Origin of the sequence: Bacillus sp. FJAT-28004 (genome assembly GCF_001280845.1) — a bacterium.
Taxonomy (GTDB): Bacteria; Bacillota; Bacilli; order Paenibacillales; family Paenibacillaceae; genus Pristimantibacillus.
Map to the genome: position 1 here is coordinate 800,750 of NZ_LGHP01000002.1, position 57,671 is coordinate 858,420.

Consider the following 57,671-nt stretch of genomic DNA (forward strand, 5'->3'; position numbering starts at 1 on the left):
CTACAAAATGCTCCCAGTTTCCCGCAAGTCTGCGAAACTCTTTCCTTGTGAACAACAGCTCAATCATATTTCGCTGTTCGGCTGGAATCTGGTCAAAGTCCATGAACACATGCGAGGCGGCTTCGTTCCAACCAACGATTTGGCAGCGCCGATCCGATATAATCGTCGGGCAGAAGCGGAGCTCCTTGAGGATTCTTCTTAAAGAGGGCGTAATTTCTGTCTGCTCCTCATTAATAGGCAGCGCACCTTGTCCAGAGCCAAGGGCGAGGGCATATAAATATTCCCGTTCGTCGTCATTCAATTGTAGAGCTGCTGCCACACAATCCAGAACAGAGGCTGATACTTGAATATCTCTGCCTTGCTCGAGCCACGTATACCAGGTAGTACTGACGCCAGCAAGCTGAGCGACCTCCTCACGTCTTAAACCGGGTGTTCTTCGGCGTGTTCCGACAGGGAAACCAGCGTCCTCTGGCATGATTTTGGCTCGCTTCGATTTTAGAAAGGATGATAGCGCCTGTAGTCTAGTCTCTCGATTAATCAAGGTTCCCATCTCCGAACATCATTATAGTAGTACTCATTATACTATAATAAGCTACAACTTGTAATAGGATAAAAACTATGACAAACTACTTCCATAAAGGATGAAACGAAGGGGGATTTAAGATGGAACGTGTCGTTATTACTGGGATGGGTGTCATCTCGCCGCTAGGGAACAGTGTGGAACGTTTTTGGGATGGATTGGTTCACGGACAATCTGGTATTTCAACCATTGATACATTTGATACAAGCAGACATAAATCGAAAATTGCAGGTATCGTAAGGGATTTTGACGGAGAAGCTTTATTTGGAAGAAAAGAAGTCCGTCGAATGGATCGATTTAGCCAGTTTGCGCTAGCGGCTGCCGAACAAGCGCTGGAGGATGCATCACTCAGGGTGGATGATACGGATCGGGAGCGCGTTGGTGTTTATGTTGGCTCTGGTATTGGCGGCATACAAACATTGCTTGATCAAGCCGAAGTTCTGCAAAAGCGTGGTCCTGATCGTGTTAGTCCAACGCTTGTTCCGATGATGATTGCCAATATGGCAGCGGCGATGATCAGCATTCGGTTCGGTACGCAGGGACCGTCGATGTCACCGGTAACCGCCTGCTCCATCGGAAATACGGCCATTGGTGAAGCTTGGCGGCTCATTCGGTCTGGCAGCGCAGATGTTGTTATTGCAGGAGGAACGGAAGCGGCAGTAACGGATATTTCGCTTGCCAGCTTCGGCAACGCGACTTCGGTATCCACGCGTAACGAAGCGCCAGCTTCGGCAAGTAGACCATTTGATGCAGGGCGCGACGGTTTCGTAATGGCTGAAGGCGCAGGCATTCTTATACTCGAATCGTTGACACATGCTTTGAGCAGAGGCGCTCGCATTCATGCGGAAGTCATCGGTTATGGCGCAAGCTCTGATGCATATCATATGGTCGCCACTCACCCAGAGGGTATCGGTGCTTATCAGGCAATGAAACATGCATTGCGGGAAGCTGGTGTGGAACCTAATCAGATTGATCTAATCAGCGCACACGCCACCAGTACGGAAATCGGAGACCGATCAGAAACGGCAGCCATCAAGAAGCTGTTTGGTGAGCAAGCGTATCGAATTCCGGTGACGGCGAACAAATCGATGACGGGACATATGCTTGGCGCAGCGGGCGGCGTAGAGGCGATTGCTCTAGTGAAGAGCATGCAGGAGGGGATTATACCTCCAACGATCAATCAAGAGGAACCAGACCCCATTTGTGATCTCGATTATGTGCCGAACAAAGCGCGGGCAGCGGAAATTAATGTAGCTATGTCCAATTCCTTCGGCTTTGGTGGTCATAATGCGGTCATTATTTTGAAGAAATTTCAGTCTTGAATTAAGGAGTGAAAAGCTGGGCTGACGGATAACTACCGTTGACCCGGCTTTTTTATTTTGTGAAAGATCCAAGGCCGCACCATCACCCCGAACACATATCACTCTCAATACCTATCCCACACAACCTCAACTCATACACTAAGCTCTCTGGCTCATTGCAGAAACTACAATAGAAACCTGACATGACCCGTGAAAAATGAGGCTGCACTGCAGAATTGCAATAGAAACGCGCTAAAGAATGACTAACTAGTTGAAAATGGTGATTTCTGCTGCAGGAACTGCAACCAAGCAATATGCGCCACTTTCTAATAAGGATTCTGTTGCACAAAGTGCAATGTAGATGTTGTGGCTAGCGGCAGGAAGAAAAGACCATTGTTTCGAACGATTCAACTGATGCTAGAAAGGGTAAAGGTTATGTAACCTATTTATGAAAAGAGCAGTTAAAAAGAGAAGAAGGTGTAAGTATGGCCAGACATAATCGATTCTTTAGATGGTGCTTCACGATTATTTTGGTATTGATTATTATTTACTTGGGGTCGCGTGTTTCATTTATTTTTAAGCCCGTGCTTTCCTTATTCAGTATGATTATCGTTCCGTTAATGCTTGCAGGATTTTTCTATTACTTGCTCCGTCCGCTCGTAAATGTGATGGAGCGTCATAAGGTCAATCGGACGATTGCGATTTTGCTCATTTATTTGGTTTTTTCCAATATTATGGTCGGTTTTAGCATCTTGGTATGGCCTTCCTTACGAACGCAGCTCATTAATTTGGTCGAAAATGCACCGACTCTGTTCACCACGTTAAGCGAGCAGGTTGCAGAGCTTGAGCATAATGGCTTTTTGTCGGCTTTTTTGCCGCAGGATTCGAATTTGTTATCAAAACTGACCGAGTATTTAAATAAGGGGTTCACGGTACTTACCGAATATTTATCGGGATTGTTTTCTTTTTTCTCGAATTTTGCGATTGTGCTTATTACATTCCCAATTTTACTGTTCTATATGCTGAAGGAAGGCGGTAAATTTGGAGACCAAATCGTCAGCTTTATCCCAAAAAGGTTTCGTCTTCACGGCAAAGAGGTCATGGACGATATTGATCATATGCTCAGCAGCTTTATCGTAGGCAGAGTCATCGTGAATGTAGCGCTTGGCGTACTGATGTATGTCGGCTTTCTTATTATCGATTTGCCTTATGCAATGCTGCTGACCGTAGTGGCGGTCATTTTGAACTTTATTCCATTTATCGGATCGTTTCTTTCTTCCATACCGATTGTCATCATCGGCTTCATTGAAGCACCGTCCATCGCGATCTGGTCTATTGTCATAATTACGGTGGCGCAGCAAATACAGGATAATCTGATTTCACCATACGTTTTTGGCAAGCAGCTTGATATTCATCCAATGACGACGATCATCCTGGTGCTTGTTGGCGGAGATATAGCAGGGATTCTAGGCATTCTGCTCATTATTCCGGTTTATATGATTTTGAAAATCGTTTATTGCAAAGTTTACGAGCTATTCTTCAAACAAAAATGGGAAAATGCTTAACCAGGATTGTAACATAATGGGTGCGTATCATTGCTTCTTCTGGTATAATGACGTCGGCTAAGGCAAATTTACCGAAAGTACGGTGGCGTGATAACGATGAGCATAAACGCATTGCAAGGGAAACGAATCGTAATTGCTGGATCTCGGAAAACGGATGAGATGGGCATGGTGATAGAAAAGCAGGGTGGTATTCCAATCGTTCGTTCGCTTCAAGGATTAACGATGTTTGATGAAGAGCTTTTGGAAGAGCCGCTGCGTAATTTCGCAAAGCAGGGCGCGGATTGGGTTATTTTGACCACGGGAATGGGATCGGAACAGTTAATTAACACAGCGGATGGTTTGGGCTTAAAACAAGCAGTGCTCGATAGGCTGGCTGAGGCGAAAATTGGTACAAGGGGCTACAAAACATCCGCATTCCTTAAGCGGACAGGCCTTAAAGCAGTTGTTAGCACGGATGATGGTACGATGGATGGACTTATAGAAAACCTGGCAGCCTTTGATTTTGAAGGGCAAATCGTATGGATACAGCTTCATGGAGAGTCAGCGCCAAAGCTTGTACGTTTTCTCGAAAATAAGGGCGCTTCGCAAGTAGAATCGGTACTGCCCTATAAGCATGTTCCACCGGATGCTGCTACAGTAGAGATGCTGCTGAGCGAGCTTGCTGCAGGCACGGTGGATACGGTCTGCTTCACCACTGCGGTACAGGTTCACTATTTGTTCAAGCATGCAATTGAATCGGGCCGCAAGGAACTTTTGTTGAACATTTTTGGTCAGCATATTGTGGCTGCCGCAGTTGGTAAAGTAACGGCAGCAGCTTTGAAGGAGTATGGCGTGGAAAGAATCATTGTCCCGGAACTCGAGAGGATGGGCGCTTTAGTTATCGAAATTGGGCGTTATTATGAGCAGGCTGAAGGCAAGGAAGTATAAATTATAGAGAAGAGGCAGTCTTAGACACGTAAACGGTGTTTTAGACTGCCTTTATTTTATTTTTAAGGTCGTTTCTGAAATGCCTTGGTGATAGGCCATAACATTTCTTGAATGCTTTCGAGAAATGAGAGGCGTTCGCGAAGCCGCAATACTCCGCAATTAAATCGAGCTTAAGCTCCGTTGAGGCTAATAGCTCGCTTGCTTTCTCCAATCGCAAATTAACAATAAACTGATGTGGTGTTGCTCCGAAATAGTGATGGAAAATAACGTTGAAGTGGGATTCGGAATATCCTGCATGCTTCGCCATCGTTTCCACAGAGATTGTGCCGGATAGGTGAAAGGAAATAAAAGCTTTCATCTTCGTTACGAACTGCTGATCCTCAAACGCCAAGGAGCCTGTAGTCTCAAAGTCGCCGATCAACAGAAGGAGCAGCTCCATCGCTAGCTTTTGGGCATGCAGGACGTTTTGAATATCGTTGTTATTAAAATGCTCAATCATCCGGTTCAGCAGCTCTTTGAATGGTTCCGGATGACGCGGCTTCAGCTTGATGGGCAGCTGAAGGTTTGGGAAGTCGTTTAACTGCGGCTGCTTCAGCTCTGCATAGGGCTCCAAGTTCGTCTGGCCAGGAGTCGTTACAAAACTTAGCTCTCGATTCGGATTATAAAAAAAATCAAGATGGGTGTTCGGTACAACGCAGCGCCCATATCCTTTAGTTGTAAATAGCATTCCAGGCTGAATAAGTGCAAAATCACCAGGGAGCAGCTCATATTCAACCCCCTCGACTGTAAGCAAATAACGGCCTTCTTCCATATATAAAAACAAATAATCGAGCAGACGTCGTTCACCTTGAAAAAATGATGTTTCTTTAAAACGGTAGCAAAGCCGAATAAACGGCAGGACGGGATGCTCATTCCAGCTATGCTGCTGCGAACTCATGGCTAATCGCCTCCATATCATTTTATGTATTCGTTCATTATCATTGTTTTTGACAAGTTATTTCGATGTTTTTTACATGATTCCCTTTATTATTAGCTTTATTATAGAGGTATGCAATAGAAATAGCCGAGGATAATGACATGAAAATGGAGGGATATTAAGATGAGCATAATGATTCCAGACGTGATGACTATACCGAGATTTTTGGGAGATGGGAAGATTGACTACATAGAGAAACAGGTGCCGACTCCAGGAGCCGGCCAGCTGCTGCTGCAGGTCAAAGCAAACGCTTTATGCGGCTCGGAGCGTGGACAGTTCTACAACGGCTCCGCAACTACGCCTGGTCATGAGGCGGCAGGCATCGTCGTCGCAGCAGGCGCGGATACAATCACGGATTTGGGTACCCATGGCGTTGTATTTCTAATGGATTTTTGCGGACAATGCCGCAGCTGCAAGCGAGGGTATACGAACCAATGCTTAGGTAAGCGTGCAGATTATGGTTTCTCTCATGATGGTGGTTACGGGCCTTACATGGTCGTGAACGAAAATGTTTTTTTTGCAGTGGATGCTGCAATTCCGTTGGCTGAAGCAACGATTTTGCTTGATATTATGGGGACAGGCGGTCATGCTATTCGCAGAGCACAGCTTGTGCATGGCGATATTGAATCGATCGTCATCGCTGGTGCAGGTCCGATCGGGTTAGCGGTGCTAGCGATGGCAAAGCTGCTGCTGGGCGAAGAGCTGCCCGTATTTATTATGGATTTTACACCTTATCGGTTAGAACTGGCAGAACGAATGGGTGCTATTCCGATCAATTTGGCGGAAACATCGCTTGAAGCGGGATTGTCGGCTGCAGGCGTAAACAGAATTGATGCAGCGTTTGATACGAGCGGCAGAACAATAGCTCGCGGGGCGGCTTTGCAAGCGCTTAATCACCGCGGCGTGCTTGTATGCATTGGTCATGGCCAAGAGTTGAATTTGCAAGTTTCCTCCGATTTGATTGCGACCGAGAGAGCGGTGCTTGGCAGCGAGTATTTTCCGTTTAGCGAGCTTGCGGATAATCATCGCTTGATGAGTGAGCATCTGCCTTATTTAAGTCAAATTATTACGCACCGTTTTGGACCACAATCGATGCGAGAAGCCTTTGAGTTGTTTTTCCAAGGGGATACGGGAAAGGTGGTCATTGAGCAATGAGCAGCGAGGAGCGAGTAAAGGTCGCGTTAATCGGAGCTGGCGGGTGGGGCTATCACCATGCGCGTATTTTCGATGCGCGTAAAGATGTTGATTTTTGCGCCGTTGTTGGAAGAGATGCTGACAGAACAAGGGCAAGAGCGGATGAGTTTGGGACAAATGCTTATACGAATATAGCAGAGATGCTGGAGACGGAACGGCCGGACTTCGTTAGCTTATGCTTGCCGAATCAAGGGCATTTCGAAGCGACCTTGCAGGTTATTCAAGCAGGTGTTCCATTATTGGTGGAAAAGCCGCTCGTATTCGATCTTAAGGAAGCTGATCTGTTACTTGCGGAAGCGGCGAAGCGGGAGCTGTTTTTTGCAATTAATTTTAATCACCGCTACGCGACTGCTGTTCAGAAGGCTAAGGAGGCATTAGATGCGGGACGGTTAGGAGAGCTTGTATTCGCTTCATGGCGGTTTGGCGGCGAAGGTACGAGTGATCATCCGCATAGCAATCTAATAGAAACCCAATGTCACGGATTTGATATGCTTGAGCACTTATGCGGCCCCATTGAATCGATGATGGCACAAATGACGGATAAAACCGGAAACGGCTTCTCAACGATGGCATTAGCTTTGCAATTCCGCTCCGGCGCAGTAGGAACGCTGCTCGGCTCTTATGACTCCTCGTATGCATACACTCAAACCCATGCGATGGAGCTTAATGGCTTAAAAGGCAGAGTGACCATAGAAGATACAGTGAAACGATTTACGTTCCAAGAATCGGGAAGCGAGACAGCCGAAGTTTGGCAGGCAGGTTATTTCAATGATCTGGAGCGGGAATTCCACCTTACGTTTGACAAACATTTTGATCATATGCTCGGTGCATTCCGTGCTGGTGAAGCGCCTCCCATTCACGCTGCGTCGGGCTTCAGAGCGCTTCAGTTAGCCCATGCAGCGATTGAATCGTTCGAGACGGGGAAACGGATTCAGACGTAGAGGAGCCCGTGACCCAGTTAGCCATACAAAAAAGTGATTAAGCGACCTGTACGACAGCTTAATCACTTTTTTCGTTAGGGTGAAACGCGATACTACTCGCTCACAGGATTTTATCCAAATGCTCAAGAGGCCTAATTAAATTAAGTTTCATCAAGCGGGAGGCAGCTTCAGCATCATGTGCTTCAAGCGCTTGGATGATGGACTCATGATCCGACGCAGCTGTATGGGTTTCCCAATTCGGCCGTTTGAAAAAGATGTATTTGTATCTTCTAATATGTAGTTGAAGGGAGGAGCAGAAGGAGAGAATATGCTGGTTATTCGCAATATGCAGGATCGTCTCATGGAACTCCTCATCATATTCCATCGCTTCATAGAGCTGCTCTTTGCTCACTTTTTCACTGAAGTTTGCATTAATGGCTCGCAGCTGCTCAATATGCTCTTGCTGAATATTCTCGGCGGCGAGTTCAGCCGCTAAGGTATGAAGGGCAGTAAGCGGCGCATAGAGCTTTAGAATATCTTCCTTGGCAAGCGTCGTAACTCGTGTTTCTTTGCCCGGAAACATCTGGATGAGACCTTGAACCTCAAGCAATTGAAAGGCTTCCCTAATCGGGGTGCGGCTTACGCCAAGTGCCTCGGCAAGCTCTGAGTCATTGAGCTTCTCTCCGGGCTGAAGAGTACCATCGATAATCCATTTTTGCAGCTGGCTCAAGGTACGCTCCTTAGCGGATAGTCTAACGGGTGTTGAATAATCTGTTGGGATAGGCAGCGGAGACCCTCCTTTATTTTATTGTTTCATTATAAATGTGATAGCAGATTCAACAATATATAATATATCGCAGGTACATTCATTGAAGCAAATGTCAAAAATTTTAAAAAAGGAATTTATTGCTTTTATTTGTTTGAGGAAATATAATATGCGATATATTACATATTACATTTTATTTGAAGTTAGGAGAAAACCGTATGTCTAGCACTCAAGCTTCCATTGCAACGTCGCCGTCCGCTTTAAAAACGATATACCCGTTGTTGTTTGCCATTAGCTTCGTGCATTTGATTAATGACACGATCCAATCGGTCGTACCGGCATTATTTCCTATTTTGAAGGATTCACTTTCACTGAGCTTTGCCCAAATTGGATTGATCTCTTTGATGATTAATTTAACAGCAGCACTGCTTCAGCCTGTTATCGGCATATTGTCTGATTCGCATCCGAAGCCGATGCTGCTGCCTATTGGCATGTTATTCACGATGGGAGGCGTTGCTGCTCTTTCTTATGCCTCGCAATTCTGGATGGTCATGGCTGCCGTTATGTTCATTGGAATTGGCTCAGCCGTCTTTCATCCAGCCTCTGCGCGCGTCTCCTATTTGGCAGCTGGCGTGAAAAAAGGTACAGGGCAGTCCATCTTTCAATTTGGCGGAAATATTGGACAATCGCTTGCACCGATCATGACAGCTGTGCTGTTCGTGCACACAGGCCAGCGCGGAGTTATTTGGTTTGCTCTAGTCGTTATGATCGGGATTGTCATTCAATTCAATGTGGCCAAATGGTACGGCAAGCAGCTCGCGCTTGTGCCGAATAAGAGCACGAAGCAGGCGGCAAAGCCGGTCTCTAAACTGAATGTGTCCACCGGCAAGGTCATATTTGCATTAACGATTTTAATGATTCTTGTGTTTTCCAAAAACGTCTACATTTCTGCGATCAGCAGCTATTACTCTTTTTATGCGATCGAGCATTTTGGCCTCTCAGTCAGTCATGCACAAATTGTATTGTTCGTCTTTCTCGCAGCGAATGTAATCGGTTTGCTGCTCGGCGGCGTGCTGGCAGATAAGTTTAGTCGTCGCAGCTTGATCTGGTTCTCGATCTTAGGAACTGCGCCATTTGCGCTGCTGCTTCCATATGCCAATTTAACATTTTCCGTTATTCTGATCTTTTTTGCCGGCTTAATATTGGCATCTGCGTTTTCCGTCATTTTGGTTTATGCGAACGAATTGCTGCCAGGACGAGTCGGCCTGGTATCGGGTGTGTTTTTCGGAATGGCGTTTGGTCTCGGGGGTATTGGTTCGGCGGTTCTCGGTAATTTGGCAGATTCAATGGGTATTGAGTTTGTTATTCGCTGCACTTCATATTTGCCTTTGCTCGGCATGCTCACGATTTTGCTGCCATCGGATCGCAAAGCTAAAGCAACCGATTAATCCGCGCAGACGATTTTCTCATTAGGACAATTTCCGCGGTTTCCCCGCCCACATACAATGATGGTGTATAGCCTAATCGGTGCTGGGAGGGGAGTAACGCTGTGAGTAAGCGGACTTTAATGATCGTTTCGCTTGTCATTTATGTATTGCTAGCTATCTTATTCCTCGTTTTGTCTATTTTTCACTAAACATATAACAGAGCAAGGGCTGTCTAATGAGTAGAATGATCTACTCCAGACAGCCCTTGTTTGTTTAAAAGAGACAGCTACTTGCCAAGCTGCTGCTGACTAAGCTTCATTTTACGGTAATCTTTCGGCACGACGCCCTTTGTTTCACGGAAAATACGGGAAAAGGTTTTGTATGAGCCATATCCGACCTCCAGCGCAATTTCAGCGACGCTCATATCTGTAGAGACAAGCAGGCTGCAAGCATGCCGCAAGCGCAAATCATGCAGGAAGTGAACGAAGGTTTGACCGGTCGTTTGTTTTATAACTTCACTAATTCGAGAAATGCTTAGTGAGAAGCGGCTTGCAAGGTCAGATAGCGAAAGCTCGTCTTGATAATGTTGATGAATATAATGAATGATCGGCCATACCGAGGCGCTGGATTTTGATGCGAGCTTTGAAGTCGGAGCAGACGGCGCAAGATTTCGGCGGTAACGGTCAAAGAAAGCCAATATTTCCTTTAGCCGCACTTGCAGCATCGTGCGGCGCCAAGGCTCCTGCCCCGTATACTCGTGAAACATATCTTCTATTAAATGCTTCATTCGTTCATTATCAGCACCGCTGAGTTGAACGAATGGCTGCAGCGCGTTCTGATCGATGAGGTCCATAAGACCTTCCTCTTGTCCAGGCTCCATCAGCAAATCCATGCTGAACATACAATTATAAAGAACAAGTGTACTGCCAGGCTCAGTAAAAAGCTCATGCACCTGATAGGGGAGCACAAACGTAAATGTGCCAGGCAGCATTTGATGCTTGGCATCGTTGATAGATTCAGAGCCTCTTCCGTCGATCACATATGAGAACTCTAAGAAATCATGACGATGCGGCCTGAAGCCATGGTAAAGACGGTTTAAACTAATGTGAAGGGGAGAAGAGGTGTTCATATTTGGATACGTTTTCAAATAATCAGGTATGTAGGTCATGAATGAATGCATTCCTCCGAAAAACTGAGACTTTTATCGAAAAACAAGCACGATTTCTCATCCCGTTTATTCTAACATAAATAGTGAGATCAAGTGTTGCCAAAAACGAGTACTTATTGATGAGCAAGGATTCACTCAAACGCATAGGAGGAATTTCATTGACTACAGAAAATAAGATTAGAATAGGTATTATTGGTGCAGGAAATATCGGCAACGTCCATGCAGGAGAATTTTCTAAGCTTGGCGAAGAGTGTATCATTACGGCTATTACTGATTTGGATTTGACGCGCGCTGAGAAAATAGCCAAGCAATATGGTATTGAGCATGTGGTGGCTTCAAATGAAGAGTTGATTCGGCGAGCTGACATCGATGCTGTCATCATCGGTGTGCCTAACCAATTTCATGCTCCGCTTGCCGTGCAAGCTCTTGAAGCTGGCAAACATGTATTAATTGAGAAGCCAATGGGCATTAACAGCGATGCTGCTCGTCAAATATTGAGAGCAAGCGAAGCAGCAGATCGCGTTGTAATGGTAGCTCATCAAATGCGCTGGGAATCCGTTGCAATGCAAATTAAAGAACAAATCGAGCGCGGTGAGCTTGGGAAAATTTATACGGCCAAAACAGGCTGGTTTCGTCGTAAAGGCATTCCAGGCTGGGGCACATGGTTTACGCAAATGGATCAATCAGGCGGCGGCCCGCTTATCGATATCGGCGTTCACATGCTTGACCTTGCGCTATATTTGATGGGCAACCCGAAGCCGGTTTCCGTATACGGCTCAACCTATGCAGAGTTTGGCCCTAACCGTAAAGGGATTGGCACATGGGGTACACCTGATTGGGACGGAACTTATGATGTTGAGGACTTGGCTACGGCGCTAATTAAAATGGAAGACGGCAGTACGCTCTCGCTTGAAGTCAGTTGGGCTGTTCATATGGATACGGACAATTCGCCGTTTATTCATGTGATGGGTTCAGAAGGCGGCGCAAGCTATCGCGGTGCTGAAGGCAAGCTGCTTACTGAAAAATTTGATCGCCCGATTGAAAGCGTTTTGCGCAAATCAGACAATGATGAAGGAGAACGCGCTCGTCTAAGCCGTCACTTCCTTGCGTGCATCCGTGAAGGCAAACAGCCGATTTCTTCTGTATTAACTGGTTTTACGAACAATCTTGTGCTCGATGCGATTTATGAATCATCACGCACAGGCAATGAAGTGAAGCTGGATTGGAATCTAAATAAATAATCGATAAATGAAGAAAGAGGAGGAATTTGTATGTTGAGAGGTTTAACAGGAGCGGGGCTTGGCCGAATTGAAAGTGATGAGCATCTTATTAAGCTAGCTGGCGCATATGGTTTTCAAGCTGTAGATTTGGATGCGAGGTCGCTAATTAATCGTTATGGTGTCGATCAAGCACGCGACCTTCTAGCAAGCAATGGCGTAGTCATAGGTTCAATCGGTCTTCCAGTAGAATGGAGAACGACGGAAGAAGCTTTTCTTGAAGGATTGGAGAAGCTTGCTTCATCCGCAGCTGCGGCTGCGGCTCTAGGCTGTACGAGCTGCTGTACGTATATCTTGCCTTCAACGGATTTGAAAGCAGCTCGCTTCATGGCGCTTGCGACACGCAGATTGCGTACATGCGCACAAATATTAGGCGCTTACGGCATTCGCCTCGGCCTTGAATTTGTTGGTCCTCATCATTTGCGGACGCGTTGGGAAAATCCATTTATTTGGACGCTAGAGGAAACGCTGGAGTGGATCGACGCGATCGGTGAGAGCAATGTTGGATTGTTGTTCGATGCTTATCATTGGTACACGAATAGCCTGACTATTGCTGATATAGAAGCGCTTCGTGCCGATCAAATCGTACATGTGCACATCAACGACGCACCAAATGTACCGGTTGAGGAAGCACTCGACAATGGCCGTGTTTACCCGGGCGAAGGTGTTATTGATCTCGTAGGCTTCCTGCAGGCGCTTGATCGAATTGGCTACAAAGGTGCCGTTTCACAAGAAATTTTATCATCACAAGCGGAGTCGCAATCGCCGGAAGAGCTGGCGCAGCGCTCCAAAGCAGGTTTTGATAAAGTGTTTGGCGCAGCTGGTCTATAAGGAACATTCTTACATTTATATTCATGCACTTTATTTCATCGCTGCAAGCACATCATCGTGCTTGCAGCGTTTTTTATTATTTGCGGTTATAACGAAAAACCGCTAATTATGACATGATTTTTCATGAAATATGCCGGGTACTGTTCACTAGGCGGATTCCGTTATGATGAATAATAATGGTTTTATAAAATATAAGAATTTATAAGCTTGTTAGCTTATAAAGGGCTTATATTTCTCTGCGAAACGAAAGCTAAGCTTTCAAAGGACGGCTTTAGCCGTTTACGCTTGAGACGCTATGAGTAGACCGATAATAGGAGACCAAAAACATGGGATACGAGGCAGAGCAGCTACATCCGTTAAACCTTTGGTATAAGCAGGAGGCTTCACGATGGGAAGAAGCGCTGCCCATTGGGAATGGACGAATAGGCGGCATGGTTTTTGGCGGTGTTAATCAAGAACGCATTCAATTAAATGAAGATACATTGTGGTCGGGTTTTCCGCGCGATACGAATAATTACGAGGCGCTGCGCTACCTCAAGCGAGCTCGGGATTTAATAGCAGATAAAAAATTCGTAGAAGCGGAACAGCTTATTGAGGCGAAAATGCTCGGAACGAATACGGAGTCTTATCAACCGATGGGCGACTTGTTTGTAGAGCAGCATTATGAACTTGGGCATGAGCAAGTTAAAGGCTACATCCGCGAGCTTGATATCGATGCAGGCATAGCCGCTGCTCGGTTTCAAATAGGGGAAACGGTATATTCACGAGAGATATTTGTTAGCGCGGTTGATCAAGTATTATGTGCAAGATACGAATCAGACGGGGAAGAATTGCTAGCGCTTACGGCATCCATGACTTCTTCTGTTCAGTTTGTAATAGAGACAGCTGACAGCGACGCTATTGTACTTCACGGTCGTTGTCCAAGTCATGTTGCGGACAATTATTTTGGCGATCATCCGCTAGCTGTGCAATATGAGGCAGATCGCGGGATTACGTTTCAGGGGAAACTTCAGGTCAAGATAGACGGCGGCAAAATATCAATAAATAGTAATAAACAAATAAACATTCAGGGCGCTCGTTCAGCTACATTTCTGTTAAGTGCAGCAACAAGCTTTGTGAAATTCGATGTGCAGCCGGATAAGAGTTCGGCTGTACTAAGTGAGCAAAACGATCGCATATTGGAAAAAACACAATCGTTTAGCTATGAACAGCTGCGCGAGCGGCATGTACAGGATCACCGCAGCCTGTTTCAACGGGTGCAAATTGATCTAGGTAGGAACGCTCAAGCTCTTTTGCCAACAGATGAGCGGCTGGAAGACTATAAGCAAGGTAAACAAGATCCAGCGCTGGAGGCGCTGTACTTCCAATATGGTCGATATTTGCTTATGGCAAGCTCTCGTCCAGGCACGCAGCCGGCTAATTTGCAGGGGATTTGGAATGATCGCGTTCAGCCACCTTGGAATAGCGACTATACAACGAATATTAATACTCAAATGAATTATTGGCCAGCGGAAGTGGGGAATTTAAGCGAATGTCATGAGCCTTTGTTTCGGATGATTGAGGATCTCAGCGTATCTGGCGCACGAACGTCAGCTATTCATTATAACAGTCGAGGCTGGGTTGCTCATCATAATGTAGACTTGTGGCGGACGTCGACTCCAACTGCCGGTCATCCAAGCTGGGCATTCTGGCCGCTTGGCGGCGTTTGGCTGACACAGCATTTGTGGGAGCATTATTTATATCATCCGAGTGAAACCTTCTTGAGAGACAAAGCTTATCCTCTTATGAAGGGCGCAGCTTTATTTTGTTTGGACTTTCTGCAGGAAAACGACGAAGGGCAGCTGGTAACTTCGCCATCTACCTCGCCAGAGAATAAGTTCTTGACTGCTCAGGGCGAGGCAAGCAGTGTTGCGCAATCGTCTGCCATGGATATTACATTAATCGGTGAGCTGTTTGATCATTGCATAACGGCTGCGAGCTTGCTTGGGCTAGATGCGTCTTTCAAGCAGCAGGTAGAAGCGGCGAGGAGCAAGCTTACTCCACTTCAAATTGCGCCTACCGGGCAATTGCAGGAATGGCATGATGATTTCGAAGAGCACGAGCCTGGGCATCGTCATGTATCCCATTTATACGGCTTATATCCGGGTACGACTATCAATGAAGAAATGACTTCGGAGCTTGTAGAAGCAGGACGTCGTTCACTCGAGAGCCGCATAAACAACGGGGGCGGTCATACAGGCTGGAGTTGTGCGTGGCTGATTAACTTATTTGCGCGGCTAAAGGATTCTAAGTCTTCTTATCGCTTTATCCATACTTTGCTTGCACGCTCCACGCATCCGAATCTGTTCGATGACCATCCACCGTTTCAAATCGATGGGAACTTCGGCGGTACGGCGGGTATAGCAGAACTGCTGCTGCAAAGTCATTTGGGCTATATCGAGCTTCTACCGGCACTCCCTGATGTATGGCCAAGCGGTTATGTGAAAGGTCTTAAGGCACGCGGAGGATTTGTTGTCGATATGGAATGGACAGATGGCAAGCTAACGGCTGGCATCGTTCTATCCACACACGGATCGATCTGCAGCTTGCGTGCTAAAAATGCAATTAGCGTTGTCGCATCTGACGGTACAAACATCGACGCATCAAAGCCGTTCCGAACAAACAAGAACGAATGGTATAACATTTTATCATCAACGATAGAAGGAGATTAATCATCATGACGACAAGCACACGTTTTCCATTTGAGAATATAGAGCTTCCGCTTGAAGAACGGGTAACCGACCTCGTTTCGCGGTTTACGCTGGATGAGAAAATTGAATCGATGGTTCAATACCAGCCTGAAATTGAGCGATTAGGCATCAAGCCTTATAAGCATGGGACGGAAGCGGCACATGGGATGGCTTGGCTTGGCGAAGCGACAACGTTTCCACAGCCGATCGGACTGGGCTGCACATGGAATCCCATGCTGCTGAAGGAAGTAGGCTCTGCCATCGGAGACGAGGCGCGCGTTTATTTTCAGCGGAATCCAGCCATCAACGGCTTAACGCTGTGGGCGCCGACTGTTGATATGGAGCGAGATCCGCGCTGGGGCCGGACAGAAGAGGCTTATGGAGAAGACCCTAAGCTGACAGGTGAACTAACAGCATCGCTCGTACAGGGCATTCAAGGTGATCACCCGCTGTATTTCAAAGCAGTAGCGACCTTGAAGCATTTTATCGGCAATAACAATGAAATCAATCGCGGCAGCTGCTCGGCGAGCATCGATCCGCGCAACATGAAGGAATATTATCAAGCAGCGTTTAAGCCGGCTTTCGTCAAGGGCGGTGCGCATTCGATGATGACCTCATACAACTCAGTCAACGGCACACCTACTATTTTGCATGAGGATGTTAACAAAGTAGTGAAAGAGGAGTGGGGCATGAACGGCTTTATCGTTAGCGATGCAGGGGATTTGCTTGGTATCGTCAACGATCACAACTATTATGATTCTTACAAGGATGCAGTTGCGCATTCCATTAAAGCAGGCATCGACAGCATAACGGATGATAAAGAAAAATCATGTGCTGCCATTCGCGAAGCTTTGGCTGAAGGGCTGCTGTCTGAGCAGGATCTGGACAAAGCACTCATCAACACGTTTCGTGTTCGTTTCCGTCTGGGCGAATTTGATCCAGCTGATCTGAACCCTTATGCGGATATGCCGGAATCGAAGTTATGTGCGCCAGAGCATGGACAATTGTCGCTGCAGGCCGCACGGGAGTCCATTGTATTGCTCAAAAATGAGAACAAAACTTTGCCTTTGAATAAAGAAAAGTTAAGCAGTGTAGCCGTTATCGGACCGCTTGCTGACGTTGTATACCGAGATTGGTATTCTGGTTCTTTGCCGTACAAAGTGACGCCGCTCGAAGGCATTAAGGGCAAGCTTTCCGGCAAAAAGGTATCGTACAGCAGCGGCAATGATCGAGTCATATTAAAATCAGCTGCGAATGGTAAAGCGCTGCGAGCTTCCGCAGACAATGAAAGCCGCATGCAAACGAGCGAATGGGATGAGGACGGCGATACATTCGAGGTGACGGATTGGGGCTGGGGCAGCTTTACGCTTGCGAGCATTAACTCTGGCAAGCTGCTTACTAGCGCGGATGATGTGAATATTGCTGCAGCAGCAAGCGAAGCTTTTGGCTGGTATGTGAAGGAAGTATTCAAGCTCGATGAGCAATCGAGTGGGAAGCTTGCCATTCGAACGTGGAACGGCAAGCTCGTTACCGCTCCAAATGGCGGCGCGGATTCGCTGCAAGTAACGGATGCATCGGAAATCGGAGCTAACGAGCTGTTCGTTAAAGATGTCATCACGGATGGGATTGCAGAAGCGATAGCTGCAGCAAAAGCAGCGGAAACAGCAATCGTCTTCGTTGGCAATAATCCGCTTATTAACGGGAAAGAAGAAATCGATCGTCCAAGCCTTGACCTAGCCGCTTCACAAAATGAATTAATTAGCGCAGTATTCGCGGCAAATCCGAACACGGTAGTCGTTGTTATCGGAAGCTACCCATTTGCTCTGAACAAGGTAAACGAGCAAGTTCCTGCGATTATTTATTTATCGCACGCTGGACAAGAGCTGGGCAATGCAATTGCTGACGTCCTATTCGGCGATTACTCACCGGCTGGACGACTGAATATGACTTGGTACAAATCAGAAGAGCAGTTAACGGATCTGATGGATTATGATATTTTGAAAGGAAAACGAACGTATCTTTATTTCGACGGTGAACCGTTATACCCGTTTGGTTATGGTCTTAGCTACGGTTCATTCCGATATGGCCCGCTTGAAATTACGAATAACGCTGCGAACATCAACGGCAGCATAACGGTGGGGCTAGATGTAACGAATGAATCCGACATTGCAGCCGATGAGGTCGTCCAATTGTATGTTAGCGTAAAAGGTTCAAGGGTTGAGCGTCCGCTTAAGAAGCTGGTTGGCTTCACGCGGATTTCATTCCAGCCTGGAGAGACGCAGGCAGTCGAAATGACTGTCCCTGCAGAAGAGCTTGCCATTTGGGATGTAACGCGTGATCGTTTCTGCCTTGAATCAGCTGATTATACGTTTGCAGCAGGAGGTTCCTCTGCACATGTACTCGCTACATCTACAATAACAATCGAAGGCGAGACCATCCCACCACGTCAGTTGTTCTTGCAAACTCGCGCGGAGAACTATGATGATTATGCCCATGTTTATTTGGATGAGAGCAAGGAAGGCGGAACGGCAGTACGTTTATCTCAAGCTGATGGCTGGATCAAATTCAATGACATTGATTGGTCAAACGGCGCTTGTGTATTCGAAGCTCGCGTTAGCGGCGGCGATCAAGGTGGAGAGGTTTCGATTCAAATTGTCAGCCAAGCTGCTGCATTTAGAGGATCTTGCTCCGTTGCTGCAAGCGGTGAGCAAGAGTGGCAAACCATTCGTATTGACCTGCCAAGCAACAAGCTGGATGGCGATTTGGTTATCGGTTTGGCTGGAAGCGTGAAGCTGAGTTTCTTCCGCTTTCAATAATAAGGAATGTTCATACGGAGCTGTCTTGAAGTGCTATATAGCACTTGGAGCAGCTCCGTTTTTTGCGGCTATGGTTGCTTTTTGTGTAAAGCGGCTTTATTCTTTAGATTAACAATGAGCATCGACAGAGGAGCTAGTCCAAATGATGAACGATATTGAAATCAACTTGTATAGCGATTGGATAAATACGGTGAAAGAAATATTTCGGGGATCGGGGCATCCTTTGCCTGAATCCATGAGCGATAGGGAAGCTGCACTAGTTTACTACTCGCAGACAGCACAAACGGAAGAGGAAGCAGAGCAGCAGGTAGATGCGAATGAGGAGCGTCTCGCCTCACTTCAGCAGACGATCATCGATCATTTCGAAACGGTTATTCTTCCGGATATTCGCAGCAGAACAAATTATTCAGGCGATCGCTTTGTTTTCAAATGGCTGTATAACAAAGGTGAGCATATCGTTGAAGAACACTCGTCGTACCGAATTCCGCTCTAACCAGAGCGGGATTTTTGCATCGTATAGGCAGCGCTTCCATGATGTCTAATTTTGATATGATAAAATATTGAATTCGTGATGTATGCATGAGAGCATACCCGCATTATAATTTAGATGCCTTAAAATTTTACGCGAAAAAGTAAACGCTTTCCTTCACCTATGCTAACGATCTAAGTTTACTGCGCAAAGCTTTAAGGAGGAGCAGTCAGAATGATGAAGAGCATTCGAACAATGGGGCAAAGAATGAACAATATTAGAATCAAAAAGAAACTTATTATTTCTTTTATTCTCGTTGTTTTTGTACCTGTGCTTATCGTAGGTATTTTTCTTACCGTCGCTTTTAGGCAAAATGTGCTTGATCAAGCGACCCAGCAAATTACGAATAACGTAGAGCGAATTAAGAAGCAGACCTTGGACATTATACGAATGCCAATTGAGATTTCGGATAAGCTGCTGGTCGACAATAGGCTAACGAACGTCGTCAACACGCAATACAGCTCTACGTTTGATGTCGTAAAGGCATTTTGGGATTACCGTGATTTTAAAGATTACATCCAATTATACAGTGAAATCTACAACATACGCTTTTATACGACGAATATGACGATACTGGACAATTGGGAGTTTCTAAAGGTTACCGACCCTATTGCGGAAACGCCTTGGTACAAGTCAGCAATGGAACGTGATGGCATCCACTGGGAGTATATTACGGATGAAACCAAAAATAACCGTCGTTATTTGAGCCTTATTCGGAAGATTACGTTCCCTACGTATCGGACAAGCGGCGTATTAGTCATAGGCGTGAATCAAGATGAGCTTAATGCGATGATTAGTCAAGAGCCGTTCGATACGATGATCATTGATGACAGCGGATATATGGTTGCAGCCAAAAACCCTGAATGGGTCGGCAAAAATATTTCCGAATTAGATTTTGCTAGTAAACTAACGAACAAAGCAGCAGGCACCTACGAGTTTAAATACGATGGGAAACCATCCAAAATCGTCATTGAGGATCTTCAGCCTGAATCAAGCTTTAATCAGCTCAAAATCGTATCGGTGTTTACCATTGACAGCATCGTTAGTGGAGCTAATCGGATAAGCTTGCTTGGACTAGGCATTATTTTGCTAAGTTTAGTTATAGCATTTATCATGATTTATATTTTCTCTGCAATTATATCTAAGCGGATGCTGGTGTTGAACAAGGATTTGAACAAAGTGGCCATGGGAGATTTGAACGTGATTTCGCATGTGACTGGCAATGACGAGATTGGCATCCTATCCAAACAATTTAACAACATGGTCGTTAGTATTCGCGGCTTAATGGATGAGGTAGCGGAATCACACAAACAGCAGGCCCAACTGCAGCTTAGACAGAAGGAAATTAAGTTGAAAATGATGGCCAGCCAAATCAATCCGCATTTTTTGTTTAATGCGCTTGAATCGATTCGAATGAAGGCTCACATCAAGGGCGAGACAGAAATTTCTTCAATCGTTCGAATGCTTGGGAAAATGATTCGTCGAAATTTAGAAATAGGCACGCGCAAAATTGCATTAAAGGATGAACTTGAAATGGTGCGCTGTTATTTGGAAATTCAAAAATTCAGATACGGCAACGATCGTTTGACGTTTCGCCTAGATATCGATGCTAACGGCCAGGAAATCGAAATACCGCCGCTCATTATTCAGCCTCTCATTGAAAATGCTGTTGTGCATGGTCTTGAAAATATTGCTGAGGGCGGTTTCGTATGGTTAAAGACAGAGGTTAGTGATCACATACTCCACGTTGAGGTTTCCGATAATGGTGTAGGAATTAGCGATGACAAAATCAATGAAATCAATGAATCGCTTCATGATATGGAAGAAGAGGAAGAATACCGGATTGGACTGCGTAATGTCCACCAACGGCTTGTCATGATCTATGGGGACGGTTATGGCTTGACGCTGAAGAGCGAGCTCGGATCAGGTACACGAATAACTTTTGAAATTCCAATAGGGGGTCATTCGCTTGCATAAAGTGCTAATTGTAGACGATGAACCGATGATTAGAGAAGGATTGCAAACGTTAGTTGATTGGAACAAATACGGCTTTGCCGTCGTCGGAACAGCATCGAATGGCCGCGAGGCGGTGGAGAAGCATGCTGTGCTTAGTCCTGATTTGATTCTGATCGATATCCGCATGCCGGGCATGGATGGGCTTCAAGCGATTGAGGAAATTAGGAAAACGGACAACAGCTGTCATTTCTTAATTTTGAGCGGATATGCCGAGTTCAATTACGCCAAGCAAGCGATTGCGCATAATGTAGATGGCTATATATTAAAGCCGATCGATGAGGATGAGCTGGAGAGCTATGTCGAACGTGTTTCTGTGCAGCTCCAAAGTCAGTCAGAGCAGCGTCAAAATACAGAGCAATCGGCATCTCTACTGCGTGAGGATATGCTATATCAGCTCTCAAGCGGGAAGCTTGATCCAAATGCGGCTAACAGCCAAGAGCTGAAAGCATTACTGGGAGAGTCGGCGAAATATTATCAGCTGATGTTGATTGAGCTTTACAGCAGGGAGCATTCACTTACGTTGAATGCAACGCTTAAGAAGAAGCTGACGGACATTGTTGAACAGAAGCAAATCGGCTGGGTCTTTTCTGCTGAGCCTTATATCGGTATTTTGCTTAAGGATTATATGCTTCAAAACGGTTCGCGCGAGCAAATGAAGCTGTGGATCGAGGAATGCTGCGGAACGAAGGTTAGATTCGCAGCCGCAGCCAGCGAGCCTGTTCGCGAACCCTCTGAGCTGCAAAAATGGTCAGAGCCCATTCATGACTTATTGAAACAACGCTTCATGCTGCAAGGACAGTTCATACATCTGGCGTCTTTATCAGAAGATGGAATGCGGATGGCAGCTGAGCCTGGCGGTCAATTATCAATTGAAAGTCTTGCACAAAAGCTTTTTTATATGCTGGATATTGGGAGCAAGGAAGGGATGGACAAAGCGCTGCAGGAGGCGTCGGATCAAATCTGCGCTCATGATTCATCAGAACCATTCGTCAAATCTAGCTGGGCGCAGCTGCTTACGATTGTGCTGAACAAAGCGACCCTATCGAACCCACAGCTGTCGCTGCATGAGGATCTGTCGATGATTACCGCATTATATCTTGCTCATCATTATGAGGAAATGATTAATCAACTGCATATACGTCTATCGGATCTAGCGATGAAAGTCGGAAAATCAGACAGCTTGTCTGTAATGAAGCAAATGACCGAATTTATTGAACGGCATTACAGTGAAAATATTAAGCTGGAGACGCTGGCGGATCTTTTTAATTACAATAGCGGTTATTTAGGCAAAATGTTCAAAAACCATACGGGTGAACATTTCAATACGTATTTGGACCAGGTGCGAATTCAGCATGCCATCGAGCTGCTGCAGGAGGGACTAAAGGTTCATCAGGTGTCGGAACGGGTCGGCTATGCGAACGTTGATTACTTCCACAGTAAATTTAAAAAGTATAAAGGGGTGTCACCCTCGTCCTTTAAGAGTATTTCTGGTAGAGCGGCTTTGGAATAAGGAGCTGCTGATAATACAATTAATTCGTATTAGAAGACATCTATTTCCCAGGGCTGCTAGAGGCGCTGGCGATCTGGATGTTTTTTTATGATCCGTTAAGAACCTGTGGTTATGAAAGCGCTTGAAACAACGTATTTTCATATGATTTTAGGTCTAATTTTATGGGTGCAAGAGGATGGGTTCTATCGTTTATGATAAGTACAGATAAGAGAGGGTAGCTACTTACCACATATGGTAGCTTGCAAAGACGTTTTTGCACGAAGCAAAAACAGTAGGAGGAGCAGCTATGAAACCGCTAACAGATAGTCCTAAGCAAATAAGGGCGATAAACAAAAAGAATCGATTTTGGTTCAAAGCATTTCAACAGCGTTATTTGTACATGATGTCGCTGCCGTTTGTGATCTGGATATTCATTTTCAGCTATGTGCCGGTATGGGGCTGGTTGACCGCATTTCAGAATTACAAGCCGAAAAATGGGATATTGGATCAAAAATGGGTAGGTCTTGATAATTTCGTAGAGCTGTTCCAAGATGAAAGATTTTATATCGTTTTGCGAAACACGCTGGCAATGAGTACGATGGGGCTAATCGTCGGTTTTACGATTCCTGTTATTTTTGCTCTATTGCTTAATGAAATAAGAGGACAGTTTTTTAAGCGCTCTGTACAAACCATTTCATATTTGCCGCACTTTGTATCCTGGGTCGTTGTTGCAGGACTTGTATCAAAGATGCTGTCAACAGACGGCGGTGCCATTAATCAATTACTGATGTTCCTTAATATCATTGATACGCCGATTCAGTTTATGGCAAAAGGAGAATGGTTCTGGGGCATTGTAACGCTATCGGATTTATGGAAGGAAATGGGCTGGAATTCAATCATTTTCTTAGCAGCCATGGCGGGCATTGATCCTGAACTTTATGAAGCGTCAACTGTCGATGGGGCAGGCAGATTCCGCAAAATGTGGCATATCACCTTACCGGGCATTCGGACGACCTTTATGGTGCTTTTCATCTTATCGATCGGTCATTTAGTCAGCATTGGCTTCGAGAAACAGTTTTTGCTAGGCAATCCTCTTGTATCTGATTTTTCAGAGGTGCTCGATCTGTATGCGCTTAAGTACGGTATTCAAATGAGCCGGTATTCGTATGGTACGGCAATCGGTATTTTTAATTCCGTAGTCAGCATCCTATTAGTGTTTATCGCGAACGGAATATACAAACGAGTCACCAAAGAATCAATCATATAGGAGGTGCTGAACATGCAAGGAGCAATGAGAAGAAATACAAGCGACAAAATATTTGACACATTCATTTATATATTCATGATCATCGTTGCTATCGTAACGTTATATCCGTTCCTTAATGTTCTAGCGATATCATTTAATGATTCGGTAGATACAGTCAGAGGCGGTCTAACGATATATCCTCGCGAATTTACGCTAAAAAACTACGAGACGATTTTCGGCTTTCAGGGACTGCTTGTAGGCTTCAAAAACTCGGTTATTCGTACCGTTTTGGGAACTCTCATCGGAGTATTATCTGCTTCTATGATGGCATACACGTTAAGCCGTCCAGACTTCCAAGCTAGAAGATGGATGTCAGTCGCTTTTGCTCTAACGATGTATTTCTCAGGGGGGCTCATTCCGGGGTTCCTGCTTATGAAAAACTTGGGTTTGATTGGTACGTTTTCGGTTTATATCATTCCAGCTATTTTGAGCGTGTGGAACGTGTTCGTAGTCCGCTCTTATATTGACGGTCTTCCGTATGCTCTCCAAGAATCGGCCAAAATTGATGGGGCAAATGATTGGACTATATTTTGGAAGGTTATTCTTCCGCTTTGTCAGCCTGTACTCGCTACAATTGCTTTGTTTATTGCAGTGGGACACTGGAACTCCTGGTTTGATACGTACTTGTTCAATAATAGGAGCCCAGAGAATACGACACTTCAGTATGAGCTGATGAAGGTGCTTCTATCGACGCAAACGGGAAGTAATTATCGTGACCCTAACGCGCAGCAAACGCTGGCGTCGGTTTCACCGGAGTCAATCAAAATGGCGATTACAATCGTCGTTACGGTACCAATCCTGCTAGTCTATCCTTTCCTGCAAAAGTATTTTGTCAAAGGTATGACGCTTGGTGCAGTAAAAAGTTAATATTGGTAATAGCAGGTTTCCTGTTATATACACGAGCATGATGAACTAGAAAAAGGGAGGCTTTCAAGCAATGAAAAGAAAAATGCAAATGGCTTTAAGCTTGGTATTGGCACTTGTATTCGTATTCGTCACAGCATGCGGCAACTCGAATAATGAAGGCGGTACGAACAAAGAAACGAATGCGCCAAGCAATTCGGCTAATTCACCAACAGATACAGCAACAGAACCTGAAAAGTCAGATCCAATCACGATTCGTATTGCTTCTGGCGACACGAACCCAAGCTGGGATGATATGAAGTCAGATGTAGGTCAGTTTATTTTAGATAAAACAGGTATTACGATTAAACAAGAATTTCCTGTCGGCGGTAGTGACACAGATATGTTTGCCCTTATGGTAGCAAGCGACGAGTATCCGGATATGGTTATGCCAAAAGGCAGCGCAGGCAAATTGGTTGATGCTGGCGCACTGATCGATCTTCGTCCTTTGATTGAAGAGCATGCTCCGAACTTGAAAAAGATTTACGGCGAGTACTTTAACCGTCTTCGTTGGAGCAAAGATGATGAGGCGATTTATGTGCTTCCTCAAGACGGCGTAGGACAAACCTACTTTGAAGCTGGCGGCGGTTTCCAATTGCAGCATCAAGTGCTTGAAGCCGCAGGTTATCCAGAAATCAAAACGGTACAAGACTATGAAGCTGCAATCAAAGCTTATATTGAGAAGAACCCCAAAACAGCAGATGGCCAGCCGACAATCGGCATGTCGCTTAATGGCGGTGAATGGCAAATTCTGATTTCGGTTACAAACCCGGCCTTCTATGCTACAGGAGCTCCAGATGATGGCGAGTTTTTCGTTAATCAAGATACGCATGAAGCGATCATGCATTACCAGCGTCCAGAAGAAAGAGAGTATTTCCGCTGGTTGAACCATATGAACGATGTAGGCTTGCTTGACAAAGAAAGCTTCGTTCAAAAATACGATCAATACAAAGCAAAAATCGCTTCCGGCCGCGTGCTTGGTCTTATCGACCAAAACTGGGATTATGGCGAAGCAGAGAACGCTTTGAAAGCAGCTGGCAATTTTAAATCAACTTACGCTCGTTTCCCTGTAACGCTGAATGATACATTCCAAGATCACTCTTTCCAAGGCACAGGTTACCTCTCTGGCTACGGAATTGGGATTACAAAAGATGCAAAAGATCCTGTACGCTTAATCAAATTCCTTGATTACCTTGCGTCTGACGAAGGTCAAGTGCTTGTTAACTGGGGTATTGAAGGCAAGCATTACAACGTAGAAGGCGGAAAACGCGTTATTCCTGCAGATGTTCAAGCTCAAAAATCAAACGATGGTAATACATTCAAAAAAACAACAGGCATTGGCAACTACTTGATTTCCGCTCGTTATGGTGATGGCGTGAAGGATCCTTCTGGAAACTACTATACGACGACATTCCCTGAGCAAATTCAAACGGCTTATTCCGAAGAAGACAAGAAGACGCTTGCGAAATACAATGCAAAAACGTACAGAGACCTGTGGCCTGCTGACAATGCATTCCCTGTTCGTAAATATGGCGCAGCTTGGACACTTCCGTTCGAGACAGGCTCACAAGCTAACGTTATTTTCCAAAAAACACAAGATATTATGAAAAAACGTATCCCTGAAGCGATTCTTGCTAAACCAGCAGACTTCGATAAAATCTATGATGCATTCCTGAAAGATTTGGATGATGCAGGAGTAGCAAAATTGAATGCTGAATTTACAAAAATGGTACAGGATCGCGTGGAGCTTTGGTCGAAATAAGATTCAAAGTGAATTAGCAGGGAGAGGGCTCATAGGATGAGCTCTCTCCCTTGTTGTCAATAAACAAAAACTGAAGGGAGAATGAAATAAATATGATACATGAGAAACTTCCAAAAATATGGTACGGCGGAGATTATAATCCGGAGCAGTGGGACGATGAGACGATGACGGAGGATCTCCGTATGTTCAAGCTTGCGAATATTGACGTTGCTACGGTTAACGTTTTTTCTTGGGCGCGCATACAACCAAGCGAAGAAACCTATGATTTCACCGAGCTGGATAAAATAATAGACAGGCTTCATGGAGATCATATTTCTGTATGCCTTGCGACTAGTACTGGCGCTCACCCGGCATGGATGGCGAAAAGATACCCTGATGTTACCCGTGTTGATTACGAAGGACGCAAACGTAAATTTGGCGGACGCCACAACTCATGCCCGAGCAGCCAAACCTATCGGCATCATGCGAAGCACATTGCCGGGAAATTAGCTGAACGCTATAAGGATCATCCTGCCATTGTCGCATGGCATATTTCAAATGAATATGGCGGCTACTGTTATTGCGATAACTGCGCCGATGCATTCCGGACATGGCTGAAAAATCGTTATCACACGATTGAGCAATTGAACAAAGCTTGGTATACAAGCTTCTGGGGCCATACTTTCTATGATTGGGATGAAATCGAGCTTCCAAATGCGCTTAGCGAAGAGTGGGGCGGCAACCGAACGAATTTCCAAAGCATTTCGCTCGACTATCGCAGATTTCAATCCGATGCGTTGCTTGATTGTTACTTAATTGAATTCGTGGAAATTCGCAAGCACTCACCTAACATTCAAATTACGACGAATATGATGGGTACTTACCCTGAGCTTGATTATTTCAAATGGGCAAAACATTTGGATGTCATTTCGTGGGACAACTACCCGTCGATTGACACACCTGTAAGCTATACAGCTATGACGCACTCGTTAATGCGCGGCTTGAAGAGCGGGCAGCCATTTATGCTGATGGAACAAACGCCTAGCCAGCAAAACTGGCAAGCCTACAATGCTTTGAAGCGTCCTGGCGTTATGCGGCTTTGGAGCTATCAGGCCGTTGCACATGGCGCTGATACCGTCATGTTCTTCCAGCTGCGCCGCTCGATTGGGGCATGCGAGAAATATCATGGTGCTGTTATTGAGCATGTAGGTCATGAGCATACTCGCGTCTTCCGTGAATGCGCAGAACTTGGACAAGAGCTGACGCGCCTCTCAGACAAGCTGCTTGATTCACGAAATGATGCAAAGGCAGCTATTATATTTGACTGGGAAAATCGCTGGGCAGTCGAATTGTCCAGTGGGCCAAGTATTGCATTAAAGTATGTGGATGAGGTTCATAAGTATTATGATGCTTTGTTTGAATTGAACGTTCAAACGGATATGATTAGCGTCGAGGAAAACTTTGAGCAATACGATCTCGTCATTGCACCGGTCATGTATATGATTAAACCGGGCTTTGCGGAGAAGGTTGAAGCGTTCGTCGAACGCGGTGGAACGTTTATTACCACTTTTTTCAGCGGCATCGTAAATGAGAATGATCTCGTTACTACGGGCGGTTATCCAGGTCAACTGCGTAAGGTTCTCGGTATTTGGGCGGAGGAGATCGATGCGCTGCTGCCAGGACAACACAACCAATTGGTTATGAAAAAAGCAGACGGAGCACTTAGCGGCACTTATACATGCAGTCTGCTATGTGATTTGATCCATACGGAAGGCGCTGAGGTAGTTGCCGAATACGGCTCGGATTTTTACAAAGGCATGCCAGCTGTTACCGTCAATAAATTTGGAAGTGGAGAGGCTTGGTACATTGCCTCCAGCCCTGACAAGCATTTCCTGCAATCGCTGCTCACAAATTTATGTAAAGACAAAGGGATTGAGCCAGTACTGGCGGTTCCTTCAGGGGTGGAAGTGACACGCAGAAATAAAGCTGGCAAATCATTCACATTTATTTTGAACCATAATTCCGAAGATGCTGAGCTGCAGCTTGGATCGCAGCAGAGAACGGAGCTTCTGACTGGCGCGCTTGTCAGCGGAACTTACAGCTTATCTGCCAAAGGCGTTATGGTTATTGAACAATAAAACATTTGCCTAGTTAAATGGCCTCGGATAAGCTCCGCTGCTGGGTGTTTGGCATATGCTGTTGATAAAAGCCCGGTATGAGGGGAGCAGCGCTTGTGTCGACGAAGCGGCAACGTCATCTATTGAGCTTACTCGTGCTTATATTGTATGTTTTGCTCGTTCTTTTATTATTAGCCATATTTCTTTAAATAAAGGGTTGCCCGCGACTGGATCATTAGTCGGGCAATCCTTTATTTTGTTGGAATATTGCTACCTGCTATTACAAATAATGAATCAGAAGAAAGCAAAGTGGTTACGGAACTTTATCCACATGTATAGAGGAAAGCCGTAGCGGAAAAGGAGGATGGCATTGTGGCGACCAAAAGCAAAAACCGATACAAAAAAATGTCCATGTCACCAAAAGAATATCAATCTTTCGCAAAAACGATGGAGCCGCCTCGATCTATTTTTGGAAATTGTTTAAAAGCATTTGTTTTTGGCGGGGCAATTTGCGTAGTTGGACAAGTTATACAGGAGCTTTATGTACATTTGATGGGAATGAGCGAAGAAGCGGCAAGTAATCCTACGGTTGCGACGCTTATATTGATATCGGTTATTTTAACGAGCCTTGGCGTGTACGATAAAATTGCCCAATGGGCTGGAGCTGGCTCTGCAGTTCCTGTAACCGGATTTGCCAATTCCATGTGTTCAGCTGCTTTGGAGCATCGGAGCGAAGGGCTTGTGCTAGGCGTAGGCGGCAATATGTTTAAACTGGCTGGTTCAGTTATTGTCTTCGGTACGGTCGCTGCATTCTTCGTCGGTATCGCTCATCTTATTCTCGGAACTGGGGGTCAGTAATATGCTGCGAGGGAAACAATCATGGTGGTTTGAGAAACGCCCGGTAATTATTGGCGAAGCGACCGTGGTCGGTCCTGATGAGGGAGAAGGTCCGCTTGCAGCCGATTTTGATCTTGTCCACCCTGAACTTGACATGCAGCAAAAAAGCTGGGAGAAGGCAGAGCGGCTGCTGCTGGAACAAGCCTCGGAGTTTGCCATTCAAAATGCCGGCATCGAACGCGATCAACTTCAATTTTTTATTGGCGGGGACTTAATGAATCAAATTATTAGCAACAGCTTTGCTGCTCGGTCGCTGGGTGTTCCATACATCGGAGTATTTGGTGCATGCTCAACCTCGATGGAGTCTTTGGCGCTAGCTTCGCTCTTTGTTAACTCAGGCTCAGCCACTCATGTGCTTGCAGGGACTTGCAGTCACAACTGTACAGCTGAGAAGCAATTTCGTTATCCAACGGAGTATGGCTCACAGAAGCCGCCTACCGCCCAATTTACGGTTACGGGATCTGGCGCAGCTGTTGTGGCTGCTGAAGGTGATGGTCCGGTCGTGGAATGCGCAACAATCGGCAAGGTTATTGATCTTGGAATTACGGATCCATTTAATATGGGTGCTGCAATGGCACCAGCAGCAGTGGATACTATACAAGCGCATTTTAATGACACAGGTCGATCACCTCGTGATTATGATTTGATTGTAACAGGTGATTTGGCCGGCGTTGGACATCCAATCGCAAAGGAATTGCTTATGAAAAACGGCGTCCCGATGAACGAAACCGTGTTCGGTGATTGCGGCCTTATGGTATATGACGTTCAGAAGCAGAAGGTACAAGCAGGGGGCAGTGGATGTGGATGTTCAGCAGTCGTTACTTACGGACATCTGCTTAAACGAATCAAGAAAGGCGAATTAAACAGAATTTTAGTTGTGGCTACTGGCGCATTATTATCGCCTCTCTCGTTCCAACAAGGCGAGAGCATTCCATGTATAGCACATGCTGTTGCCATTAGCGCAGGAGGGAGCAAGCGAATATGATTTTTTTGTGGGCTTTTCTTGTTGGTGGAGGGATTTGCGTGTTAGGTCAGCTGATGTTCGATGTTCTTAAGCTGACTCCCGCACATACCATGGCAACATTGGTGGTCATTGGCGCTATCGTAGACGGATTCGATTTATACGAGCCATTGGTCAAGTTTGCTGGAGCGGGAGCAACTGTTCCGATAACAAGCTTCGGAAATGCGCTCGTACATGGGGCATTAACCGAATTACATTCTCAAGGCTGGATTGGCGTTATCTCCGGTATCTTCAAGGTAACAAGCGCCGGCATCTCTGCGGCGATTATATTTTCTTTCTTGGCAGCACTTGTCGTTAGGCCGAAGGGATAACCATTTATTTACTTAAGTTGGAGGGTCCTGTGGGATCTTCCAATTTTTTTTGTAGCGAAAAAATTTGTGTACTGTAAAGGAAGTACTGTAAAATAGTAGTATTGAATACTAACTCATGCGTTATTTCAGGAGGTAATGAAATGGATATTCGTCCTGCAGACATGCAATTATGCTCTACTATTCTACGAAACTTAGAATCTTGTATCCTCGGCAAACAGGAGGAAATCCAAAGATTGTTGATTGCGGTTGTTGCAGGCGGACATGTTCTGCTTGAAGACGTGCCAGGCACGGGCAAAACACAATTAGTGAAAGCGTTGGCAAAGTCAATAGGCGGTCAGTTCCGCCGGATACAATGTAATCCTGACTTACTGCCGACTGACATAACAGGCGTTTCCATTTACCATCCAAAACAGGAATCATTTTTATTTCGTCCGGGTCCAATAATGGCTAATATATTGCTAGCCGATGAAATCAATCGTGCTACTACGAAGACGCAATCCGCTTTGCTTGAGGCGATGGAAGAAGGGCATGTAACGGTTGATGGAGATACATATGAGCTTCCTCGTCCGTTCGTACTTCTTGCTACCCAAAATCCAATTGAGTTTGAAGGCACATACACGCTGCCAGAGGCACAACTTGATCGCTTCATGATGAAGCTGTCGCTTGGATATCCGAGTGAATCAGACGAGCAGCAAATGGTGCTCTCTAATGAAGGAATACATCCATCGGATCGCATTCAGCAAATGATTAATATATCAGATATGATTCAAATTCAGGACCAAGTCCTTAAGGTGCATATCGATGATGCTGTAGGCAAATATTTAGTTTCTTTGATTAGAGGAACGAGGGAACATGCCAATGTAATGTTAGGCGCGAGTCCTCGGGCAGCGCTTGCGCTTGCAAGGGCGGCTAAAGCGAGCGCATATATTAAGCAGAGACATTTTGTCACGCCTGATGATATAAAAGAACTTGCTCCATATGTTCTTTCGCACAGGCTCCTTCTGAGAATGGAAGCAAGAATGAACGGACTTAAAGCGGAGGATATCATCGAGCAGGTGATCCAGTCCACGAAAGTGCCGGTTCGGCTAGAGCGTTAGTCTTATGACAGCGGCCAAATCTTCAAAGCTGCGTGTGCAGCTTGTCGCAGTCATTTATATAACCAGTCTGTTTTACTTTTTATTTCAAGGCGGCAAAACCGCGATGATGCTCTTCATGATTTTAAATTTATTAATTATTTATTTAGTGCTTGGCAGGTGGAGCGGAATTAACAAGGTTACGGGCAGCAGAGTCTACGCGATGCCCGGAGCAACAGCAATCGATCAATCGTTATCCGCAGGCAGCACCCTTGAAGTAAGCCTTTCGATGAAAATTCCTGGCTATTATCCGCTTCCTTACGTCATTGTTAGAGACCAGCTGCATCGACATAATGGACAGAGACTGGCATTCGAGACTTCCTTTGTACCGAATTGGAAGCGCGCTGGTCATGTCGTCTATCAAACACCTCCTCTGCAGCGCGGCGAGTATCGATTTACTCATACGGAGTGTTTATCTTATGATGTATTCGGTTTGTTCGAGCACTCAGGGAAATTCGGATCGGAGACGGTGCTTAATGTGCTGCCTCAGACGGTTCCGCTTAGGCAGTGGAATGGCATTCAGCGCGGAATACGAGGACCGTATTCTCATGCAATCGCATCACGCTCTGCGAAGGAAACGACACAAATTAACGGCGTTCGTGAATATTTATACGGCGATCGCTTATCTCGGGTACACTGGAATGCAACGGCGAAGACGGGCGAGTGGAAATCTAAAGCCTTCGAGCGTGAGTCATTGCCGCGTACACTCGTTATCCTAGATCGTCATTCGAGCAGCTACAAAGGTGAAGTAGCGACTCGCTTCGAATTAGCTGTATCCGTTGCTGCTTCATTGCTCGAGAACGGTCTAAAGAGTGATACTGCAATGGGTTTGCTCTCAATTGGAGAGTCGATGACATTCATTACTCCTAAATCTGGCATGGATCAACGAAATATGCTGATGAGGCATTTGACCTTTGTTGATGCTAACGCAGCACGGCCTCTGTATCCGTCGCTTCAGCAAGCTGATTCTATGCTCGAAGCAGGAAGTTTTGCAGTCCTTATTACTCCTGAGACAGGCGCGGATGTGATTCGAAGCATGGAGTGGCTCTCTCGCAAAGGAATTACCCCTTGCTTGATTCATATCTCCTCGTCGGTTGATTTACTTAGTCATAATACTTCTTGGAAACGTGTATTGCGCGAACGCGGATGGCCGGTATTTGAAATTCGTCAGCTGCAAGAACTCCCAACTGTATTAGAAGGGAGTGGAATCGCATGAAACAGATCATGAGATCGATTGGCGTTTATTTATCGACGGACTGGTTTGAGAAGCTGAGATTTATATTTATTGCTATTATTCTAGCGAATGCGATTACTATATTTGAAGGCTATTGGTGGGATGAAACGTACACCATTGCCTATTCCACATTATTTGCGGCGGCGGCAATTGATGTGCTAATTCCTCTCCGAAGGAAATATCTTAAGCTTCTTCTTCAAGTATTTGCTGCCATTCTCATTACGACACAATTGGCAAGAATGGATTGGATTGTTGCAAGCCCGCAGCGCTGGCAAGAGTGGATATGGTGGCTGCAAGCCCATCTTGTCCAACTAAATCCATTTATATGGATCAGCGGAGCGATGCTTCTGCTATACGTTCTTTTCAGCATGTGGGCTATAACAAGAATTCGAATGTTCGGTTTCGTAGGGGTAGGTATTTTGCTTCTAACAATCGCAGATTCCTTTACGCCGATCTGGCTTTGGGACGAGGTAGGGATGGTCGTTTTCATTGGGCTGCTGTGGCTTGTAGCAGGCCATTTGTCGCGACTAAAGCGCGAGCATCCGAAAAGTTGGAAAGAGCTAATTGAGTATCCACTGCGATTAATGGTGCCGATTGCACTCGTTTTATCGATTCTCATGACGGTAGGGTTGAATATGCCGTCACTTGCTCCTATCCTTCAGGATCCTTATACGATCTGGAAGGAAGCTAAGGGGGAGAGCGTACAGGTATTTTTAGGTGATAAAGGGACAGATGTGATATCGCCGAACCGATCAGGCAATGCAAGCTCCGGATACAGTAGAAACGACAATAAGCTTGGCGGTGGATTTGAATTTGATTATTCACCGATGATGACCGTTACGACCTCGCATCGCAGCTACTGGCGCGGGGAGTCCAAAGCTTTTTACACGGGTGACGGGTGGATTGATGTTGATCCCGGACTTGCTGGCGAAGAAAATATTCGTATTGTGAAGGGTGAGTTGCTTTCTTCTCAAGACGAGCCGCCAAAATCTGGAGTTACGGAAGTTAACCAGATTGTTACGATGATTCGGAAGGATGTTTATCCTGTTCTATTCGCGGCTGCACCGCTTTCGAAGGTAAACTGGATTGAAAATGAAGGATTGTCTATACCGACAGGCTTAAGATGGGAGCCTAGCTCAGGCGAGCTGCGGCTGCTGAACTGGTCGATGCAAAATCGCAAGTACCCGCAAACGTATTCCGTCACCTCATCTGTACCTGTTCTAGATGAAGAGCTGCTCAGGTCTTCTAAAGCTGGATGGTCAAATGAAGGTGAGGCTTCACGCAATGCTTTTTACTTGCAATTGCCGGAGTCGTTGCCTAATCGGGTTAAGCAATTAGCGGAGCAGGTCACTGCTGAGGCTACTAATGATTATGACAAAGCGAGACTGCTGGAAACGTATCTGAGACTCAATTATAGCTACAATAATTTACCTGATGAATCGAAACTCACCGGATCAGGAAGTGATTTCGTTGATAAATTTTTGTTCGAGCTGAAGGAAGGTTATTGCGATTATTTCTCTACATCGATGGCGGTCATGGCGCGAAGTTTAGGTCTACCGACGAGATGGGTTAAAGGGTTTGCTCCTGGTGCGCTGCCAGCTAGCGATTTCGGTCCTCCAAGTGGTTTTAGGGAGGAAGAAGTAAATCCAAACGGAGCAGGCACGTACACGGTACGAAATTCAGATGCTCACTCTTGGGTGGAAATTTATTTTGAAGGTACAGGCTGGATTCCTTTCGAAGCAACAGCGGGTTTCTCGTTTCCGTATACGTTGCCCGAAGAAGAGGTTGCTGCTGTGCCTGATCTTGAACCCGGCGATAACGATACAGCTGGAGCTGAAGCTACAGAAAGTTCATCGAACTCGAAGCTTTGGGTATGGAGCTCCATATCGCTCTTGATCGTTGCTGCAGCTGCGTGGCTATTTATTCGTCGTGACAAGCTTATCTTTTCTTGGCGCAAGCTCCGTCACGGATCATACACAACAAATGATCGAATGGTGCTTGAGACGCAAAAGCTTCTGCGAATTTGCAAGAAGCGTGGAATGGAGCGCGAAGACCATGAGACGCTGCGCGAGGCCGTATTACGGTGGTCTCAAAATCAGAAGCGGCTGCGTGAAGATTTTAAGGCTGTTCTGAATGGGTTTGAGCAAGCGAAATACAGCCCCGTTATGGCATCATCCGAAGAAGCAGACCGTTTTGTCATTAAAGTACGATCTCTAATTGATCAATTAAGATAACCTTATGTTTTTGTGATTTTGCAGAATAGAGCCCACAACGAAGTGGAAATGATCTGGAGTAAGATTGAAGTTTACAGTATTGTGTTGAACAAATACCGCTTGCCAGAGAAATTGGTAGCGGTATTTTTTTGCAACAAATTTAGTTTGTATGGTATAGTTTCGTAAGATAGCAAGCAGAAAGCAGAGGGATATCCATTATGTTTGAACGGCTGTTGCCGCATATGCGCGTCAATACAGTATATGAAATTAACTTAGATGAGCTGCATGCAAGAGGCGTTCGCGGCATCATTACGGATTTGGATAATACGCTTGTCGGTGCCAAGGAGGCGTTAGCTACGCCTGAGCTTGTGCAGTGGCTGGATTACGTACGTTCTCGGGGCTTTCAGGTTGTTATCGTATCCAATAACAACGAAACACGCGTCGGGAAGTTTGCTGCGCCGCTGAATATTCCATATATTCATGCTGCTCGCAAGCCGGCTGGCAAATCGTTCAAGAAAGCGCTTAGCGTACTCCGCCTTGCACCTGAGGAAACCGTCGTGATCGGAGATCAGATGCTTACGGATGTGCTTGGGGGCAATCGTATGGGGCTATATACCATTCTTGTCACACCAATCGCTCCAGCTGATGAAGGTATAATGACACGAGTGAATCGTCGTATTGAACGGATAGCGTTAAAGCGTTTAAGGAAAAAAGGGTTATGGTATGAGGGGGAAACAAAGTGATGGAAGAACAACTTAGTCAGGCATATGGTTCATGTGCGGGCTGTGGCGTGGCGCTTCAGGTTAAAAGTTCTGATTTGCCAGGATATTTGCCGGAAGCAGCTGTCGGACGCGAACCGGTTATTTGCCAGCGATGCTTCCGCATTCGCAATTATAATGAAGCTTCATCCGTAGCGGTTGATCAGGATGACTTCTTAAGGCTGCTTGGCAGCATCGGAAGTACGGATAGCCTCGTTGTGCATATTGTCGATTTGTACGACTTTGAAGGAAGCTTGATCTCTGGCTTGCAGCGTTTTGTCGGAAATAATCCGGTACTGCTTGTCGTGAACAAAATTGATTTGTTGCCAAAAGCAATGAATGTCAATCGACTTCGGAATTGGGTTCAGAAGCAAGCAAAGGAAGAAGGACTCCGCACAGTCGATGTGGTCCTATGCAGCGCGAAACGGAATATGGGCTTCGAACGGGTAATTGAAGCGCTTGAGCAGTACCGGAACGGCCGGGATGTATATGTTGTTGGTGCGACGAATGTCGGCAAGTCAACCATGATTAATCGTCTGATTCGTGATTATAGCGATATGGAACGTGAGCTGACGACTTCCCGATATCCGGGAACAACGCTCGATGCGGTTCATATTCCGCTTGAGGATGGGAAAGCGATTATTGATACGCCAGGTATCGTATATACGACTCGTATGACGGAAGTTGTGCCACGGAGCTTCCTAGGCTCACTATTGCCGGACAAGCCAATTAAACCGCTCGTCTATCAATTGAACTCGGGTCAATCGTTGTTTATTGGCAGCCTCGTTCGATTCGATTTTGTCGAAGGTGATCGCCAATCCTTTACGTTCTACGTTTCAAATGCGCTCAACATGCATCGCACGAAGCTAGAGCGGGCGGATGAGCTTTACGCGGATCACCGTGGTCAATTGCTCGGAGGGCCTTCGCTTGAAGAACTGGAAACAATACCGGCATGGACTAGGCATTCACTGCGCGTTAAGCGTGGTTTGAATAAGGACGTGTTTATATCCGGTCTTGGCTGGATTCAAGTGAACGGCACCGGCGGAGCCGTCATTGACATCTATGCGCCGAAGGGCGTTAAGGTCATGCTTCGCGACTCGATGATCTAAACACATGGTACTTGGAAGGGGAATTCACTGTGACGAGTATGGGCGCAGGAAACCAAATCGACAGCAATACCCTCTTGTTCGGAGTAATCGGCAATCCGATAAGGCATTCGAAATCGCCTATCATGATGAACCGTGCCTTTCGGGAAACGGGAATTAACGGTGTATACACTGCTTTTCACGTTACGAGTGATCGTATCAGAGACTTCGCGGCAGGTGTTCGCGCAATGGGCATTCGCGGTGTTAATGTTACGATCCCCCACAAGTTGGACATTATGTCCGTACTTGATGAGATCGATGCTAGTGCGCAGGCTATTGGCGCAGTGAATACGATCGTCAACGACGCAGGACGTCTAATCGGATATAACACCGATGGAATAGGTTATGTACGTTCTTTGAAGGAAGAAGCGGAGCGTGAGCTTGCTGGAAAACGAATCGTCGTTCTCGGCGCAGGCGGCGCAGCCCGCGGAATCATTTATGCTCTAGCAAACGAGAATCCCGCACGAATTACGATTGCTAATCGTTCCGTAGACCGAGCAAAAGAGCTTGCGGATTCTTTGCAAAACAAAGTGGATATTGAAGCGATTTCGAATGAAGAGCTGCAAACCGCATGCCAGCAAGCGGATATCGTGATTAACACGACATCTGTAGGCATGTTCCCCCAAACGGAGGAAACGCCAATTGATGCAAGCTGGCTGAAGCCTGGCGCGGTTGCAAGTGATTTAATATATAATCCTTTGAAAACGAAATTTTTGCAGCAAGCAGAGCAACGCGGTTGCCGCATTCACGGTGGGCTTGGCATGTTTATTTATCAAGGCGCATATGCCTTTGAATATTGGACAGGTCAGCCAGCTCCCGCTGCAGCGATGCGAGAAACGGTTCTTGCCTCATTGCAAAGCTGAAACTTATTTTTTTATAGCAGACAAACAGACGAATTATTGAGATGAAAGAAGGAACACTTATCATGCTTACAGGTAAACAAAAACGTTATTTAAGATCACTTGCTCACCATATGACACCGATTTTCCAGGTCGGCAAGGGCGGTACTAATGATCACCTCGTTCGTCATATCGAGGAGGCCATTGAATCGCGCGAGCTCATTAAAGTATCAGTTCTTAACAACTGTCTAGATGATCCTAAGGAAATCGGCGTTGAAGTTGCGAAATCAGCGGGCGCAGAGCTAGTACAAGTTATCGGTAAAACGATCGTTCTATACAAAGAGTCCAAGGATAACAAACAAATCGTGCTTCCTACGGCTGCTCGTAAATAATACTGATCGGGAGTTGCGCGTCCGAATGCAGCTTTTTGTCAAAAAGGGCATACTAGAAGACACGATGGCTGTTAGCGCTTCGATTTTGCTTGATAGGGAGGCGTTCAACAAGTGAGTAAGATAGGTATCATGGGCGGCACCTTCGATCCCATCCATATCGGACATTTGATCGCTGCGGAAATGGCGCGTGAGCAGTGCGGCTTACACGAAGTATGGTTCATTCCGTCATACGGACCACCGCTCAAGGCAAATGAACCAGGTGTTAGCGGACAACGGCGTTACGAAATGGTATGTGGTGCTATCGAGAGCAATCCGTCATTCCGGGCACTTGATATTGAGTTGCAGCGCGGTGGAGTGAGCTATTCCTACGATACGATCATAGAGCTGCAAGGACGTTATCCGAACCATACTTTTTCCTACATTATAGGTTCAGATCGAATTAATGACTTGCCGCAATGGCATCAAATCGAGCAGCTAGCTGCTCGAATATCATTTATTGGTTTAGAGCGTCCCGGCAATCCGGTCAATATCACAGCGCTGCCGATTTTTTTGCAGGATCGAATTAGCTTGATTCACATGCCTGCAATTGAGATTTCTTCCACAGCGATACGAAGCATGGCGAATGCGGGGCAATCTGTCCAATATTTAGTGCCTGACTCGGTGAATAGCTACATGAGGAGGTACAATCTGTATGAATCGTGAGCAAATGATCGAAAAAGTGAGAGCGGAAATGCCTGAGCGGAGATGGCTGCATACGCAGGGAGTTATGGAAACCGCGGTCATATTAGCCAATAGGGTTGGTGAAGATCCTGTACGTGCTGAGCTCGCTGCTATTTTGCATGATGTTTCTAAGTATTGGAATGTTGATCGCATGGAGAAGGTTATTCGTGATCAAGCTTTGCCAGCAGAACTTTTGCTTTATGATAAAGAATTATGGCATGCTCCCGTTGGGGCGTGGGTAGCCGAACATGAATTTGGTGTGACGGACACAGAAGTACTGAACGCTATTCGCTACCATACGTCAGGTCGCCGCGGCATGTCGAAGCTGGAGAAAATCGTTTGTCTAGCTGATTACATGGAACCAGGGCGGGAGTTTCCAGGAGTAGACAAGATTCGCGAGCTTAGCGAGCAGTTTTTGGATCAAGCATTGCTTGCAGGCTTTAATTCTACAATTTCCTTCTTATTAGAAAAGGGAAAACGTATATTTCCGCTAACAATCGAAGCACGAAATAGTTTATTAGAATAATATATAACAGGAGGCTGAGCTATGGCGTTACATTCGGATCAATTGCTTCAAATCACAGTCGCAGCAGCAGAAGACAAAAAAGCGGTGCGGGTTGTTGCTTTGAACTTAAAAGAAATTTCCTTGGTGGCGGATTATTTCGTCATTTGCAGTGGTAACTCGGATACACAAGTACAAGCTATCGCTACCGAAATTCGGAAGCAAGCTGAGAAAAATGGCAATCGAGTACGCGGAATCGAAGGTATGGATTCGGCTAGATGGGTGCTGATTGACCTCGGCGACGTTATCGTTCACGTATTCCATCGCGATGAGCGTGAATACTACAACATTGAGCGGCTATGGTCCGATGCGAAGGTTGTGGAGTTTGCATGAGTTTTGTAGCCGGAACAACATTGACTTTAAGGGTGGCACGCGAAGTGTCGCCCTACGGCTATTTCTTGAGTGATGAAGAATCGGATGTGCTTATGCATTATACCGAGCTTGTTGGCTCAAAGCCGAAAATCGGCGATGCAGTAGAAGTATTTATCTTTTACGATTCTGAGGATCGTTTGGCTGCAACGATGAAGAAGCCGCTTCTCCAACTTGGAGAGCTTGCTCGCCTGAAAGTAGCCGACGTTCATCCAAGGCTAGGCTGTTTCTTAGAGATGGGTCTAGGCAGACAATTGCTGCTTCCGCTATCGGAGCTGCCGGAGAGCATTGAATATAGACCTCTCCCAGGTGACGAAGTATTTGTTGTGATGAAGCATGACAAAATAGGAAGATTAGTTGCCAAAATTGCTTTTGAAGAAGAACTCTCGGAACTCGTATTCTCCGCACCAGAGAGCTGGAATAACCAGTGGGTTGAAGGATGGGTTACAAAAACGCTTCAGCTCGGCTCGTTCGTCATGATTGACGGAGGCGTTGTAGGGTTTGGCGTCTATGGACTTATTCCAAGCGCAGAACGAATCCGTCCGCTAAGACTTGGTGAGCGTGTAAGCGCTCGTGTAACCTTTATTCGCGAGGATGGTAGAGCTAACCTCTCCATGGCGCAGCGCAAGGAAGTAGGACGATTGGAGGATGCAGACCGATTACTTGCTTTTATTAAAGAAAGGCCAGGCGGCGGAATGCCATACTCTGATCAGACAGATGCCGACATTATCAAACAAAAATTCGGTATTAGCAAAGGTGCATTCAAACGCGCTTTAGGCAAGCTGATGAGAGAAAGACTTGTCACTCAGAAAGGCAGCTGGACTTATCTGGCTGAACCGACTGAGGAGACGACGGAGCAAGCAGGAGAGCAAGCGAAAGCTTCGGGCTCCTCAGCTGAAGGAGCTGACGGGCAATGACACGCTCTTATGGACAGTTCGCCACTGTCTATGATCAGCTTATGGAAGATATGCCCTATGCAGAGTGGCTGGGCTTCGCAAGGGCGGGCTGGTCACGTTACGGCATGCCTGCCACTGTCGTAGACCTTGGATGCGGTACAGGAAGTATTTCGATTCCGCTAGCACGTTCAGGTTTCGATGTTTATGGCATTGATTTGTCATCGGACATGCTTACCGTTGCACGCAGTAAGTGGGATGAGAAGCCTCAGGTTGTTACTAGACCGCGATCAGGCTCGATTCGGTGGCTGCAACAGGACATGCGCGAATGGGAGCTGCAAGAGCCCGTTGATGCGGTCATTTCGTTTTGTGATTGTTTAAACTATTTGACCGAGGAAGCCGATATTGAAGCGGCTTTCCGTGCTACGTACGCTGGCTTGCGCAGCGGTGGATCCTTTCTATTTGATATGCATCCGCCTAAGCAGCTCATTCGTTATGCGGAGGAGCAGCCCTTTGTACTTGATGAGCGGGATGTAGCTTATATATGGACATGCGACTTCGAAGAGGAGCGCTGCGAGATCGAACATAACTTAACTATTTTCTCGCGTGATCGCGATTCTAAGTTTTATCGGTTTGAAGAATCACATGTGCAGCGTGCTTACGATCCAGACTGGATCGAGTCCGCCCTATATCGTGCGGGCTTTCAAAAGGTCGACCGTTACGCAGATTTCGAACTGCAGCCGGCTGACAGCGAGTCGGAGCGTTTGTTCTTCGCAGCAATTAAATAATACTATCCAAAAGCGAAAGGTGTCTCATAGAGTCTAATTAGACTTTATGGGAGACCCTTTTTTGATTTTTGGCAGGTTATTCGCAGAAAACGTCACTTTGTGAAGGATTACAATTTGAGTTTGTGGTCTGTAAGCACACATACGTGCTTACAGGGTGGAATCGGCGTATGAGTATGTTCGAAAGTCCGCTATAAGCACACATATGCGCTTACAGAGGCAAAATAACCCTATATTGTGGCCTGTAAGCACACATACGTGCTTACAGGGTGGAATCGGCGTATGAGTATGTTCGAAAGTCCGCTATAAGCACACATATGCGCTTACAGTAGAAAAGTAACCCTAGTTTGTGGCCTGTAAGCACACATATGTGCTTACAGGGTGGAATCGGCGTATGAGTATGTTCGAAAGTCCACTATAAGCACACATATGCGCTTACAGAGGCAAAATAACCCTATATTGTGGTCTGTAAGAACACATATGTGCTTATCGGGTGGGAAACGTGGTGAGAGTAAGCTCGAAAGTCCGCTATAAGCACACATATGCGCTTACAGTAGAAAAGTAACCCTAGTTTGTGGTCTTTAAGCACACATACGTGCTTACAGGGTGGAATCGGCGTATGAGTATGTTCGAAAGTCCACTATAAGCACACATATGCGCTTACAGTGGGAAATTAACCTTAAATTGTGGTTTGTAAGAACACATACGTGCTTACAGAGTGGATTCGTGGTGAGAGTATGTTCGAAAGCCATCCGTAAGCACGCAGATGCGCTTACAGCGGAACAGTAACTCTGGTTTGTGGTGCTTAAGCACATATATGTGCTTACACGGTAGGGTCGAAGTATGATTAAGTTCGTAGCTGTCGATTGTTCTGGGGAATAGAAACATTGTTAACGGCATCTATATCTAGTGTGATTGTTGAAATTTGTCGAAAAATAAGTCGATTGTAAAATTTTATCAATAGCGCTTCGGTGAACGAGAAGTGCTATCGATTTCTTCGATTATTTGCTTGTATATATCTAGATCTTGTGACTCGCAGAACTAATTATTCCCGAAGCGCATCTTTCAATCGACTGTTCATCCCTGCGGAAGCAGATGCTTTTCGTATCGATTCAAGCTTCATTTTCTTGATCGTTTCGGCTATTTGATCTTGGTCTTTTTCAAGTTTTTCGATGTATGCAAGCAGCTCCGGCACCGAATATCCGGCATCTTTGAACAGTTTTTCTAGTATATCTCTTATTTGTTCTGCAGTTGTGTTTACGATGATCAGGACCCCCAAAATATCAATAAAATGTCACTATCACATCATATCCTCATCTGTTAAAATAGTCGAGTGCGCCAAAAAAATAGATTAATATTTTCTCCATAATTTTCATTGACTACTCCTATATATTGATGTAGAATCAAAAACATCAACTACATATTGATGTGGATTGGTGCCTTCAATGATTACCAGCGGTAAATCTTGAACAAGCGCAGCTGACGGAATTGCTAGTCAGAAGCGCTTTTTAATTGCTTGATTACAGTAAGGGAGCGAACGTGTTATGCTAGTCGTCTATGATTCCAAAACAGGTAACGTCAAGCGTTTCATTAAAAAACTGAATATGCGGGCGGTGCCGATTGATGAGAAGGAAGAAGTGGACGAGCCGTTCGTGCTAGTAACATACACAACAGGGTTCGGCCAAGTTCCAGAGAAGGTGACTTCGTTTCTAGAAAGCAACTCTGGCATGCTCCGCGGCGTTTCTGCGAGCGGCAACCGCAACTGGGGACCCGGGTTCGCTAAAAGCGCGGATACGATCTCGAAATTGTACGATGTTCCAGTGATTTTGAAGTTTGAATTGTCCGGTACGAATCAAGATACGCAACATTTTGTCGAAAGGGTGCGAACCATTGAAGCATATTGAATTGAATAACGAATTGATGCAGCGCGGTGCTGACGGATTTTACCAGCTTGATAAAGATAAAGAGGCTGTCGCTGCATTTATGGAAGAAGTGGCTGAGAAGAGCGTGAAGTTCGACTCCCTCAAACATAAGCTAGAATACTTAATCGAAAACGATTATTACGATAATGTATACGAAAAGTATACATATGAGCAGGTTGAAGCTGTGTTTACACTAACGGCAAACAGCGGCTTTGAATTCCAATCCTACATGGCAGCATCGAAGTTCTATAAAGACTATGCGATGAAGACCAACAACAAATCGCAATACTTGGAGCAATATTCCGATCGTGTAGCTATCGTTGCCTTGCATTTGGGCGAAGGCGATGCAGCTAGAGCACTTCGCATTGCTGAAGCGATGATCGACCAACGTTTGCAACCAGCTACCCCAACCTTCCTTAACGCAGGCAAAAGCCGCCGTGGTGAAATGGTTTCCTGCTTCCTGCTTGAAATGGACGACTCGCTTAACTCCATCAACTATGTACTCGGCACATGTATGCAGCTCTCCAAAATCGGCGGCGGTGTCGCTGTTAACCTATCGAAGCTTCGTGGACGCGGTGAGCCTATTAAAGGCGTTGAAGGCGCAGCAAAAGGCATTATGCCGGTTCTGAAACTTATGGAAGATGCTTTCTCCTACGCAGACCAAATGGGACAACGCAAAGGTTCTGGTGCAGGCTACTACAATATTTTCGGTTGGGATATTATCGAATTCCTTGATTGCAAAAAAATTAACGCAGACGAAAAGGCACGTATTAAAACTCTTTCGATCGGCCTAATTATTCCGAATAAATTTTATGAGCTAGCTGCTCAAAACAAACCGTTATTTGTGTTCGGCCCACATTCCGTTCAGAAAGCATACGGCAAGCATCTCGATGATATGGACATGGACGAGATGTATGAAGAGTTGCTCGCTAATGATCTGGTAACGAAGAAAAAAGTAATGAACGCACGCGACATGTTGACAAAAATCGCTTCGATTCAACTAGAATCTGGCTACCCATATATTATGAACAAATCGAATGCTAACAGCGTTCACGCGTTGAAGGATATCGGTTCTATTAAAATGTCCAACCTGTGCACAGAAATATTCCAGCTTCAGGAGACATCAGAAATTAAGGATTACGGTTACGAGGATGTCATTAACCGTGATATTAGCTGTAACCTAGCTTCACTTAATATTGTTAACGTAATGGAGCACAAAAAGGTGAAGGAATCGGTACATGTTGGTATCGAGGCTTTGACGACTGTTAGTGATTTGTCTAATATTGACAATGCACCAGGCGTTCGTAAAGCGAATGAGGAGCTGCATTCCGTAGGACTTGGCGCGATGAATCTGAATGGATACCTTGCGAAAAACAAAATCGCTTACGAAAGTGAAGAAGCGAAAGATTTTGCTGGCGTATTCTTTATGATGATGAACTACTACTCCATTGAACAAAGTATGGAGATCGCCAAAGAACGCGGTATTACATTCAAGGACTTCGATCGTTCGGAGTATGCGAAGGGAACTTATTTCACTCGTTATGTGGAAAATGATTACCGTCCAAAAACAGATCGAGTAAAGGAATTGTTCGACGGTATGGAAATTCCATCACCTGAGGACTGGGCTGCACTCAAAGTTAAAGTTCAAGAACACGGCTTGTACCATGCTTACCGTCTGGCGATTGCGCCTACACAAAGCATTTCGTATATCCAAAATGCAACTTCAAGCGTAATGCCGATCGTTGAGCATATCGAAACACGTACGTATGCAAACTCAACTACTTATTATCCAATGCCTTATTTGGCGCAGGAAAATTACTTCTATTACAAATCGGCTTACAACATTGATCAGTTCAAGCTGATTGATCTCATTGCAGAGATCGGACAGCATATTGACCAAGGTATTTCGACTGTACTGCATGTTAATAGTAATGTGACGACTCGTGAGCTGGCGCGCTTCTACGTTTATGCTGCTCAAAAAGGTCTTAAATCGCTATATTACACAAGAACGAAGCGGCTTTCCGTCGAGGAATGCACGAGCTGCGCAGTTTAAGTTCTATTTAATCGACGCTTACGTAGCAAAGAAGGAGCTCACCAAATGAAAGCAGTAAACTGGAACCGCCCAGATGACGATTTCACTTTAACATTCTGGCAGCAAAATGTAATGCAATTTTGGACGGATGAAGAAATTCCGTTATCAGATGATAAGATGGACTGGATGGAAATGACGGACGCGGAGCGCACGCTATACAAAAACGTGCTTGGCGGTCTGACTTTGCTCGATACCATTCAAGGCGGCGTCGGCATGCCGAAGATTTTGGAGCATGTTGAAGGCTTGCAGCGTAAAGCAGTATTGTCATTTATGTCGATGATGGAGCAAATCCATGCCAAATCGTACAGCAGCATTTTCACAACGCTTGCATCAGGCGAAGAGATCGACGAAATTTTTAGGTGGGTAGAGCAGAACGAACAACTTCAGAAGAAAGCAACGTTAATTTCTTCTTGGTATTCGAACATCACTGGCCCGAAAGAGCTGTATAAAGCGATGGCTGCTTCCGTATTCTTAGAGAGCTACTTGTTCTATAGCGGTTTCTTCTATCCGCTTTACTTGGCTGGCCAAGGCAAAATGACGAGCAGCGGCGAGATTATTGATTTGATTTTACGTGACGAGAGCATTCATGGCTTATACGTTGGCGTTCTAGCACAAGAGCTGTTCCAAACGTTTAGCCCTGAGGAGCAAGCACAGCTTGAAATCGAACTTTACGCATTGCTTAACGAGCTGTACGAGAATGAGGTTGTTTATACTGAGCATCTGTATGCTCCGCTTGGCCTTGCTGAGGAAGTAAATGTTTACGTCCGCTACAATGCGAACAAAGCGCTTATGAATCTTGGTATGGAGCCTCATTTCCCTGAGGAAGCGGTAAACCCGATCGTGTTCAACGGCATCAGTACGCATACGAAGCAGCATGATTTCTTCTCCAAAAAAGGAAATGGCTACGTACGTACGATTCACGTCGAGCCGCTTAATGACGATGATTTTGTTTTCAACTTCTAATAAAACTTAATCTAAATGCAACATATGAGTCGCTCTTTATTCAGCCTTCTAGGCAGGAAAAGAGCGATTTTTGATTTTTTTAAAGAGGAAGTGATTGACACAATATTCATTCGGTGTTAATATTTCCCTCTCAAATCTTGCGCGGAGGTAAAAAGTGTGATTACAGTTCAGGGTGTAAGTAAATCGTATCAGGTTGCAAAACGATCTTCAGGCGTTAAACAAGCAGTTAAGGCATTATTCAAAAGAGATTATAAAGTCGTGGAAGCGCTTAATGATATTTCTTTCACGATTGAACCAGGAGAAATTGTTGGTTATATCGGACCAAATGGGGCGGGCAAGTCAACGACAATTAAAGTGATGAGCGGAATTCTTGTGCCAGACAGCGGTACATGTACGGTTATGGGCTATACTCCATGGAAGGATCGAGTCGCGTATGTGAAGCATATTGGTGTTGTATTTGGTCAGCGCTCCCAGCTGTGGTGGGATGTCCCGGTCATCGATTCCTTTGATCTGCTGCGTGATATTTATAAGGTGCCAGAGCAGGAGTATCAAAGCACGCTAGCCTTGCTTACAGAAACGCTTGAGCTGCAGGAAATTATCCAAATGCCTGTTAGGCAGCTAAGTTTGGGCCAGCGGATGCGCTGTGAAATTGCGGCTTCGCTGCTGCACAGCCCAAGTGTTCTATTTCTCGATGAACCTACAATCGGTTTGGATGCCGTATCCAAAATCGCTGTACGCCGTTTCATCAAGACGATTAATGAAGAAAAGGGCGTCACGATCATTTTGACCACACATGACATGAATGATATTGAAGCGTTGGCAAACCGGATTATCCTAATTGGCAAAGGGAAACTGCTTTATGACGGCAGCTTGAGTGCAATACGCAATCAGTTTGGAACACAAAAAACGATTACAGTCGTATACAGCCATCGTGCAGAGCCGCTTGCGATTTCGGGAGCTGTTATTGAAGAATGGTCGCCCGAGCGCGCTGTGCTTAGCGTGGATACAGCACAGGTCGTCATAAGTGATGTGCTCATTCGACTGTCTGAGCAAGTGGAACTTCTTGATGTGACGATCGATACATTACCAATTGAAGATATGATCGTTCAGCTCTATAAGGAGCATCAAATATAATGAAAGCGTATATTTCGGTGTTTAAGCTGCGTCTCACTTATGGACTGCAATACCGCACCGCAGCGCTTGCGGGAGTTGCAACTCAATTTTTTTGGGGATTTATTATCATTATGGTGTTTGAGGCGTTTTATAGCGGTACAACAGCTCCGCCTCCAATTTCATTAGAACAGCTCATTACATATGTATGGCTGCAGCAGGCTTTTCTCTCTTTTGTTATGTTGTGGTTCCGTGACAATGAGCTATTCGGACTCATTACGACAGGTAATATTGCTTATGAGCTTTGCAGACCTAGCGGCATTTACGGTTTATGGTATGCCAAGCTTATTGCACAGCGACTCTCGAGCGCGATTTTGAAAAGCATCCCTGTACTCTCCGTCGCTTTTTTTCTGCCTGAGCCTTACCGGATGCCGCTGCCAGAAGATATAGCAGCCTTCGGATTGTTTATCGTTGCGTTATTGCTCGGACTACTTATGATTGTTGCGCTTTCTATGCTGATGTACATATCCGTGTTCGTTACGCTGTCACCGGCTGGTTCGCTGCTTATGTTTGGCGTCATTGGCGAATTTCTGGCAGGCATGGTTATACCGGTGCCGCTTATGCCCTCATGGCTGCAAAATATCGTATATGTGCTGCCGTTTCGCTGGACAGCCGATTTCCCATTTCGGGTTTATTCCGGACATATTCCGAAGGAAGAAGCGCTCATCGGCATCGGTGTTCAATTGGTCTGGTTTTTTGTATTAGTAGGCCTCGGTAGGCTGGCAATGGCAAAAGCATTGCGTAGAGTTGTTGTGAATGGAGGGTAACCAATATGAGATTGTTCGGAAAATATATTTTGATCATGTTTAAATCGCAAATGCAGTACCTTACCTCATTTTGGCTGCTCTCCTTAGGCCAATTTTTTGTACCATTTTCTGTATTTGCGGGATTGTATTTTATGTTTGAGAGATTTGGTCAGATTGAGGGTTGGGATTTTCAAGAGGTTGCGTTATGTTTCTCCATTATTCATATGTCATATGCGATTAGCGAATGTTTTGCACGAGGTTTTGACTCCTTCTCTACCTTGGTTGTTAATGGTGATTTTGATAGATTGTTAGTAAGACCGCGCAGTACGGTACTTCAAGTATTGGGATCGAAATTCGAATTTTCACGTGTTGGACGGCTTCTGCAAAGCGCAATCATACTCACTTGGGCGCTCAGTGAGCTAACCGTAGAGTGGACATTGCTTAAAACAATGACGCTCGTCTTTATGATAGTGAGCGGTGTATTTGTTTTCTCTGGCATCTTTATACTAGCTGCGACAATGTGCTTTTGGACAGTTCAGGGTCTTGAGATTGCAAATATATTTACAGACGGAGGGCGGGAGATGGCCCAATATCCGTTGAATATTTATAAGAAATGGGTGACGCGCTTTTTCACGTTCATCATCCCTTTTGGATTTGTTAATTATTTGCCTTTGCTCTATTTGTTAGATAGAACCTCTGGAAATGACCTGCTCTATATGATTTCGCCAATAGCAGGCATCCTCTTTATTTTGCCTTGTCTGCTTGTATGGAACATCGGTGTTCGTCATTATCGCTCGACAGGCTCTTAATATGGACGGCACTTTATAATAACAGCAAAGGAGCGTAATGTTATGAAATCAATAGCAGTACGGGAGTTAGCAGCGCAATTATCATTAGAGATACTGGCAGGAGCCGATAAGCTGGATCGGCAAATCGCGAAGGCAAGAGCATATCGACCAGGACTAGAGTTTGTTGGATACTACGATTTTTTTCCACAGGAGCATGTGCAAATTTTGGGCAAGAAGGAAATTACCTACTTGCATACATTAAGTGAGGCAGAGCGAAATCATCATATCGGCAATATTGTTAAATATCATCCACCTTGCTTTGTGGTCACTGCAGGTCAGGAAGGGCTGAAATATTTGACCATATATTGCGATCAAGAGGGCATTCCTTTGCTGAGGACAAAGCTTCCAACTGTACAGTTTCTTGGTATGCTGGATGCTTATCTGCTCAAAACGCTTGCCCCGGAAATATCGATTCACGGCATCTGCTTAAATGTGTCGGGTATTGGCATATTGCTGCGTGGCAAGTCAGGTATTGGCAAAAGCGAAACAGCTCATACACTAATTAAACGCGGCTCTAGGTTGGTAGCAGATGATATCGTTGTTCTGAAAAAGCTGAGCTCGCAAACGCTTCTTGGCACGCATAATGAGAAGACGAAGGAGTTTCTTGCGCTGCGCAGCATTGGTCTTATTAATGTTGTAAGGCTTTATGGTAGACAGGCATTTCAAGATGAGACGAGGATCGTGCTAGATATTGAATTAACCAAGTGGCGTGACAATGAGCTCAATAATGATTTGGAGCTGGAACCAAAATATACGGATTATATGGGTGTGAAAATTCCTCATATCGAAATCCAATTGCAGCCGGGAAGAGACGTTGCAGGGTTAATTGAAGCAGCGGCGAATAATTGGTATTTAAAGCAGCAAGGCTATAGTGCGGTAGAAGAATTTATGAAACGCTTGGAGCAAGGTTAGTCCTCACGACTATTTACCGCTGAAGGATTAACGAGCAAACGACTATCCAAATACTTGCAAAACATGTTACACTATGGGCAGAGAAAGCTCATCCTAGCGCACAAGTCCTGACAGATTAGAAGGAGGAAATCGCGTGGAAAACTGCTCAATCGTAACAAAACCTGCTGTCCATTTGGCGGGAATCAGCTATTGCGGTCCATATTCATCCTTTCCGGATGAAGCTATTCGACTGCAGACCGAGTTTTTGACACGCAAGCACGAGTTGGATGATGCAACAAAATCGACCGTATTGTACAGTCCGTACTTCGGCAATGAAGTGTTTGCTACCTACTGGGCTTGTTATGAAGTCCAGCATCTGGAGGAAGTGCCTCCTGGGATGGTACAATTCACGATTCCTGAACATCGTTATGCGATGGTCGCTTGCTCCAACAAACGGATCGGCGAAGGGTATGAGCAGCTTCATGCTTGGATAAATGAATTGCGGCTAGAGAAGCAGGAAAATGCCGTGTCGCTGGAGTTGTTTTATATTGACGAGCATCATTTGGAGGAAGAGCCGGTAGAATTGCTTATTCCGCTCAAAGGATAACCTATATGAAGTGCTTGCGTGCAAACGAAACGGAGTATCGAATGGATTACATTCGACCCGAATCATTTTGTGAATGCAAGCACTTTTTTGTTTGTGAATGAAACAGCTAAGGAGAAGAGGAGTTCGAATGTCGGCTATAAGAAAAAGGTATACGGGCTCATCTCGGCCCTATGCCATCAAGCTAGTTATAGCTGGTATTACGGCTGGTGCGGTGAGTGGAATCGTGCTAGGCTTTACTATGAAGCTGCTGGAGCAGCTTACAGGGTCAGCTGTATATGTATTGCTGCTTAATATTGATTTCATAAAGTGGCTGCCGTATGAACAAACGGAGCTGCTCGAATTTATCCTTCATTTGGCGGTTTCAATTCCACTCGGAATCATCTACTTATCCCTCTTGTCGCTTTGGCGATCACCGATAGGACTAAGCCTAGGCATGAGTTTAGCCGTCGCATGCTGTACGTGGATTCCACTCACACAGCTCTCGGAGCGTACGCCAGCGACAAGTGATGTAGAAGCAATGATATGGTGGTTGAGCGGACATCTCCTATATGGCGCTGTACTTTCGTTGTTTGGCATGATATGGATAAAGAAAGGAAGGTTGGAAAAATGAGTTATGCCTTATATATCGTAGATGCTTTTACGAATCAAAGATTCAAAGGTAACCCAGCTGCTATTTGTATAGTAGATGAGCCTCAGGCAGATAGCTGGATGCAGCAGGTAGCAGCGGAAATGAATCTACCTGAGACCGCATTTATTATACAAAAAGAAGAAGCTTATGATTTGCGGTGGTTTACACCAGTGGATGAAATGGATTTGTGTGGACATGCTACGCTTGCCACTGCACATATATTGTGGGAAACAGGTAGAATGTCGAAGCAGGAAACGGCGCGCTTTATGACGAGAAGCGGATTATTGACTGCCGTGCATAAAGGTGACTGGATTGAGATGAATTTCCCTTCCGAGCCTCCGGAAGCAGCCATTGCACCTGAGGAGTTAGTTCAGGGCCTCGGTCTCATTCCGAGATATGTTGGCCGAAATCGTATGGATTATTTTGTTGAGGTGGACAGTGAGGAGACGCTTCGTACGCTGCGGCCTGATTTTGGTATGCTTGCTCGGCTTAGCGCTCGTGGAGTTATCGTGACAAGCCGTTCAACAGATGCTGCATATGATTTTATATCGCGGGCATTTTTCCCAGGCACAGGGATCAATGAAGACCCAGTAACGGGTTCAGCTCACTGCGCCCTTGCACCCTACTGGGCAAAGCGGCTTCGCAAGCAGGAGCTTGTTGGTTATCAAGCATCGGAGCGCGGAGGGATTGTGAAGGTAAGACCAGAAGGCGAGCGGGTTTATTTACAGGGACAAGCGGTTACCATTCTGAAGGGGCAATTGGAGGGATAATACAATGTTAATGTTAAAGCTGCCAAAAGAGCAGAAGGAGCAGTTAATCTCGAGTATTCAGCAATATTTTGAGCTGGAGCGCTCAGAGACGCTTGGGTCGATCGCGGCGGAGCAGCTTCTTGATTTTATGATTAAAGAGATAGGTCCTCATGTGTATAATCATGCGATTAAAGATGCTCGCCAAACGGTTCTCGAGCGGATGCAAACGATGGAAGATGAGCTTTATGCACTGGAGAAGCCAACTGCAGCTAAACGATAACGAAAATGTTAGGCATGTTGTTTGGGATAGTGAAAAGATAGGACAGCTGTTAAAAAAATCCAATCATCATGTTAAAGATGGGTCCGGACATTCTTCATAAAAATAAGCAAAAAGGCACTAACGATAAGGCTTATTTATAGCCTTGATGGTCAGTGCCTTTTCATTATTTTAGGCTTTCGATTTTTTGGGTATTGCTGATGATTTGAACGGGGTTACTTTATTTTTGCCCGTCGTCTTGGAATAGTACATAGCTTCGTCAGCTTGCTTAATCATTTCTTGAACAACCTTGCTTTCTTTGGATGTGCTGAAACCAACGCTTATCGTAACCATCGTTTCTTGCTCGACTCTGCGCCGAATGGATTCGGCTACAATTTCGGGCTTCACACGCTCTAGGCTAATGCAGCTCAGCAGCTCCTCTCCGCCATATCGACCCGCCGATCCGATGCCGCTCGACTCTTCCTTAATAATCTCGGAAACCTGCTTAAGTACCCCGTCTGCTTTATGGTGGCCATGTGTATCATTCAACTTCTTAAAGTTGTCGATATCGCAAAAAATAATGGCCATCGGCTTGTTTCTCTGAAGCAGCTGCTCAGCCCTAGAATAAAAATGCCGTCGATTATACAATCCTGTCAGGCCATCCATAATAGACGATTGATAGGTAAACATTAACCTCTCGATCACCCACTCGAACAGGAGGATAAACAAAAGGGTGTAATATACAATTGGCAGCAGCTGGCTAATCGTAAGCAACCAAGTCAAAGAGCCATGAAAAACATAGGCATTCGACAGCCTAGCAAGCTCGCTTGCAAAGAAAACAATTAAGCTCGCGTAATATTTGGAGCTCATATTAGCACTTCTAGTATCGAGCATAATCATGAAAATAACGATTAAACCATAAAAGTCGAGCGCCGGAAATGTAAAAGCTTGCGCATGAACGACAGTCTCCATCGTAACAGGCGTTATCGCAAATTGTATGCCTGCAATAACGAAAGTCATCATACTCATAATGATAAAGGGAATGACTTTAAGCTGTGCCGTTCGATGAGTATATAATTTCATGAAAACAAAGTTTATAATAATAAAAGATACGATTTGGAGTATGGTAAAGGCTAAATGTAGAAATGGTGATAATGACCAGCCTGGGTAAGCAAGCACGACGAGCAGGCATTGCTTAATGATAATGAGCGGGATGGCTGTAATAAGTAAGCGATAAATTCGTTTGTTGCGGTAGCTTACATAAAGCCTAACCGACATAAAAAGCATTAAAATAAGAATGACGATGACAGCTGATGAAGAGAGCAGTTGTACGTTTGGGCCTGAAAGCCATTGTGTAAGAGTCATGAGTTACCCACCGTTATCTAGTATTAGTTTCAATAGCTTTACAGAAACATATGTTCTAATATATCATGTTTTACGGTGAACGAATAGTTGCAATACATGTTTTACGTTGAAAGGATGGGACACATGAATATTTTACAAGCGTTGTTTTTCCCGCCGGAGCAGCCGGGTGGAGTTTCTTCCATGATCCCGTACATTCAGGATAGATTCATTAAGTTTGGTTGGCAAATGGAACTGTTCTCACTGCCTAAGAGGGTTAGAAGCAAAGGGCAGGAAGAGGTAAAGTTCGAGACTTTCGATCATACGATCTACAGCGGAAATAAAATGGTAGATAAATATATACAAACCTATAAAGATTACGTATGGTGGACAAAAATGCGCATCAAAAAGCCGTACGATATTATACATGCGCATCATCCCATTGCTGGACTTGTTATGAAGCAGCTATTCCCAGATACACCGCTTGCCATGACGATTCATTCCAGCTATGAACGGGAGCTTATTCTGAACGGCAAAATTAAAGAAGGCGGGCCGGAACACCGTTTTCTTATGAGTCTTTATGGCGAACTGGAGGCAAAGGCGGATCAACTGCTTACGGTATCTGAATCATTCCGAACCTACATCGCTCCTCATATTAAGCATCCAGAGAAAATTAAGGTTATTCCGAACGGCTTTGACGAGAAGCGATTTAAACCGATCTCACATGAGAACGCGGTAACACAGCTCATTACGGTATGCAGGCTTGTCCCAGCAAAAGGGCTTGACGTGCTGCTGCATGCTTGCGCAGAACTTAAGCAGAAAGGGCATCCGTTTGTCCTTCATATTATCGGAGATGGACCGATTCGCGAGGAGCTCGAAGCATTAGCAGTTGAACTCGATTTATATGATGACATTATTTTTTACGGCTATATGCTGCATCCCGAAGAATTTATGCCGTTTTTTGATGTATTCGTATTGCCATCACGCGCTGAGGCTTTTGGTTCCGTTTTCGCGGAAGCGGCATTATGCTCGCTCGCACTTGTCGGCACTAACGTTGGGGGCATCGCAGAGCAAATCGAAGATGGCGTTAATGGATTGCTCGTGCCGCCGGAAGATCCAGCAGCACTCGCCGATGCGCTTGAGAAAGTCGTGACCGATCCGACTTATCGTTATCATTTGGCTAGGTCTGGTTCAGATAAAGCAAAAAAAGTATATTCTCTGCAACGAGTGATCGCTCAGCTGAAAAAAGTTTATATTCATATGAAGCCGGAGTAACGGCTCATTATATCGGAATAGGCGGTTTTGAAATGTCGGTACCTTTTCGATTCATACATGCAGCAGATTTGCATTTAGATAGCCCCTTTCGCGGGCTTGCGAAAGCACCAGATCAGGTGAGAGAGGTTTTGACCGAATCCACGTTTGCGGCACTGCGTCAGCTGACACAGACCGCCATACGCGAGCAGGTGGATTTTATCGTTCTGGCTGGCGATCTGTTCGATGAGGCAGATCGTTCGCTTCGGGCACAGCTCATGCTCGTACGCGAATGGGAAAAGCTGCACGAGCATGGCATTTCCGTATATGTGATCCATGGAAATCACGATCCGTTAAATGGCGAGCGAGCTTCTTTAGAGCTGCCTGCAAACGTTTATGTATTTGGAGCGGATCAAATGGAATATCGGCCGGCTTACCGTACTAACGGTGAGCTGGCTGCGTTTGTTTACGGCCAATCCTACGGTACGCGTATCGTTTCTGAGAATATAGCAGCCGCTTATCAAATACAGCCGGAGGCGCCGTTTCACATCGCGCTGCTACATGGCAACGTAGATGGAGACGGGACGCATGATCCTTATGCTCCATGCTCGCTGGAAGAGCTTATCGGAGTCAAAGGCTTCGATTATTGGGCGCTTGGCCATATCCATAAACGAAGGGTGCTGCATGAATACCCGCATGTCGTATACGCTGGCAATGCACAGGGAAGAAATCCGCGTGAAACAGGTGCAAAGGGCTGCTACTTGGTGGAAGTAACAGCTGCAAGAGCAGTAGAGCTAACCTTTATGCCTCTCGATGAAGTAAGGTGGTACGAGCGTAACTGCTCGATAGACGAGCTCAGCACGGAGCAAGAGCTTTTGCAGCAATTGGAAGGACTCATTGAGCGGATTCTCGCCGAGGCGGAAGGACGCTCGGTTATGCTTCGACTAGGCTTGACTGGTCGCGGCCAACTTCATCAGAAGTTATCGGAGCCAGCGGTTGTTCGAACGCTGCTCGAGCAGCTGCAGGAGAGCAGATCCCAATCGTCAGCGGAACCATGGCTATTTGTTCATGGGCTAGAGGTGAACACGGGAGCTGCGATCAACTGGGAGGAGCTGGCGGTGGAAGACAGCTTCGCCGGTGAGCTCTTTCGGTTTAGCGCAGCATTAACGGAGGATGAGCAGCTATGGCGGGATTTTGCGAAAAACGCCGTGGTTCAGGCAGCTGGGCATGTGAAGCTTGGCAGGCTAATGCAAAGTCAATGGGACGAGCTTCCTGAGCGGTGGCTTGATCATGCGCGCGAGCTGACGCTTGGTTTGCTTCATGATAATGAACGGGGCGGATGATGATAGGGCTTACGCAGCCGGTGTCTGCAAAAGCCTATAGGAGATGACAGGAAGCATGAAGCTTTTGAAAGCAGAAATTGATGGTTTCGGACAGCTATATGGGAAGCAAATACCGCTCGATGCAGGGGTCATTATCGTATATGGTCCAAATGAAGCGGGTAAAAGCACGATGTTCGGCTTTATCAGATCGATGCTTTTTGGTTTTGCCAAACGCGGACAGTCCAATGAGCGGCAAGAGCCGGTAAATGGCGGAAAGCATGGCGGCAGGATATTTTTTCGCGATGCACAAGATGATGCCTACGTCGTTGAACGATATGCGGCTGACGGCTTAGGCAAGCTAAAGCTGCGTGGTCTACGCCATGCATTCGGTGATGACGAATGGCTGCAAGATCAATGGACGAGCACCTTAGCTGCGGCTGATAAACCTTTTGAAGGAGGTGCCGATCTTACACAAGCGGAGTGGGAACGGCAGTTTCTAGGAGGCATCGGTGAAAAGCTGTATCGACAATTATTTGCTATAACGCTTACAGAACTGCAAGAGGTCGGTGCGCTGTCAGGCGAAGAGCTTGGACGATATTTGTACCAGGCAGGGTGGGACAACGGCAAGTCGATTGCAGCAGCTGAGAAACGTTTAGCACAGGAGATGGACCTGCTCTTTAAGCCTCGCGGAACTAATCAACAAATCAATCAACAGTTGAAAACACTTGAGCAGATAGAAGCTGTTCTGCGGAAACGTGCGGATGCCATCGTCGCTTACAATGAGTTGACGCAGCAAACGGGGAAGCTGGATGCTGCTTTGCGTCAATTGGAAATTGAGCTGCCAGCAAAAGAGGCAAGGCAAACGCTGCTTCATAAAGCATGCACGTCTAGGCCGCTATGGATTCGCAAGCAGCAGCTGATTATCGAGCGTGAACAAGTCGCCTATGCAGCCTCACTATCGGCGCATGCAGAGAAGGAATGGGACGAGCTGCGAAGACAAAGAGCGGAGCTGCGCGAGGAAGCGGAGAAGCTAAG

At 45.7% G+C, this 57,671-nt stretch carries 52 protein-coding genes (2 of these 52 running past the window's edge); 46 read left to right on the plus strand and 6 right to left on the minus strand.

Translation table 11 applies throughout. The annotated features are described in order from the left end of the window. On the minus strand, positions 1–538 hold the 5' portion of the coding sequence (locus AC787_RS25585; protein ID WP_054028191.1) for a helix-turn-helix transcriptional regulator. The gene continues 305 nt to the left of window position 1, outside the view; the window shows 538 of its 843 coding nt (coding positions 1–538); the start codon lies at positions 536–538; its stop codon lies beyond the left edge, outside the window. Between the two features lie 125 nt (positions 539–663). Between AC787_RS25585 and fabF the strand changes: the two genes are divergently transcribed. The 3 genes from fabF (at position 664) to AC787_RS25600 (ending at position 4,373) form a co-directional block, all read left to right on the plus strand. After that, a complete protein-coding gene (fabF, locus tag AC787_RS25590) occupies positions 664–1,902 on the plus strand; it encodes a beta-ketoacyl-ACP synthase II (protein ID WP_054027781.1) in 1,239 nt (412 codons plus the stop codon). A gap of 464 nt (positions 1,903–2,366) precedes the next feature. Then, positions 2,367–3,446 (plus strand): AI-2E family transporter, encoded by a 1,080-nt coding sequence (locus tag AC787_RS25595; RefSeq protein WP_054027782.1) that lies wholly within the window; start codon positions 2,367–2,369, stop codon positions 3,444–3,446. A 96-nt stretch (positions 3,447–3,542) separates the two neighbouring features. Continuing rightward, positions 3,543–4,373 carry a uroporphyrinogen-III synthase gene (locus tag AC787_RS25600; RefSeq protein WP_054027783.1) on the plus strand — a complete coding sequence of 277 codons (831 nt, stop codon included), beginning with the start codon at positions 3,543–3,545 and terminating at the stop codon, positions 4,371–4,373. Between the two features lie 40 nt (positions 4,374–4,413). On the opposite strand, the gene AC787_RS25605 is transcribed toward AC787_RS25600, so the two are convergent. Continuing rightward, on the minus strand, positions 4,414–5,310 hold the full coding sequence (locus AC787_RS25605) for a helix-turn-helix domain-containing protein (RefSeq protein WP_054027784.1): 897 nt from the start codon (positions 5,308–5,310) through the stop codon (positions 4,414–4,416). A 162-nt stretch (positions 5,311–5,472) separates the two neighbouring features. Between AC787_RS25605 and AC787_RS25610 the strand changes: the two genes are divergently transcribed. Next, positions 5,473–6,504: an alcohol dehydrogenase catalytic domain-containing protein gene (locus tag AC787_RS25610; protein ID WP_235561116.1), complete on the plus strand. Its 1,032-nt coding sequence runs from the start codon at positions 5,473–5,475 to the stop codon at positions 6,502–6,504. Continuing rightward, a complete protein-coding gene (locus tag AC787_RS25615; RefSeq protein ID WP_054027785.1) occupies positions 6,501–7,484 on the plus strand; it encodes a Gfo/Idh/MocA family protein in 984 nt (327 codons plus the stop codon). The genes AC787_RS25610 and AC787_RS25615 overlap by 4 nt, the downstream gene beginning before the upstream one ends. A 100-nt stretch (positions 7,485–7,584) precedes the next feature. On the opposite strand, the gene AC787_RS25620 is transcribed toward AC787_RS25615, so the two are convergent. Then, positions 7,585–8,193 carry a GntR family transcriptional regulator gene (locus AC787_RS25620; RefSeq protein ID WP_321166166.1) on the minus strand — a complete coding sequence of 203 codons (609 nt, stop codon included), beginning with the start codon at positions 8,191–8,193 and terminating at the stop codon, positions 7,585–7,587. Between the two features lie 254 nt (positions 8,194–8,447). Between AC787_RS25620 and AC787_RS25625 the strand changes: the two genes are divergently transcribed. Then, positions 8,448–9,677: an MFS transporter gene (locus tag AC787_RS25625; RefSeq protein ID WP_054027787.1), complete on the plus strand. Its 1,230-nt coding sequence runs from the start codon at positions 8,448–8,450 to the stop codon at positions 9,675–9,677. A 265-nt stretch (positions 9,678–9,942) separates the two neighbouring features. Here the strand turns inward: AC787_RS25625 and AC787_RS25630 are convergent, their stop codons facing one another. Further along, positions 9,943–10,824: an AraC family transcriptional regulator gene (locus tag AC787_RS25630; RefSeq protein ID WP_054027788.1), complete on the minus strand. Its 882-nt coding sequence runs from the start codon at positions 10,822–10,824 to the stop codon at positions 9,943–9,945. Positions 10,825–10,982: 158 nt separating this feature from the next. Here AC787_RS25630 and AC787_RS25635 point away from each other — a divergent pair, with 158 nt between their 5' ends. From AC787_RS25635 to AC787_RS25760, 26 genes are all read left to right on the plus strand, one after another. Then, positions 10,983–12,065: a Gfo/Idh/MocA family protein gene (locus AC787_RS25635; protein ID WP_054027789.1), complete on the plus strand. Its 1,083-nt coding sequence runs from the start codon at positions 10,983–10,985 to the stop codon at positions 12,063–12,065. Positions 12,066–12,095: 30 nt separating this feature from the next. Then, a complete protein-coding gene (locus tag AC787_RS25640; RefSeq protein WP_054027790.1) occupies positions 12,096–12,932 on the plus strand; it encodes a sugar phosphate isomerase/epimerase family protein in 837 nt (278 codons plus the stop codon). A 326-nt stretch (positions 12,933–13,258) separates the two neighbouring features. Further along, positions 13,259–15,643, plus strand: a complete 2,385-nt coding sequence (locus AC787_RS25645) for a glycosyl hydrolase family 95 catalytic domain-containing protein (protein WP_054027791.1) — start codon at positions 13,259–13,261, stop codon at positions 15,641–15,643. Positions 15,644–15,648: 5 nt separating this feature from the next. Next, positions 15,649–18,477 carry a glycoside hydrolase family 3 C-terminal domain-containing protein gene (locus tag AC787_RS25650; protein ID WP_054027792.1) on the plus strand — a complete coding sequence of 943 codons (2,829 nt, stop codon included), beginning with the start codon at positions 15,649–15,651 and terminating at the stop codon, positions 18,475–18,477. 142 nt (positions 18,478–18,619) lie between these two features. Continuing rightward, a complete protein-coding gene (locus AC787_RS25655; protein ID WP_235561117.1) occupies positions 18,620–18,970 on the plus strand; it encodes a hypothetical protein in 351 nt (116 codons plus the stop codon). Between the two features lie 210 nt (positions 18,971–19,180). Continuing rightward, the gene (locus AC787_RS25660) at positions 19,181–20,983 is read left to right on the plus strand and encodes a sensor histidine kinase (RefSeq protein ID WP_054027793.1); all 1,803 of its coding nucleotides are present in this window, start codon (positions 19,181–19,183) and stop codon (positions 20,981–20,983) included. Position 20,984: 1 nt separating this feature from the next. Next, positions 20,985–22,532, plus strand: a complete 1,548-nt coding sequence (locus tag AC787_RS25665) for a response regulator transcription factor (protein ID WP_235561139.1) — start codon at positions 20,985–20,987, stop codon at positions 22,530–22,532. A gap of 286 nt (positions 22,533–22,818) precedes the next feature. Further along, positions 22,819–23,778 (plus strand): ABC transporter permease, encoded by a 960-nt coding sequence (locus AC787_RS25670; protein ID WP_054027795.1) that lies wholly within the window; start codon positions 22,819–22,821, stop codon positions 23,776–23,778. 12 nt (positions 23,779–23,790) lie between these two features. Continuing rightward, positions 23,791–24,684 (plus strand): carbohydrate ABC transporter permease, encoded by an 894-nt coding sequence (locus AC787_RS25675; RefSeq protein ID WP_054027796.1) that lies wholly within the window; start codon positions 23,791–23,793, stop codon positions 24,682–24,684. Positions 24,685–24,754: 70 nt separating this feature from the next. Next, complete coding sequence (locus AC787_RS25680; RefSeq protein WP_054027797.1) at positions 24,755–26,482, plus strand: ABC transporter substrate-binding protein; 1,728 nt, start codon at positions 24,755–24,757, stop codon at positions 26,480–26,482. 92 nt (positions 26,483–26,574) lie between these two features. Further along, positions 26,575–28,599, plus strand: a complete 2,025-nt coding sequence (locus tag AC787_RS25685) for a beta-galactosidase (RefSeq protein ID WP_054027798.1) — start codon at positions 26,575–26,577, stop codon at positions 28,597–28,599. Positions 28,600–28,983: 384 nt separating this feature from the next. Beyond that, positions 28,984–29,436 carry a stage V sporulation protein AC gene (gene spoVAC, locus AC787_RS25690; RefSeq protein ID WP_152970778.1) on the plus strand — a complete coding sequence of 151 codons (453 nt, stop codon included), beginning with the start codon at positions 28,984–28,986 and terminating at the stop codon, positions 29,434–29,436. A 1-nt stretch (position 29,437) separates the two neighbouring features. After that, entirely contained in the window at positions 29,438–30,460 is a 1,023-nt protein-coding gene (gene spoVAD, locus AC787_RS25695) for a stage V sporulation protein AD (protein WP_054027800.1), read from the plus strand. After that, positions 30,457–30,807, plus strand: a complete 351-nt coding sequence (gene spoVAE, locus AC787_RS25700; protein WP_054027801.1) for a stage V sporulation protein AE — start codon at positions 30,457–30,459, stop codon at positions 30,805–30,807. The genes spoVAD and spoVAE overlap by 4 nt, the downstream gene beginning before the upstream one ends. 140 nt (positions 30,808–30,947) lie before the next feature. Then, positions 30,948–31,904, plus strand: a complete 957-nt coding sequence (locus AC787_RS25705) for an AAA family ATPase (RefSeq protein ID WP_054027802.1) — start codon at positions 30,948–30,950, stop codon at positions 31,902–31,904. Between the two features lie 4 nt (positions 31,905–31,908). After that, positions 31,909–33,156, plus strand: a complete 1,248-nt coding sequence (locus AC787_RS25710; RefSeq protein ID WP_054027803.1) for a DUF58 domain-containing protein — start codon at positions 31,909–31,911, stop codon at positions 33,154–33,156. Next, the gene (locus AC787_RS25715; protein WP_054027804.1) at positions 33,153–35,408 is read left to right on the plus strand and encodes a DUF4129 domain-containing transglutaminase family protein; all 2,256 of its coding nucleotides are present in this window, start codon (positions 33,153–33,155) and stop codon (positions 35,406–35,408) included. The genes AC787_RS25710 and AC787_RS25715 overlap by 4 nt, the downstream gene beginning before the upstream one ends. A 197-nt stretch (positions 35,409–35,605) precedes the next feature. After that, positions 35,606–36,130 (plus strand): YqeG family HAD IIIA-type phosphatase, encoded by a 525-nt coding sequence (locus AC787_RS25720; protein WP_054027805.1) that lies wholly within the window; start codon positions 35,606–35,608, stop codon positions 36,128–36,130. Beyond that, a complete protein-coding gene (gene yqeH, locus AC787_RS25725) occupies positions 36,130–37,254 on the plus strand; it encodes a ribosome biogenesis GTPase YqeH (RefSeq protein WP_054027806.1) in 1,125 nt (374 codons plus the stop codon). The genes AC787_RS25720 and yqeH overlap by 1 nt, the downstream gene beginning before the upstream one ends. Before the next feature lie 38 nt (positions 37,255–37,292). After that, entirely contained in the window at positions 37,293–38,153 is an 861-nt protein-coding gene (gene aroE, locus AC787_RS25730; RefSeq protein ID WP_054028194.1) for a shikimate dehydrogenase, read from the plus strand. Between the two features lie 62 nt (positions 38,154–38,215). After that, positions 38,216–38,521: a ribosome assembly RNA-binding protein YhbY gene (yhbY, locus tag AC787_RS25735; protein ID WP_054027807.1), complete on the plus strand. Its 306-nt coding sequence runs from the start codon at positions 38,216–38,218 to the stop codon at positions 38,519–38,521. Between the two features lie 111 nt (positions 38,522–38,632). Next, positions 38,633–39,223, plus strand: coding sequence for a nicotinate-nucleotide adenylyltransferase (gene nadD, locus AC787_RS25740; RefSeq protein ID WP_082361134.1), 591 nt, complete (start codon positions 38,633–38,635; stop codon positions 39,221–39,223). After that, the gene (gene yqeK, locus AC787_RS25745; protein WP_054027808.1) at positions 39,213–39,767 is read left to right on the plus strand and encodes a bis(5'-nucleosyl)-tetraphosphatase (symmetrical) YqeK; all 555 of its coding nucleotides are present in this window, start codon (positions 39,213–39,215) and stop codon (positions 39,765–39,767) included. Before nadD ends, yqeK begins: the two co-directional genes overlap by 11 nt. Positions 39,768–39,788: 21 nt before the next feature. Continuing rightward, a complete protein-coding gene (gene rsfS, locus AC787_RS25750) occupies positions 39,789–40,136 on the plus strand; it encodes a ribosome silencing factor (RefSeq protein WP_054027809.1) in 348 nt (115 codons plus the stop codon). After that, on the plus strand, positions 40,133–41,089 hold the full coding sequence (locus AC787_RS25755; RefSeq protein WP_054027810.1) for a S1 RNA-binding domain-containing protein: 957 nt from the start codon (positions 40,133–40,135) through the stop codon (positions 41,087–41,089). Before rsfS ends, AC787_RS25755 begins: the two co-directional genes overlap by 4 nt. Beyond that, a complete protein-coding gene (locus AC787_RS25760; RefSeq protein WP_054027811.1) occupies positions 41,086–41,853 on the plus strand; it encodes a class I SAM-dependent DNA methyltransferase in 768 nt (255 codons plus the stop codon). Before AC787_RS25755 ends, AC787_RS25760 begins: the two co-directional genes overlap by 4 nt. A 1,042-nt stretch (positions 41,854–42,895) precedes the next feature. Here AC787_RS25760 and AC787_RS34195 read toward each other — a convergent pair. Continuing rightward, positions 42,896–43,045: a hypothetical protein gene (locus AC787_RS34195; protein ID WP_161807573.1), complete on the minus strand. Its 150-nt coding sequence runs from the start codon at positions 43,043–43,045 to the stop codon at positions 42,896–42,898. A 349-nt stretch (positions 43,046–43,394) separates the two neighbouring features. Here AC787_RS34195 and nrdI point away from each other — a divergent pair, with 349 nt between their 5' ends. The 11 genes from nrdI to AC787_RS25820 all read left to right on the plus strand — a co-directional run bounded on the left by nrdI (position 43,395) and on the right by AC787_RS25820 (position 52,746). Beyond that, on the plus strand, positions 43,395–43,754 hold the full coding sequence (gene nrdI, locus AC787_RS25770; RefSeq protein WP_054027813.1) for a class Ib ribonucleoside-diphosphate reductase assembly flavoprotein NrdI: 360 nt from the start codon (positions 43,395–43,397) through the stop codon (positions 43,752–43,754). Continuing rightward, entirely contained in the window at positions 43,741–45,825 is a 2,085-nt protein-coding gene (gene nrdE, locus AC787_RS25775) for a class 1b ribonucleoside-diphosphate reductase subunit alpha (protein WP_054027814.1), read from the plus strand. The genes nrdI and nrdE overlap by 14 nt, the downstream gene beginning before the upstream one ends. Positions 45,826–45,870: 45 nt before the next feature. Continuing rightward, complete coding sequence (nrdF, locus tag AC787_RS25780; protein WP_054027815.1) at positions 45,871–46,827, plus strand: class 1b ribonucleoside-diphosphate reductase subunit beta; 957 nt, start codon at positions 45,871–45,873, stop codon at positions 46,825–46,827. A gap of 156 nt (positions 46,828–46,983) precedes the next feature. Then, positions 46,984–47,961, plus strand: coding sequence for an ATP-binding cassette domain-containing protein (locus AC787_RS25785; protein WP_054027816.1), 978 nt, complete (start codon positions 46,984–46,986; stop codon positions 47,959–47,961). Further along, positions 47,961–48,764: an ABC transporter permease gene (locus AC787_RS25790; RefSeq protein WP_054027817.1), complete on the plus strand. Its 804-nt coding sequence runs from the start codon at positions 47,961–47,963 to the stop codon at positions 48,762–48,764. The genes AC787_RS25785 and AC787_RS25790 overlap by 1 nt, the downstream gene beginning before the upstream one ends. Positions 48,765–48,769: 5 nt before the next feature. Next, the gene (locus AC787_RS25795) at positions 48,770–49,552 is read left to right on the plus strand and encodes an ABC transporter permease (protein ID WP_054027818.1); all 783 of its coding nucleotides are present in this window, start codon (positions 48,770–48,772) and stop codon (positions 49,550–49,552) included. Between the two features lie 42 nt (positions 49,553–49,594). Beyond that, positions 49,595–50,503 (plus strand): HPr(Ser) kinase/phosphatase, encoded by a 909-nt coding sequence (hprK, locus tag AC787_RS25800; RefSeq protein WP_054027819.1) that lies wholly within the window; start codon positions 49,595–49,597, stop codon positions 50,501–50,503. Positions 50,504–50,636: 133 nt separating this feature from the next. Further along, a complete protein-coding gene (locus AC787_RS25805) occupies positions 50,637–51,089 on the plus strand; it encodes a GyrI-like domain-containing protein (RefSeq protein ID WP_054027820.1) in 453 nt (150 codons plus the stop codon). A 127-nt stretch (positions 51,090–51,216) separates the two neighbouring features. Continuing rightward, positions 51,217–51,699 (plus strand): hypothetical protein, encoded by a 483-nt coding sequence (locus tag AC787_RS25810; RefSeq protein WP_054027821.1) that lies wholly within the window; start codon positions 51,217–51,219, stop codon positions 51,697–51,699. Then, the gene (locus AC787_RS25815) at positions 51,696–52,487 is read left to right on the plus strand and encodes a PhzF family phenazine biosynthesis protein (protein WP_054027822.1); all 792 of its coding nucleotides are present in this window, start codon (positions 51,696–51,698) and stop codon (positions 52,485–52,487) included. Before AC787_RS25810 ends, AC787_RS25815 begins: the two co-directional genes overlap by 4 nt. A 4-nt stretch (positions 52,488–52,491) precedes the next feature. Beyond that, positions 52,492–52,746, plus strand: coding sequence for a DUF2164 domain-containing protein (locus tag AC787_RS25820; protein ID WP_054027823.1), 255 nt, complete (start codon positions 52,492–52,494; stop codon positions 52,744–52,746). A gap of 168 nt (positions 52,747–52,914) precedes the next feature. Here the strand turns inward: AC787_RS25820 and AC787_RS25825 are convergent, their stop codons facing one another. Further along, positions 52,915–54,087: a sensor domain-containing diguanylate cyclase gene (locus tag AC787_RS25825; protein WP_054027824.1), complete on the minus strand. Its 1,173-nt coding sequence runs from the start codon at positions 54,085–54,087 to the stop codon at positions 52,915–52,917. A gap of 123 nt (positions 54,088–54,210) precedes the next feature. On the opposite strand from AC787_RS25825, the gene AC787_RS25830 reads away from it, so the two are divergent. The 3 genes in view from AC787_RS25830 to AC787_RS25840 are tightly spaced (at most 55 nt apart) and all read left to right on the plus strand, a layout consistent with a single transcriptional unit that may run on beyond the window. Next, positions 54,211–55,338, plus strand: coding sequence for a glycosyltransferase family 4 protein (locus AC787_RS25830; RefSeq protein WP_054027825.1), 1,128 nt, complete (start codon positions 54,211–54,213; stop codon positions 55,336–55,338). A 32-nt stretch (positions 55,339–55,370) separates the two neighbouring features. After that, the gene (locus tag AC787_RS25835; protein ID WP_054027826.1) at positions 55,371–56,657 is read left to right on the plus strand and encodes a metallophosphoesterase family protein; all 1,287 of its coding nucleotides are present in this window, start codon (positions 55,371–55,373) and stop codon (positions 56,655–56,657) included. A 55-nt stretch (positions 56,658–56,712) separates the two neighbouring features. After that, positions 56,713–57,671 carry the 5' end (the start) of an AAA family ATPase gene (locus tag AC787_RS25840; RefSeq protein WP_054027827.1) on the plus strand. Its footprint extends 2,371 nt past the window's final position, so 959 of the gene's 3,330 nt are visible here — the first part of the coding sequence; it begins with the start codon at positions 56,713–56,715; its stop codon lies off the right edge, out of view.

Coding starts and splice junctions, on each gene's coding strand:
- yqeH (WP_054027806.1), top strand. CDS start 36,130: ATGGAAGAACAACTTAGTCAGGCATATGGTTCATGTGCGGGCTGTGGC.
- AC787_RS25715 (WP_054027804.1), top strand. CDS start 33,153: ATGAAACAGATCATGAGATCGATTGGCGTTTATTTATCGACGGACTGG.
- nrdF (WP_054027815.1), top strand. CDS start 45,871: ATGAAAGCAGTAAACTGGAACCGCCCAGATGACGATTTCACTTTAACA.
- AC787_RS25705 (WP_054027802.1), top strand. CDS start 30,948: ATGGATATTCGTCCTGCAGACATGCAATTATGCTCTACTATTCTACGA.
- AC787_RS25625 (WP_054027787.1), top strand. CDS start 8,448: ATGTCTAGCACTCAAGCTTCCATTGCAACGTCGCCGTCCGCTTTAAAA.
- spoVAD (WP_054027800.1), top strand. CDS start 29,438: ATGCTGCGAGGGAAACAATCATGGTGGTTTGAGAAACGCCCGGTAATT.
- AC787_RS25640 (WP_054027790.1), top strand. CDS start 12,096: ATGTTGAGAGGTTTAACAGGAGCGGGGCTTGGCCGAATTGAAAGTGAT.
- hprK (WP_054027819.1), top strand. CDS start 49,595: ATGAAATCAATAGCAGTACGGGAGTTAGCAGCGCAATTATCATTAGAG.
- AC787_RS25660 (WP_054027793.1), top strand. CDS start 19,181: ATGATGAAGAGCATTCGAACAATGGGGCAAAGAATGAACAATATTAGA.
- fabF (WP_054027781.1), top strand. CDS start 664: ATGGAACGTGTCGTTATTACTGGGATGGGTGTCATCTCGCCGCTAGGG.
- spoVAE (WP_054027801.1), top strand. CDS start 30,457: ATGATTTTTTTGTGGGCTTTTCTTGTTGGTGGAGGGATTTGCGTGTTA.
- AC787_RS25830 (WP_054027825.1), top strand. CDS start 54,211: ATGAATATTTTACAAGCGTTGTTTTTCCCGCCGGAGCAGCCGGGTGGA.
- yqeK (WP_054027808.1), top strand. CDS start 39,213: ATGAATCGTGAGCAAATGATCGAAAAAGTGAGAGCGGAAATGCCTGAG.
- AC787_RS25630 (WP_054027788.1), bottom strand. CDS start 10,824: ATGACCTACATACCTGATTATTTGAAAACGTATCCAAATATGAACACC.
- AC787_RS25790 (WP_054027817.1), top strand. CDS start 47,961: ATGAAAGCGTATATTTCGGTGTTTAAGCTGCGTCTCACTTATGGACTG.
- AC787_RS25815 (WP_054027822.1), top strand. CDS start 51,696: ATGAGTTATGCCTTATATATCGTAGATGCTTTTACGAATCAAAGATTC.
- rsfS (WP_054027809.1), top strand. CDS start 39,789: ATGGCGTTACATTCGGATCAATTGCTTCAAATCACAGTCGCAGCAGCA.
- AC787_RS25655 (WP_235561117.1), top strand. CDS start 18,620: ATGATGAACGATATTGAAATCAACTTGTATAGCGATTGGATAAATACG.
- AC787_RS25755 (WP_054027810.1), top strand. CDS start 40,133: ATGAGTTTTGTAGCCGGAACAACATTGACTTTAAGGGTGGCACGCGAA.
- nrdI (WP_054027813.1), top strand. CDS start 43,395: ATGCTAGTCGTCTATGATTCCAAAACAGGTAACGTCAAGCGTTTCATT.
- AC787_RS25670 (WP_054027795.1), top strand. CDS start 22,819: ATGAAACCGCTAACAGATAGTCCTAAGCAAATAAGGGCGATAAACAAA.
- AC787_RS25820 (WP_054027823.1), top strand. CDS start 52,492: ATGTTAATGTTAAAGCTGCCAAAAGAGCAGAAGGAGCAGTTAATCTCG.
- AC787_RS25605 (WP_054027784.1), bottom strand. CDS start 5,310: ATGAGTTCGCAGCAGCATAGCTGGAATGAGCATCCCGTCCTGCCGTTT.
- AC787_RS25825 (WP_054027824.1), bottom strand. CDS start 54,087: ATGACTCTTACACAATGGCTTTCAGGCCCAAACGTACAACTGCTCTCT.
- AC787_RS25720 (WP_054027805.1), top strand. CDS start 35,606: ATGTTTGAACGGCTGTTGCCGCATATGCGCGTCAATACAGTATATGAA.
- AC787_RS25600 (WP_054027783.1), top strand. CDS start 3,543: ATGAGCATAAACGCATTGCAAGGGAAACGAATCGTAATTGCTGGATCT.
- AC787_RS25835 (WP_054027826.1), top strand. CDS start 55,371: ATGTCGGTACCTTTTCGATTCATACATGCAGCAGATTTGCATTTAGAT.
- AC787_RS25810 (WP_054027821.1), top strand. CDS start 51,217: ATGTCGGCTATAAGAAAAAGGTATACGGGCTCATCTCGGCCCTATGCC.
- AC787_RS25795 (WP_054027818.1), top strand. CDS start 48,770: ATGAGATTGTTCGGAAAATATATTTTGATCATGTTTAAATCGCAAATG.
- AC787_RS25650 (WP_054027792.1), top strand. CDS start 15,649: ATGACGACAAGCACACGTTTTCCATTTGAGAATATAGAGCTTCCGCTT.
- AC787_RS25685 (WP_054027798.1), top strand. CDS start 26,575: ATGATACATGAGAAACTTCCAAAAATATGGTACGGCGGAGATTATAAT.
- AC787_RS25595 (WP_054027782.1), top strand. CDS start 2,367: ATGGCCAGACATAATCGATTCTTTAGATGGTGCTTCACGATTATTTTG.
- AC787_RS25760 (WP_054027811.1), top strand. CDS start 41,086: ATGACACGCTCTTATGGACAGTTCGCCACTGTCTATGATCAGCTTATG.
- aroE (WP_054028194.1), top strand. CDS start 37,293: ATGGGCGCAGGAAACCAAATCGACAGCAATACCCTCTTGTTCGGAGTA.
- AC787_RS25710 (WP_054027803.1), top strand. CDS start 31,909: ATGACAGCGGCCAAATCTTCAAAGCTGCGTGTGCAGCTTGTCGCAGTC.
- AC787_RS25680 (WP_054027797.1), top strand. CDS start 24,755: ATGAAAAGAAAAATGCAAATGGCTTTAAGCTTGGTATTGGCACTTGTA.
- spoVAC (WP_152970778.1), top strand. CDS start 28,984: ATGTCCATGTCACCAAAAGAATATCAATCTTTCGCAAAAACGATGGAG.
- AC787_RS25675 (WP_054027796.1), top strand. CDS start 23,791: ATGCAAGGAGCAATGAGAAGAAATACAAGCGACAAAATATTTGACACA.
- AC787_RS25615 (WP_054027785.1), top strand. CDS start 6,501: ATGAGCAGCGAGGAGCGAGTAAAGGTCGCGTTAATCGGAGCTGGCGGG.
- AC787_RS25645 (WP_054027791.1), top strand. CDS start 13,259: ATGGGATACGAGGCAGAGCAGCTACATCCGTTAAACCTTTGGTATAAG.
- yhbY (WP_054027807.1), top strand. CDS start 38,216: ATGCTTACAGGTAAACAAAAACGTTATTTAAGATCACTTGCTCACCAT.
- AC787_RS25610 (WP_235561116.1), top strand. CDS start 5,473: ATGAGCATAATGATTCCAGACGTGATGACTATACCGAGATTTTTGGGA.